The following is a 57,671-nucleotide window of genomic DNA, read 5'->3' on the forward strand; positions in this document are numbered from 1 at the left end:
ATACTCTGTTTAACTCTTGGGCCAAATGTTCCAGCACTAGCAAAACAAAAAACCAGCCCATCAGACCGAGCGGCAATATGCCTCTAAAGAACAAAAGGCTGAGCAGCGGCAGAAACACAACATAGAGAATCGCACAAAGCACTACTTGGCTTTTGAGGATATCCCCCCAATCGCCTCCTTTCCGCTTTATGATCTCTCGAGTGGTAAACGTGTAAAAATCTAGCCCCACGAGGTAAAGCGCGTAACTGATACTCGCCACGACTAGACCATAAAGCCCTAAATCCGCAGGTTCCAAAAATTTCGCAAGGAAAAGCACCAGCAGAAACTTGCTGGTTAGAGTCATACCTCGCAACCCGACGTTGGTCAGCCGATGCACGATAGGCCGACTGAAAAGCTGTGAGATAGCGTCCACTTTGCGTCCGCCTAGCATCACGATTGCGAGTATGCGAAGGATAACGCAGAAAATTTCACATCAATCATATTCATCCCAAAATCAAGCGTTCGATTCCTCTTGAAACCTCGTCAGCGACAATTGGAATCAAAAACTAAAAATAGTGTTCAAAATCAAATTCTAGATATCCCGAGACCAGCATACTGTCCTCATTAGCAACATCCGCAAGCAAAATCTTGAAAATCAGACCATGAACCATTAGTTGAAAAATACCTTTCTCATACGGTCAAAAACGCTACATTCCGAAACACATAGAAATCTCATGCCCGAAACAAACAGATTCACTCTCACTGAGCACTTTCAGCTCAGAAAACATCGGAGGTGGCCATGACTCACTCTGTCTCGCGCCCGCCGCGCCAATTCAAGGCTGAGCAAGGGTCTAAAATGCTTCGTCCAGCGCGAACATATCCCAAAGTTTTGGGCATTCGCACTGGACTCCACCAACAAGTAAGAGGTATTAGCCTTCTCGCTTCCTGCGCACATCAACCTGAGTCATGAGGTGACGCACAAATGCAAGCAGTAGGCCTAATACAACGCCTGCCATGATTCCTAAAGCAACAATTACAGATTTCTTCGGACTAATTGGCTTATCCGGCGACTCAAGCGCACCATCCTGTCGGTAGACCTGAATCACACCACTGTCAATTTGCAACGTGCGATAAAAGGCTAGCGCTTCTTGTCGCTGGCGCAGATTGGCTACAAACGGATCGTCCGACGAACGAGCACGCAAGTTTTCAATTTCTGCCTCAAGTGCTTTGCTGCCTCGCATATATGTTAGAGTCCCCTCCATCCCGGCTGCTACCTCTGCGGAAATGATCGGAGGTTTTTCAAGACCAATCGATTTCGCCACCCGCAAGGCTTCTGTCAAGCGAGCTATTCTGTCTTCACGCTGCTTACGCGTACTCTCACGGGCTGCATTGATCTGCTGCTCAAGGTTATTCGCCTTGACCGTAGCATCTGCCTTCACATCTTTGACAATATCGCCAACCCCACGGCGACCCGCCATTTCAACATATCGGGTAGCCCACTCAGCCGCCACTTCGGGATTAGGCAATTTCACCTTGATAAAGTAACGAGTCGGCGCATCTTTCGAAGCAACACCTAAAGACAATACTTCTTGGAACTCGCTATACAACGCGTCTTGCGACCCACTACGTTCATCCGCTGAGAGGCTAGGCAAGTAATAGCTGCGGAAAAATTCTCGGCGCAATGACTCTGACTGCAAATTGCGCAGATAAGCACCATACACATCGCTGACCGACATCATTGCTAGGCCGGTCTGCCCGCCGCGGCCAAAGTTCAGCTGCGAAATATCATTCTGTGTCGGCGGCTGGACAAAAAGTTTAGCCTCATAGATTGGTGTCTTCAGGAAAGCGTAGGCCACTGCCCCCGCCGTCACGATGGCCGCCGTGACCACCGCCAGCACCTTGTGCTTCCAAATCCCCGCAATCAGCTCAAACAGATCAATCTCGTCATCACCGCTCAGGCGCTCACGTTCACTGCGCATTTGTTCTATTTTTCCTTAGATCCGTCTGTCTGCAAGGTTTCTGGAAAATGGCACGCCATAACCCCCAATCCCTTCCGCCACCCGCCACACTCGACGCAGTGGTGGTCCGGCTGGGCGCTCGCTGCCTGCCATCTTAATCATTAATCAGTAATAGAGGAAACCGGAGCGCAGAAGTTCCTCATTTTCCGACAGGCAAGACCCCTTCCGCCAAACGGCTGCTAAGGCACAGCAACCTCCAACTCAACCCCCATCATCCGATAACGCTCCCGCAAAACCCCCGCTAAAACCCGCTTCGCCCCCTCCTCCCCATGCACCAAAACCACCCTGCCCGCCGGCCTCCCCCGTCCCATCGCAAACCCCACCAACCCCGCCTGATCCGCGTGCCCCGAGTACCCCGCCAAGCTCATCACCTTGGCCCTCACCTCATACCGCTCCCCATCCAGGTCCACCGCCACAAACCCCTGCACCCCTTCACACGCCTGTATCACCGCTCCAGGCGTCCCTTTAGCCTGATACCCCACGAACATCACTTCATGCCGCCCATCCCCCAACATGGCCTTCAGGTAGTTCACGATCCGTCCACCCGAGCACATGCCATTACCGGCAATGACGATCGCCGGCCGCCCGGTGCTCTTGAGGTAATTCACCACCTGCTGATGCCTGGCATGGGTATCGACAGTCACCAACTGATCGAACGCCAGCGGATTGCGGCCCTCGTCGAGTTTATCCCGGGCCTCGGTGCGCCAGTATTGATGCAAGTCCTTGTAGGCCCTGGTAATGCGCTGTGCGAGCGGGGAATCGAGAATCACCGGCAACTGGGACCAATCCAGCGGATCGTCGCCAGAAGCGGCGCCCTTGGCCCCTAGCAGCGCCTTGCGGTGCAGGATGTCTTCCAGCTCGTAGAGCAGCTCTTGGGTGCGCCCCAGGCTAAAGGCTGGAATGAGTATCGTGCCTCGATCCGCCAGCGCGCGGTCGATCGCCTGCTCCAGTTGCTGTTGACGCTGGCTGCGGTCGGGATGCAGGCGGTCACCATAGGTACTCTCCAGCACCAGCACATCGGCTCGCTCTGGCGGCTCTACTGGACGCAGCAAGGGGTTGCACGGCGCACCCAGGTCGCCCGAGAAGACATAGCGGGTATTTTCAGCACCCAGGTCCATATCGCACTCGACATAGGCCGAACCCAGCAGGTGCCCGGCGCGCTGCAGACGGATACGGCAACCCAGGCCCTCGCGCTGCACGACGTCGTGCCATTGGCCGAACGGCAGCGGGACGATGCGTTCTTGCAGGAATTCAAGATAACGCGCGACATGGGCCGGTTCGCGGCTGATGCCGAGCTTGTAGGCATCCTCCAGCACCAGCGGCAGGAGTTTGGCTGAGGGTTCGCTGCAGTAGATGGGGCCACGGAAGCCCGCTGCGAACAGCGCCGGAATGCGCCCAATGTGATCGAGGTGGACGTGGGTGACGATCAGCGCTTGCACGCCCTGGATATCGAAGCCGAGCTCGCCGGACTCATCGCCCTGCTCGAGGCCGCAGTCGATCAGTAGGCTGGTTGCTGCATCGAGGTGCAGTTGATGGCAGGAGCCGGTGACGTCACGAACACCACCGTGATGGCTAAGGGAGGGAAATTGCATGGCGCTGATCCTTGGCGATTGAGGAACGGGCAAGCATTACCCCACTCCTCGGCCTGTGAACCCAGCGCGCAAATCTCAACGGATTGTAGGAATCGACCTCAGCTGCTGGCCAGCGCTTCCTGCCGGGCGCTGCGGCGCAGTTTGCGCTTGCTGCGCATGAAGGCGTAGGTGCCCAGCAAGGGACCGATGGCGAGGCCAACGACAAGTGCCGCGAGGACCACAACGGCCACGGGGACTGCTGGCGCGGTCCAGCCGAACAGGACCAGGGCAACGCTCTGCTGGTTTTCCAGCACGAAGAACAGCACCACAGCCGCCAACAGCTGCACGAACAACGCCGCCAAGGCGCGCTTGAGGTTACGCATGTTTCTGCTCCTTTGCCCGGTCAGTGTGCGTGGTCGGCTTCGTCTTCGTTGACGCGATCACGCAGCTCCTTGCCTGGTTTGAAATGCGGGACGAATTTGCCCTCGAGGCTGACCGACTGGCCGGTCTTGGGATTGCGGCCTACCCGGGGGGCGCGATAGTGCAGGGAAAAGCTGCCGAAACCGCGGATTTCGATGCGGTCGCCGGTTGCCAGGCACTGTGACATCTGCTCAAGCATGGTCTTGATGGCCAACTCCACATCCTTCGAGGAGAGCAGGCCCTGCTGGGTGACAATACGTTCGATCAGCTCCGACTTCGTCATGTTTTTCCCTTCGTTATCAAGCAGCTAGATCATTGCTTAATCAGGTTGTAGCACGCTCGGCGGGATTTGAACAGGGTGGATCTTGACTTAATAAAAAAATTCAAGAACGAGACGTTCACGGCTGGGTATGCACAGGCTGCCGACGCGGTTTTTCCAGATCACCACCCGGGTTAACACAATTAAGGATCCGTGGAGAGGGATGCGGAATTGCCATGCAATCAATTTGACATCATTCACTAACTTAGGAAAAATGTATCTAGCTGTTACAACAATGAAATATTCCTATGTTAGAGCGCTCTGGCTCGATCAATGCCTCCGATCTTGCCAATTGCCGTGCGCTCCGAGTACGTGCCCATCCCATGCTGACTTCGATGTTCCTCGCTGAGGATCTTTCTGCCACTGAGCAGCAAGAGCTAAACCGCTTCATCGATCACCCCGAAACCCTCGCCCTCCTCAACCCACGCAGCGACGAAACCCAGGTCCGGGTAGGTGACCAGGACACGCTGGTGTTCAAGGTGTTCAACATCCGTCGCTTCAAACAGCGCTGGCGGGCTCGCTGGAAACACGAATGCCCCGTGCATGGCCAGCGTCATGGCTGGGCTGAGCGCAGCAATGCCGAACGCTTCCAGGCGCTTGGGCTGCCCGGCCTGCCAACCCGCGCATACCTGGAGAACCGCACCCTTCTCGGGTGCAAGCAGCAGGTAGTGGCCTATCCCTACCTGAGCGGCCACCAGACCTTGCACGAGCGGCTACAGCACGATCCCTTCCAGGCACTGGACGCCGTCGAGCCGGTGCTGCTACGCCTGGCCCAGGCGGGGGTTTTCCATCTGGATCTCAATACCCGCAACCTCATGCTCGCTGCAGACGACCAGGTGCGGGTCATCGACTTCGAGTACATGGCCTGGGACCAGTCACGTAAAGGCGAAATCTACAGCTACTCCTTGGGTTATCTGTTCCAGAAATGGGCCAGGCAGTCCATCGAAAGCGATGCCTTCGACCAATGGGCCCATCACTTGATGGAGCGTAATGCCGAGAGCTTCGGCTCGACGGCGCACAAACTGCTGGCCGCTTACACACTGGGCAAGAAAGTCGAGTTGTCCCGCGCCAAACGTTATCGGATATTCAAATGAAGCTTTTCACGCAACTGCTGGCGCGCCTGCGCCTGGCACGCTGGCGCAAGAAACTAAAGGCTGACAGAGGCTTCAGCCTGCGCCTGCGCAACCCCACGCGCTTTCTCGAAGGCCTGGCTCGGGAGAATGTTCCCTACGTCGTGCTGCGCTGGTACGACGAAGTTCCCGAGGTACTGTCCGGCCAGTTGGCGGACGATATCGATATCCTGGTGCAGCACGGCTCCCTGCCGCGCATCGCTGCAGCCATGCCGTTCTTCAACTTCGGCCGCAAAGCCAACAAGGTCAAGTTCGACATCTATAGCGACTCCGGTCGCAGCGGCCTGTCCTACCGCCACATGCCCTATTACCCTCCAGTGCGGGCCCGTCATCTGCTGGACACCCGCGTGCACGACCCTCGCGGTTGGTACCGCATTGCACCCGCCGACTACATCCCAGCGCTGACCTATCACCTGACTTACCACAAGCGGCAGAACAGTGGTTTGCGCGTGCAGCCCGGTGATAGCGAGGCCAGTCGGCTGCCTGCCAAGAAGGATTACCGTCAACGCCTGTTGCTTGAAGCCGCTCGCGAAGGCGTGGCGATTCCGCCGATCGACAGCTTGGTGCAGGCCCATCTCTGGTTGCATGAACAGGGCTGGGCGATGCCCTTCGACTTGATCCGGCGCTGGCCCGACCAGGATGCCTGGCTGGCCCAACTGTTCGAATTGGAGGCCCAGCGCCTGCAGGCCAGCAGCGAACAGACACCTGACAACCTGTTCATGCTGGTAACGCGGCAGGAAACCGCTGATCAAGGGCATGAACAAGAGATCATCGACACGCTCAGCCGCCACGGAACCGTCGTGGCTCGCGAACAACTGTCTGGCGATCAGCGCCAACGCTTGCTGTGGTGGGCACGGGGCGGCAATTGGCTGGCCGCGAAGCAGTACGCCTTGAGCGCTCCGGCCACCGTCATCACTTGCCTGCTGCCGACAGGCACAGTTGCCGACATCAAGGTCGAGCTACGCAAGTCGTTATCGCAACGCCACGGCAAGCAGAACTGGCTGCACGGTACCGACGATCTCGACGAAACGCTGTACTACCAGCAATTGATGAGTGGCCACCACTACCGCCTTCCAACTTCAAGTGCAGGACATTGACATGAAACTGCTTATCGTCACTCGGCAGGAGCGTGCCCGGTCCTTCGACACACTGTTCGCCGGTTTGAAGACTCACTTCACCCAGGTCGATGTACATAAACTAAGCAAGGCCCAGGTTCACGATATCCGACCCTACCTGAAGAGCACCGATTTCAGCGCCTGGGACCGGATCCTCTTCGATGTGCCGCTGCGACGCATGGGCAAAGCTGCCAACGCCCTGAGTCAGGTCGAGGGTCTGGTGTTCTATGAAGAGGACGCTTGCCAGGAACTGATCGCCAAGAGCAAGTTCCACAACCAGTTCGCCGCCGGCTTCAAACGCCTGCGCAACGCTCGCATCATCGTCACCAGCTACCACATGCGCGACCATTTCAAGGCCCGCGGAATCGATGCCTGGTGCATCCCCAAGGCCTACGACGATGCCGTGCTGGATGATCTGGGCATCGCCCGTGATATACCGCTGGGCTTCATCGGTCGCACCAAGAGCCAGGTCTACAACGAGCGCCGCCACCTACTCGAACGCATGACCGATCGCTGCGGGCTGCAAGCACTGCGCACCCAGACGCCCGACGAGTATCTGCAACTGCTCAATCGCATCGCCGTCTTCCTTAGCGCCGACATTGGCTTCAACGAATACATGGCCAAGAACTTCGAGGCCATGGGTTGCGGCTGCCTGCTGATGGCCAAGCGACAACCCTCCGAAGACGAACACCTCGGCCTGGTCGACATGCACAACGTGGTGCACTACGACACCCTCGACGAGGCGCTCGCCAAGTACCACCAGTTGCGAAACGACCCTGAGTTGCTCCGCCGTATCGCGGCCAATGGCCTGACGCTGGTACGCGAGCGCCATCGCCTGTCGCAGCGCACGCCCGACTTTGCCCAGGTATTGCGCATGCCGGCCCTTGGCATTACGGCCGGCAATACCCCTTGGTACCAGCGCATCACCGCCTGGTTGCCGGGCGTGTTCACTTGGTCTTGACCGCACCGCACTTCAATAACGGAACAGCATTTGTAATGGACGCAAAATCCACCCTTATCGCCCGCATCGACAACCGTGAAGCGGTCATTGGCATCGTCGGCCTTGGCTATGTAGGCCTGCCATTGATGCTGCGCTATACCGCCGCAGGCTTCAGAGTGTTGGGCCTGGACATCGACACCCATAAAGTCGAAATGCTCAACGATGGACTCAGTTACATCGAGCATATTCGTGGCGAAGACATCAGTCAGGCCTGCCAGGCCGGTTTCCGGGCAACCTGTGATTTCAGCCGAGTAGCAGAGTGCGATGCATTGATTCTGTGCGTACCAACGCCTCTCAATGAATACCGCGAACCGGATATCAGTTACGTCACCAACACGGCCGATGCCATTGCCCCTTACCTGCGGTCGGGCCAGGTCGTCTCGTTGGAAAGCACGACCTATCCCGGCACTACCGACGAAGAGATCATTCCGCGCATTTGCCAGCAAGGTCTGAACGTGGGTACTGATGTATTCGTGCTTTATTCTCCAGAGCGTGAAGACCCGGGCAACAAGCACTTCGATACCCAGACCATTCCCAAAGTGGTCGGCGGCGCCACAGAAGCCTGTTTGCAAGTCGGTGTCGCGCTTTACCAGGTCGCCATCGACCGCGTGGTGCCGGTGAGTTCGACCAAGGCAGCAGAGTTGACCAAGCTGCTGGAGAACATCCACCGGGCGGTCAATATCGGCCTGGTGAACGAGATGAAGATCGTTGCCGACAAGATGGGGATCGATATCTTCGAGGTAGTCGATGCCGCCGCCACCAAGCCTTTTGGTTTTACCCCCTACTATCCAGGCCCAGGACTAGGTGGTCATTGCATTCCGATCGACCCCTTCTATCTGACCTGGAAGGCTCGCGCCTATGGCCTGCACACCCGTTTCATCGAGCTGTCGGGTGAAATAAACCAAGGCATGCCCGAGTATGTCGTGAACAAGTTGGTGGATGGCCTCAACGAGCATGGTAAGCCCGTAAAAAACAGCAAGGTGCTAGTGCTCGGTATCGCCTACAAGAAAAACATCGACGACATGCGAGAGTCCCCAGCCCTGGAGATCATCAAACTGCTTCGCCAGCGCGGTGGGATCACAGCTTACAGCGATCCGCATGTACCGACGTTCCATGGCCATGGAATCTACGATTTCGTGATGGAGAGCGTAGCGCTGACCCCGCAAACCCTTGCCGAGTACGACGCGGTGGTGCTGGCGACGGATCATGATCGCTTTGACTATGACATGATTGCCGACAACGCTCGATTGATCGTCGACAGCCGTGGGCGTTATCGAAGGGAAATGGCGAGTTTGATCAAGGCGTAGAAGAGCAGTATCGGCTGCTTTTGAGGGGCTTCCGCGTGGCGGCACCGGGGGGTTCGCTTCAGAGGTGCGGTGGTGCGGATATCGAGCGCCACCACCCATCTCCAGACAGGCACCTCCATCAGACAAACACCCCATACAAAAAAAAGGGTGGCCCGAAGGCCACCCCTTTTTACCGATCAAACAGAACTCAGTTCTGCTTGGCCATAGCTTCGCGCAGCAGCGCAGCCATGGTGGTGTCGGCAGCCGCTTCCGGAGCGTTTTTCAGGCTCTGGATGGCTTCGCGCTCTTCAGCATCGTCCTTCGACTTGATGGACAGGCTGATAACGCGGGACTTGCGGTCGACGCTGATGATCTTGGCTTCGATCTCTTCGCCTTCCTTCAGAACGTTACGCGCGTCTTCAACGCGGTCACGGCTGATTTCGGAAGCTTTCAGAGTGGCTTCGATGTCGTCGGCCAGGGTGACGATGGCGCCCTTGGCGTCAACTTCTTTCACGATGCCCTTGACGATAGCGCCCTTGTCATTGACAGCAACGAAGTTGGAGAACGGATCGTCTTCCAGCTGCTTGATGCCCAGGGAGATGCGCTCGCGCTCTGGGTCGACCGACAGGATGACGGTTTCCAGCTCGTCGCCCTTCTTGAAACGACGTACGGCTTCTTCGCCGGTTTCGTTCCAGGAGATGTCGGACAGGTGAACCAGACCGTCGATGCCGCCTTCCAGGCCGATGAAGATACCGAAGTCGGTGATCGACTTGATGGTACCGGTGATCTTGTCACCCTTGTTGAACTGGCCGGAGAAGTCTTCCCATGGGTTGGATTTGCACTGCTTGATACCCAGGGAGATACGACGACGCTCTTCGTCGATGTCCAGAACCATGACTTCCACTTCGTCGCCAACCTGAACGACTTTCGACGGGTGGATGTTCTTGTTGGTCCAGTCCATTTCGGAAACGTGTACCAGACCTTCAACGCCTTCTTCCAGCTCAGCGAAGCAGCCGTAGTCGGTCAGGTTGGTAACGCGAGCCTGTACGCGAGTACCTTCTGGGTAACGCGAAGTGATAGCTACCCACGGATCTTCGCCCATCTGCTTCAGACCCAGGGAAACGCGGTTGCGCTCACGGTCGAACTTCAGAACGCGAACGTCGACTTCGTCACCAACGTTGACGATTTCCGACGGGTGCTTGATGCGCTTCCAAGCCATGTCGGTGATGTGCAGCAGGCCGTCGATACCGCCCAGGTCCACGAATGCGCCGTAGTCGGTGAGGTTCTTGACGATACCCTTGACCTGTTGGCCTTCCTGCAGGGTTTCCAGCAGGGCTTCGCGCTCGGCGCTGTTCTCGGCTTCCAGCACGCTGCGACGGGAAACGACAACGTTGTTGCGCTTCTGGTCCAGCTTGATGACCTTGAATTCCAGCTCTTTGCCTTCGAGGTGGGAGGTGTCGCGCACTGGGCGGACATCAACCAGGGAGCCCGGCAGGAACGCACGGATGCCGTTAACGTCGACAGTGAAGCCGCCCTTAACCTTACCGTTGATAACGCCCTTGACCACTTCTTCGGCGGCGAAAGCTGCTTCCAGAACAATCCAGCACTCGGCGCGCTTGGCTTTTTCACGGGACAGTTTGGTTTCGCCAAAGCCGTCTTCGACCGCGTCCAGCGCAACGTGAACTTCGTCACCGACCTTGATGGTCAGCTCGCCAGCTTCGTTGTAGAACTGCTCGAGCGGGATGACGCCCTCGGACTTCAGGCCAGCGTGTACGGTAACCCAGTCGCCGTCGATGTCGACAACGATACCGGAGATGATTGCACCCGGCTGAAGATTGAGGGTTTTCAGGCTTTCTTCAAAGAGTTCTGCAAAGCTTTCGCTCATTTTAATTCCTGTAGATTCGGGCGAAACAGACGCCCATCGCCACATTCCAGACAATGTGGGTTTGTTTTAAGTAAAGGAAAGCCGGCAGGACGTTGACTGGTGCCCCTGCCTGCTCTCCTGGCTATCAGAGCAGATCGCGCTGGGCGAGCTCGCTCCTGATACGTTGCAACACCTGCTCGATGGACAACTCGGTGGAGTCCAACTGGATGGCGTCGGCCGCTGGCTTCAGCGGGGCCACCGCACGCTGGGTGTCGCGCTCATCACGCGCACGAATCTCATCTAGCAGACTCGACAGACTAACATCTTCGCCTTTGCCCTTCAACTGGAGGTAGCGGCGGCGGGCACGCTCCTCGGCACTGGCGGTGAGAAACACCTTCAGCGGCGCGTCGGGGAACACCACGGTGCCCATGTCACGACCATCGGCGATCAACCCTGGCAGCTCGCGGAAGGCGCGCTGGCGCTGCAGCAGCGCCTCACGCACGGCCGGCAGCGAGGCGACCATCGAGGCGCCGGCACCGACCGTCTCGGTGCGGATGACGTTGCTGACGTCTTCGCCTTCGAGAATGATCTGTTGCAGCTTACCCGGCTCAGCGGCGATGAACTGCACATCCAGATGGGCGGCCAAGGCCTTGAGCAGTTCTTCGTTGGTCAGGTCGACACCATGGTTGGTGGCATTGAACGCCAGCAACCGGTACAGAGCGCCGGAGTCGAGCAATCTCCAGCCCAGTTCGCGGGCCAACAGGCCGGCAACGGTGCCCTTGCCGGAACCGCTTGGGCCGTCGATGGTGATGACAGGCGCTTGAGCGATCACGACTTGCCCTCTTCGGCCACGCGGATGCCGACTTCGGCGCACAGCGCCAGGAAGTTCGGGAACGAGGTGGCGACGTTGGCGCAGTCGTGGATGCGAATCGGGGCGCTGGCGCGCAGCGAGGCCACGCTGAAGGCCATGGCGATGCGGTGGTCGCCGTGACCGTGCACTTCGCCGCCGCCAATCTGGCCGCCGTCGATGATGATGCCGTCGGGGGTCGGCTCGCACTTCACGCCCAGGGCGGTCAGGCCGTCGGCCATCACCTGGATGCGGTCCGATTCCTTGACCCGCAGCTCTTCGGCGCCACGCAGCACGGTGCGGCCTTCAGCGCAGGCGGCGGCGACGAACAGCACCGGGAATTCGTCGATCGCCAGCGGCACCAGGGCCTCGGGGATCTCGATGCCCTTGAGCTGGGTGCCACGCACACGCAGATCGGCCACCGGCTCGCCGCCAACTTCACGCTGGTTTTCCAGGGTGATGTCGCCGCCCATCAGGCGCAGGATGTCGATCACACCGGTACGGGTCGGGTTGATGCCGACGTGCTCGAGCACCAGCTCCGAGCCCTGGGCGATCGACGCGGCGACCAGGAAGAAGGCCGCCGAGGAGATATCCGCTGGCACTTCGATGCGGGTAGCGGTGAGCTTGCCACCGGACTGCAGCGAGGCGACCGGGCCGTTGCTCTCTACCGCATAGCCGAAACCACGAAGCATGCGCTCGGTGTGATCGCGGGTCGGTGCCGGCTCGGTGACGGTGGTGGTGCCTTCGGCGTACAGGCCAGCGAGCAGCAGGCAGGATTTGACCTGGGCACTGGCCATCGGCAGCGTGTAGTTCAGCGCCTTGAGTTTGTGACCACCGCGAATGGTCAGCGGCGGACGACCGTCCGGGCCGGTCTCGACTACCGCGCCCATTTCCCGCAGCGGGTTGGCCACGCGGTTCATCGGACGCTTGGACAGCGAGGCATCGCCAGTCATGGTGACGTCGAACGGCTGGCCGGCCAGCAGGCCCGACAGCAGGCGCATCGAGGTGCCGGAGTTACCCACGTACAGTGGCCCGGGTGGTGGCTTGAGGCCATGCAGGCCGACGCCATGGATGGTCACGCGCCCGTGGTTCGGGCCCTCGATGACCACCCCCATGTCGCGGAAGGCCTGCAGGGTCGCCAGGGCATCCTCGCCTTCGAGGAAGCCTTCGACCTCGGTCGTGCCTTCGGCCAGCGAGCCGAGCATGATCGAACGGTGGGAAATCGACTTGTCGCCCGGTACGCGGATCCGTCCGGACACGCGGCCACCCGGTTGGGCCAGGAAAATCAGATCGTTGGCGTTCATAGCGTCCACATAGGCCCGGCGGGCCAGGATTTTACTGAAATGCTCGCGGGCAAACCGTGCGCGGGTGAATACACCCAGCAACTGGTGCCCGTCCCCTGCATCGACCGCGTCGCGCAATGCGTCGAGGTCGCTGCGAAATGTATCCAAGGTGCGCAGGACAGCCTCGCGATTGGCGAGGAAGATGTCATGCCACATGGTCGGATCGCTGCCGGCGATTCGGGTGAAATCGCGAAAGCCCCCCGCAGCGTACCGGAAGATCTCCAGGTTTTCATTGCGCTTGGCCAGCGAATCGACCAAGCCGAATGCCAGCAGGTGCGGCAGATGGCTGGTGGCGGCCAGGACTTCGTCGTGGCGTTCGACCGTCATGTGCTCGACATCGGCGCCCAGGGCGCGCCACAGGCGGTCGACCAGGGCCAGGGCGGCCGGGTCGGTTTCGGCCAGGGGCGTGAGGATGACCTTGTGGCGGCGGAACAACGCTGCGTTCGAGGCCTCTACCCCGCTCTGCTCAGAGCCGGCGATCGGGTGGCCAGGGACGAAACGTGGCAGGCGGGTGCCGAATACGTCGCGAGCGGCACGCACCACGTTGCCCTTGGCACTGCCAACGTCGGTGATGACGGCATGGCCAAGGTCGAGCTGCGCCAGGCGCCCCAGGAGCTTTTCCATGGCCAGGATCGGCACGGCGAGTTGGATCACGTCGGCGCCGACACAGGCCACGGCGAGGTCTTCTTCGCAGCGGTCGACGACGCCGAGGGCCACGGCCTGCTTGCGCGACGGGGCGTCGAGGTCGACGCCGACCACTTCGCGGCACAGGCCGCTTTCACGCAGGCCCTTGGCGAACGAACCGCCGATCAGGCCGAGGCCGACCACCACCAGGCGGTCGATGATTGGCGCGGATTTGGTTTTTGCTGCATTTACCACGGGCGCGGACCTTGTTCAGAAATCGAGACAGCCTGGGAGGGCCATTGGGTCGCTTCGCGCCCCTTCGCGGGCAAGCCCGCTCCCACAGTGAACGGGTGAAACCGCCCAGCGTGGAACCCTGAAGAAACGCCGAGCGGCGCCAATGCCCCAGATCAAAGCACCGCCTTGGGATACGACCCCAGCACCTTGAGCGCCACGGCTTCCTGACTGATCTTCTCCAGCACCGCCTTGATCAGCGGATCGCGGTGGTGGCCGACGAAGTCGATGAAGAACACGTAGGTCCACTTGCCGCTACGCGACGGACGGGTCTCGATACGGGTCAGGTCGATGCCGTTGTCGTGGAACGGCACCAGCAGCTCGTGCAGGGCGCCAGGCTTGTTGCTCATCGACACGATGATCGAGGTCTTGTCGTCACCGGTCGGCGGCACTTCCTGGTTGCCGATCATCAGGAAGCGCGTGGAGTTGTCCGGACGGTCCTCGATCTTCTCGGCAAGACGGGTCAAACCGTACAGGTTGGCCGCCATATCGCCGGCGATGGCCGCCGAATTCCACTCACCCTTCACCCGCTTGGCCGCCTCGGCATTGCTCGAGACCGCCACGCGCTCGACGTTCGGGTAGTGGGCGTCCAGCCACTTGCGGCACTGGGCCAGCGACTGGGCGTGGGAATAGATGCGGGTGATGCTGTCGGTCTTGGTGTTCTCGCCTACCAGCAGGTGATGGTGGATACGCAACTCCACCTCGCCGCAGATCACCATGTCGTGCTCGAGGAAGCTGTCCAGGGTGTGGCTGACCGCACCTTCGGTGGAGTTCTCCACCGGCACCACACCGAAGTTGACGGCACCGGCCGCTACTTCGCGGAACACTTCGTCGATGGCCGCCATTGGGCGGCTGATCACGGCGTGGCCGAAGTGCTTCATGGCTGCGGCCTGGGTGAAGGTGCCCTCGGGGCCGAGGTAGGCGACCTTGAGCGGCTCTTCCAGGGCCAGGCACGAGGACATGATCTCGCGGAACAACCGCGCCATCTCTTCGTTGCCCAGCGGGCCCTTGTTGCGCTCCATCACGCGCTTGAGCACGGCAGCTTCACGCTCGGGACGATAGAACACCGGCTTTTCGCCCTCGGCCAGCGAGGCGGTCTTGACCTTGGCCACTTCCTGGGCGCAACGGGCGCGATCGCTGATCAGCTCGAGGATCTTCTCGTCGAGGCTGTCGATGCGCACGCGCAGCGCCTTGAGTTCCTGCTCGGACATCAGCCGTGCTCCTTCTCGAATTCAGCCATGTAGGCCACCAGGGCCTCGACGGCCTCCAGGCCCAAGGCGTTGTAAATCGAAGCGCGCATGCCGCCCACCGAACGGTGACCCTTGAGGTTGAGCAGGCCACGGGCATCGGCACCGGCCAGGAAGGCCTTGTCCAGGCGCTCGTCGGCCAGGCGGAAGGGTACGTTCATCCACGAACGGGCATTGTGGCTGATCGGGTTGGTGTAGAACTCGCTAGCGTCGATGAAGCCGTAGAGACGGTCTTTCTTGGCGCGGTTGCGCTGCTCCATGGCCTCGACGCCACCCTGCTCCTTGAGCCACTCGAAGACCAGGCCGGAGAGGTACCACGAATAGGTGGCCGGGGTGTTGTACATCGAACCGTTGTCGGCAGCGACTTTGTAGTCGAGCATGGTCGGGCAGTGGCTGCGAGCGTGGCCGATCAGGTCTTCACGGACGATCACCACCACCAGGCCGCTGGGGCCGATGTTCTTCTGCGCGCCGGCGTAGATCATGCCGTACTGCGAGACATCGATCGGGCGCGAGAGGATATCGGACGACATGTCGACCACCAGTGGCACGTCACCGGTCTCGGGTACCCAGTCGAACTGCAGACCACCGATGGTCTCGTTGGACGCGTAGTGAACGTAGGCGGCGTTCGGGGTCAGGTTCCACTCGTTCTGGCCAGGAATGGCCAGGTAGTCGTATGGCTTGGCGCTGGCAGCGACATTGACGTGACCGAAGCGGCGCGCTTCTTCGATGGCCTTTTTCGACCAGATGCCGGTCTCGATGTAATCGGCAGTGCCGTTTTCCGGCAGCAGGTTCAGCGGAATCTCGGCGAACTGCTGGCTGGCGCCACCCTGCAGGAACAGGACCTTGTAATTGGAGGGGATGGACAACAGGTCACGCAGGTCCTGCTCGGCCTTCTCTGCAATGGCCACGTAGTCGTCGCTGCGATGGCTCATCTCCATCACCGACAAGCCCTTGCCACGCCAGTCCAGCATTTCGGCCTGGGCACGCTGCAGCACGGCGTCAGGAAGCGCGGCGGGGCCTGCGCAGAAGTTAAAGGCTCGTTTGCTCACATCCACTCTCGCTCTGCATAAATAGAACAAAATCGTAATTCGGTTGCCACATCCCATGCAGGAACCGTGGCGCCTGCATCGCGAGCTGCGCTCGCTCCTACACAGTCAAACGGGGCGACCTTGGTCGCCCCGCTCGGGTTTTACGCTTGCTTACTCCTGCGGAGCCTCTTCGGCACCCGCAGCTTCATCATCCGGCGCGTCGGCCTGGACGCCCTCCTCGTCCCCTTCGATGGCCTCATCGAATTCGTCTTCGGACGGCTCCTGGATTCGCTCCAGGCCTACCAATGTCTCGTCGCTGGCCAGCTTGATCAGCGTCACGCCCTGGGTGTTACGGCCCAGGCTGGACACTTCACCGACCCGTGTCCGTACCAGGGTGCCTTGGTCGGAGATCAGCATGATCTCCTCGCCTTCCTGCACCTGGATGGCGCCGATCAGCAATCCATTGCGCCCCTTGGTGCCCATGGCGATCACGCCTTGACCACCGCGACCGCGACGCGGGAACTTGGACAGCGGCGTGCGCTTGCCGAAGCCCCGCTCGGAGGCGGTGAGGATCTGCGCGCCGGACTCAGGGATCAGCATCGAGATGATGCGCTGGCCCTTGCCCAGTTTCATGCCTCGTACGCCACGGGCGGTACGGCCCATTTCGCGAACCACGCTCTCGGCGAAGCGGATCACCTTGCCGGCGTCGGAGAACATCATGACTTCCTTGGCGCCGTCGGTGATGGCCGCGGCGATCAGGGTGTCACCTTCCTTGAGCTTCAGGGCGATCAGGCCGTTGGAGCGCGGACGAGCGAACTGAACCAGCGGAGTCTTCTTGACGGTACCGGAAGCGGTGGCCATGAAGATATAGGCGCCGGTCGGCTCGGCCACCCACTCAGGGGTATCGCCGTCTTCTTCGTCGACTTCCTCGACCTCGACCACTTCGCCTTCGATCACGCCGTCATCGCCGTCTTCCAGCTCTTCGTCCGGATCGGCGTTTTGCTGCAGGGCTTCGAGGTCGATCTGCAGCATGGCGGTGATGCGCTCACCCTCCTCCAGCGGCAGCAGGTTGACCAGCGGGCGACCACGGGCGGCGCGGGAGGCCTCGGGAATGTCGTAGGTCTTGAGCCAGTACACCTTGCCCTTGCTGGAGAACAGCAGCAGGGTGGCGTGGCTGTTGGCGACCAGCAGGTGCTCGATGTAGTCCTCGTCCTTGACACCGGTGGCCGACTTGCCCTTGCCGCCACGGCGCTGAGCCTGGTAGGCAGACAGCGGCTGAGTCTTGGCATAGCCGCCGTGGGAGATGGTCACCACGCGCTCTTCTTCGGGGATCATGTCGCCGTAGTTGAGGTCGTGACGGGCATCGAGGATCTCGGTGCGACGGGCATCGCCGTATTCGGCACGGATAGCTTCGAGCTCTTCGCGGATCACTTCCATCAGGCGCTGGGCACTGCTGAGGATGCGGATCAGTTCGCCGATCTGCTCGAGGATTTCCTGGTACTCGGCCAGCAGCTTCTCGTGCTCCAGGCCGGTCAGGCGGTGCAGGCGCAGGTCGAGGATGGCCTGGGCCTGCTCAGGCGACAGGTAATACTTGCCATCACGCAGGCCGTATTGCTCTGGCAGGTCTTCCGGACGGCAGGAATCGGCGCCGGCGCGCTCGACCATGACCTGTACGGCACTGGACTCCCAGGCCGTGGAAATCAAGGCTTCCTTGGCTTCGGACGGCGTCGGCGAGGCCTTGATCAGGGCGATGACCGGGTCGATGTTGGACAGCGCGACAGCCTGGCCTTCGAGGATGTGGCCGCGCTCACGGGCCTTGCGCAGCTCGAACACGGTACGCCGGGTGACCACCTCACGGCGGTGACGAACGAAGGCTTCGAGCAGGTCCTTGAGGTTGAGCAGCCGCGGTCGGCCATCGACCAGGGCCACGACGTTGATGCCGAACACGCTCTGCAGCTGGGTCTGCGAGTACAGATTGTTGAGCACCACCTCCGGCACCTCGCCGCGACGCAGCTCGATGACGATGCGCATGCCATCCTTGTCGGACTCGTCGCGCAGCTCGGTGATGCCTTCGATCTTCTTCTCTTTGACCAGCTCGGCGATCTTCTCGATCAGGCGAGCCTTGTTCAGCTGATACGGCAGCTCGGTGACGACGATCTGCTGACGGCCACCGACCTTGTCGATGTCCTCGATCTCGGAGCGGGCGCGCATGTAGATGCGGCCACGGCCGGTGCGATAAGCCTCGATGATGCCCTGGCGACCGTTGATCAGGCCGGCGGTGGGGAAATCGGGGCCGGGGATGTACTGCATCAGCTCGTCGACGGTGACCTCGGGGTTGTCGATCAGCGCCAGGCAGCCGTCGATGACCTCGCCGAGGTTGTGCGGCGGGATGTTGGTCGCCATGCCCACGGCGATACCGCTGGAGCCGTTGACCAGCAGGTTGGGGATACGGGTCGGCATGACCGCCGGGATCTGCTCGGTGCCGTCGTAGTTGGGCACCCAGTCGACCGTTTCCTTGTGCAGGTCGGCCAGCAGCTCGTGAGCCAGCTTGGCCATGCGCACTTCGGTGTATCGCATGGCTGCGGCGTTGTCGCCGTCCACCGAACCGAAGTTGCCCTGGCCGTCGACCAGCAGGTAGCGCAGCGAGAACGGCTGGGCCATACGCACGATGGTGTCGTAGACCGCAGTGTCGCCGTGGGGGTGGTACTTACCGATGACGTCACCGACCACACGGGCGGACTTCTTGTACGGCTTGTTCCAGTCGTTGCCCAGTTCGCTCATCGCATAGAGAACGCGGCGATGCACGGGCTTCAAGCCGTCACGCGCATCGGGCAGCGCTCGCCCGACAATCACGCTCATCGCGTAGTCGAGGTAAGACTGTCTCAGTTCGTCTTCGATATTGACCGGGAGGATTTCTTTGGCCAGTTCGCCCATGAGAAGCCTGATTCCTTTTTCTGGTGAAACTTCGCAGCCTCCATCAAGGGCCGAACGAAGCTCGCCGCCGCAACGCAAAAGGGAGCGACGACTTACGACAAATCAATGAGTTGTGCCATGGATCTGCGCAATGAAGGCCGCCGTCGTGGGCGGTCTTGGAAACTGCCGGATGTTATCACAAAGGCGTTACGGGTGGGGAGATATGGCTGGGGTGGCAGCAGGGAGAGTTGCGGCGCGGCGGATATCGAGCGCCGCGCGGGCGGCGCTCGATATCCGCCACACCACAACCCACCCGCCAAGCCAATCCCGCCCCTCAATGCAACCGCTTGCGGCACATCAACTGGGCCAGCTTGGCCGTGTCCGGGCGCTCGACGATGCCTCGTTCGGTCACGATCACGTCGATCAGGTCGGCCGGAGTCACATCGAACACCGGATTGAACACCTCGACATCCGCTGCCACCCGGGTGCCGGCCAGGTCCAGCAATTCATCGGCGGCGCGCTCTTCCAGGGGAATGTCCTCGCCGCAGGCCAGGTTCAGGTCGATGCTGGTGCTCGGCGCCACCACCATGAAGCGCACACCATGGTGCATGGCACTCACCGCCAGCTGGTAGGTGCCGATCTTGCTCGCTACATCGCCGTTGGCGGCGATGCAGTCGGCCCCCACCACCACCCAGGTGATGCCCTTGGTCTTCATCAGGTGGGCCAGCGCAGAATCGGCGCACAGGGTCACGGGGATGCCTTCGTTGGCCAATTCCCACGCCGTCACCCGCGAGCCGTGCAGCCAGGGACGGGTCTCGCCGGCGTAGACCCGCTCGACCATGCCCTCCAGAAAGCCCGCGCGAATCACCCCTAACGCCGTGCCGATACCGCCACAGGCCAGCGCGCCGGCATTGCCGTAGGTCAGCAAGGCCTGCTGGTTGCCCTGGTGACGACGGATCAGTTCGATGCCGTGCTGGGCCATGGTCAGGTTGGCCTCGCGGTCGCTTTCGTGAATCGCGAGCGCCTCGGCCTCCAGCGCCGCCAGCACGTCGTCCTCGGGACGCACCCGTTGCAGGCGTTCGCGCATGCGGTTGAGCGCCCAGAACAGGTTGGCGGCGGTGGGGCGTGCCTCGGCCAGGCTGAGGAAGTCCTCTTCCAGGTCCTGCTCCCAATCGCCACCCTGGGCCAAGCGCTCTTCCAGGGCCAGCACCAAGCCATAGGCCGCGGCGATGCCGATCGCTGCCGCGCCGCGCACGGCCATGTCACGAATAGCCACCACCACCTGCGTTACATCGTCGCAGGTCAGCCAGCGCTCCTGCGCTGGCAGCAGACGCTGGTCGAGCAGGTGCAGGCAGCCGTCGTGCCAGCGAATGCCGGTCACCTTCTCCGCCGCCAAAAGTTGCTCGCGCATCGCCTCTCCCCGTCGTTCGCACATTAAAAGCCGGCGATTATAGCGACCCTGCGCCGCAGACGCTCGGGTATACTGCGCCCTTTGAAGTACACGTTCCCGAGGACTGTTCAATGAGCAACGTCGACCACGCCGAAATCGCCAAGTTCGAGGCCCTGGCCCACCGCTGGTGGGACCGCGAGAGCGAGTTCAAGCCGCTGCACGAGATCAACCCGCTGCGCGTCAACTGGATCGACGAGCGCGTCGGCCTGGCCGGCAAGAAGGTGCTCGACGTCGGCTGCGGCGGCGGCATCCTCAGCGAATCCATGGCCCTGCGTGGCGCCAGCGTCACCGGCATCGACATGGGCGAGGCGCCCCTGGCCGTGGCCCAGCTGCACCAGTTGGAATCCGGCGTCCAGGTCGAGTACCGGCAGATCACCGCCGAGGCCCTGGCCGAGGAAATGCCCGGGCAGTTCGATGTGGTCACCTGCCTGGAAATGCTCGAGCACGTACCCGACCCGTCTTCCGTTATCCGCGCTTGCTACCGCATGGTCAAGCCGGGCGGCCAGGTGTTCTTCTCGACCATCAACCGCAACCCCAAGGCCTACCTGCTGGCCATCATCGGCGCCGAGTACATCCTGAAGATGCTGCCGCGCGGCACCCACGACTTCAAGAAATTCATCCGTCCCTCCGAACTGGGCGCCTGGAGCCGCGCAGCCGGCCTCGAGGTCAAGGACATCATCGGCCTGACCTACAACCCGCTGACCAAGCACTACAAGCTCGGCAGCGATGTCGACGTCAACTACATGATCCAGACCCTGCGCGAGGAATGAGCATGCGTTTGCGAGCAGTACTCTTCGACATGGACGGCACCCTGCTCGACACGGCGCCGGACTTCATCGCCATCTGTCAGGCGATGCTCGCCGATCGCGGCCTGCCGCCAGTGGACGATGAGCTGATCCGTGGCGTGATTTCGGGCGGTGCCCGGGCGATGGTCGCCACGACCTTCGCGATGGATCCGCAAGCCGAAGGTTTCGAGGCTCTGCGCCTGGAGTTCCTGGAGCGCTACCAACGCGATTGCGCGGTGCACAGCAAACTGTTCGACGGCATGGCCGAGCTGCTGGAGGACATCGAGAAAGGCAACCTGATCTGGGGCGTGGTCACCAACAAGCCGGTGCGCTTCGCCGAACCGATCATGCAACGCCTGGGCTTGGCCGAGCGCTCTGCCCTGCTGATCTGCCCCGACCACGTGAAGAACAGCAAGCCCGACCCCGAGCCGCTGATCCTGGCCTGCACCACGCTGAAGCTGGACCCCGCCAGCGTGCTGTTCGTCGGCGACGACCTGCGCGACATCGAGTCCGGCCGCGCTGCCGGCACCCGCACGGCAGCGGTGCGCTACGGCTATATTCATCCTCAGGACAACCCGAACAACTGGGGCGCCGATGTGGTGGTGGACCGCCCACTGGACTTGCGCAAGGTGATCGACAGCGCACTGTGCGGTTGCTGAGCCGATACCTGGTCCAGGAATCCGCATACGCCCTACCCCTGTGGGAGCGGGCTTGTCCCGCGAACACGGACGAAGCCCGTGCCATCCACCACGGTGTCGGCTTGGCGGGCAAGCCCGCTCCCACGAGGCTCGGCACCTTCCCCATTGAACAAGGGATAATCTGATGTACGACTACACCGCCCGCCCCGACCTGCTCAAGGGCCGCGTCATCCTGGTCACCGGTGCCGGCCGCGGCATTGGCGCCGCAGCTGCCAAGGCCTATGCCGCCTTGGGTGCCACCGTGCTACTGCTGGGCAAGACCGAAGCCAACCTCAACGAGGTCTACGATCAGATCGAGGCCGCCGGTCACCCGCAGCCGGTGGTGATCCCGTTCAACCTGGAAACCGCTCTGGCGCACCAGTACGACGAATTGGCAGTGATGATCGAGGAGCAGTTCGGCCGCCTCGACGGCTTGCTCAACAACGCCTCGATCATCGGCCCGCGAACCCCGCTGGAGCAGCTCTCGGGCGATAACTTCATGCGTGTGATGCACATCAACGTCAACGCCACGTTCATGCTCACCAGCACCCTGCTGCCGCTGCTGAAGCTGTCGGAGGACGCCTCGGTGGTGTTCACCTCCAGTAGCGTCGGGCGCAAGGGCCGGGCTTACTGGGGCGCTTACGGGGTATCGAAATTCGCCACCGAGGGATTGATGCAGACCTTGGCCGACGAGCTCGAAGGCGTAGCTCCGGTGCGTTCCAACAGCATCAACCCCGGAGCCACACGCACGGCGATGCGGGCGCTGGCCTATCCCAGCGAGAACCCGCAGAACAACCCGCTGCCTGAAGACATCATGCCGGTGTACCTGTACCTGATGGGGCCGGACAGTACCGGGGTGAATGGCCAGGCGTTCGACGCCCAGTAAGAGATTGGGGGTCTGCACGGGCCTCTTCGCGGGGCAAGCCCGCTCCCACAGGATCCCCACAGGTCTTGAAAACTGTGGTGTTCCTGGGGCTCAGGTTACACACAATCTTTGAAAACTGTGGTGTTCCTGTGGGAGCGGGCTTGCCCCGCGAAGAGGCCGGCACCGCCCCCAAAGCCCTCAGCCTGCCGCCAACGCCGGCCGCGCCCGCCCTACCTGGCGCCCTTCCACCTGCATGCACCGCTCCAAGAACAAGTACATGCAGTCATAGCTCTTGCACACCGCCTTACGCAGTTCATTGCGCAGCCCCTGGCTGGGGTTCTCACCCGCCAAGGTGCAGATGATCTCCAACGCCTCCCACGGGTGCGCATCGTCGTACTGGGCATGCATGCGCAGCCACTTCATCGCGCGCTTGCGCACGTCCTCGGGGAAACCTTGGGCATAGGTATCGGACGCGCAGACCACCGCCGACCACTCTCCGGTCGCACCCTCGATGGCATAGTTGGTCGCGGCCATCGCGACCGCCAGCGACTCGGTGGTACAGACCCGCCAACACCAGTCGTTGAGGCCATTGAGCTCGGGTGGCACTTCCTGCGCCTGGAGGTCATGCAGGCTCACGCCATGGGCCTGACACCAATGCACCCAGTAGTCGGCATGGTTGAGCTCGACGCGGATGTTGCGCATCAGCCAGCGCCGCGCCATGTCCTCACCTGGATGGCGGGCATAGCGGGTCTTGGTCAGGTTGTGGGCCATGTACAGGGAAAACTGCTCGACCACCGGCCAACCCCCGATCAGGTACTGGCGCACAGTGGCCGGTTTGAGCTGGCCATCGCGCAGACGCTGGTAGAACTCATGCTCCACCACCCGGCGCTTGCTCTCGCGACAATCTTCGATCAGCTGTTGGGCCCACTGCGGATAACTGGCTGGATCCATTAACGGTCCAATACGAACGAATGCGTCAATCACTTTCAGCTCCTTGATCCTTGTGATCCAACGTTCAGCGTCAGCGGAATGTCCCCGGCGCCCGATGCAACAAAGGCCGTGTCGCAATCCGCTGGCGCTGCAGACTGTCGACGGTGAACACCTGGGGACGCTCTATGAGGTAGCCCTGGGCGTAGTCCACGCCAATCTCCTGCAAGGCCTGTTCGATCAGCGGTGTTTCGACGAACTCGGCAATGGTCCGTTTACCCATGACATGGCCAATATGGTTGATCACCTCGACCATGGCCCGGTTCACCGGATCATCGAGCATATCTTTGACAAAACTTCCGTCGATCTTCAAGAAGTCCACAGGTAAATGCTTCAAATAGGCGAATGACGACATTCCGGCGCAGAAGTCGTCCAGGGAGAACTTGCAGCCCAGGCCCTTCAATTCATTGATGAAGCGGATGGCACTGCCGAGGTTGGCGATGGCGGTGGTTTCGGTGATCTCGAAACAGATCATCTTCGCCGGGATGGCATACTCGCCGAACAGCCGTTTCAGGTAGTCGAGGAACATGTCATCGCCGATACTGGCGCCCGACAGGTTGATCGCACACATCGACAGCGGTCGCTCGCGGCCCTGATCCAGGCACTGGCGGATGACCTGGAAGACACTGCGTACCACCCAGCGGTCGATAGCCGTCATCAGGCCGAACCGCTCGGCGGCCGGGATGAAGCTGCCGGGCAGGATGATACGGCCGCTCTCGTCCTGCAGGCGCAGCAGGATCTCCAGATGGCCGGCGCCCTCGTGGGGCCTGAGCGCGGCGATTTCCTGGGCATACAGGCAGAAGCGGTTTTCCTCCAAAGCCACGTGCAGGCGTTGGATCCAGGCCATCTCGCCAAATCGTGTGGACAACTCGCTGTCGTCGTCGTGATACACCTGCACCCGGTTACGGCCCTTTTCCTTGGCCAGGTAGCAGGCCATGTCGGCAGCCCGCAGCGAACCTTCCAGGGTGCTGGGCACTTGCGCCAAGTGCACCAGACCAATGCTCACGGTGGTCACGAACGGCCGCCCCTTCCACACGAAATGCAGGCTCTGCACGGCCTGGCGCAATTGCTCGGCGATGCGCTCGGCCTGGTCCGGCGGGCAGTTTTCCAGGAGTATGCCGAACTCATCACCGCCCAGACGGGCCAGGGTGTCACTCTCGCGCAGCCCCGACTGAAGCACCGCGCAGATGTGCCGCAACAACTCGTCGCCAGCGGCATGGCCACAGGTGTCGTTGACCAGCTTGAACTGGTCGAGGTCGAGGAACATCAGCGAATGCCGTCCCGCTTGGCGCGCCAAGCCATTGAGGGCCTGCTCCAGGCGGTACTCGAACTCGCGCCGGTTGGCCAGCCCGGTCAGGGCGTCGTGGGTAGCCTGCCACGACAGATTGGCGATGTACTGCCGCTCCTGGGTCATGTCGTGCAACACCAGGACGATACCGGCCACCTGCCCCTGATTGACGATCGGCGAGCCGACCAGGTTGACCGACACCGTGCTGCCGTCCAGGCGCTGGATCAAGCGCGCGTGCTCGGGGCCGCCATCGAGCGTGCCGGAAAGCACCTGTTCGACCAGGCCGGCGCTGCTGTCATCGGCGTGCTCCTCGACCAGGCTGAACAAGGCCGCCAAGGGCAGCCCCACGGCCTGACCGGCATGCCAGTGGGTCAGTTGTTCGGCGGCCGGGTTCATGTAACCGATGTAGCCATGCATATCGGTGGTGATCACCGCATCACCGATGGCCTGGAGGGTGATCTGCGCCCGCTCTTTTTCCTCCTGCAGGGCGCTGGCGAAGGCCTGGCGCTGGGCCAGCAGCTTGCTCGAACGGCGCCAGGCGATGGCGATCAGGAACAGCGCGGTCAGCAGGTTGATGGCCAACAGCAGGCGCAAGAGCAGGCGCGACCCCTCGCCCAGGGCAGCGCTGAACGCTTTGGAGGCCGGGGTCACGCCATCGTCGATGGCGACGATTCGCGCCTTCCACGCGGCCACTTGCTCGGCATCGACCGGGCCGGCGGCGATTCGCTCGCGCATCACCTGAGCCAGTACGTCGAGCTGACGCAGGTAGCTGTCGCCCACCTCCCAATACTCGATCGCCGTCTGCACGTAGCTGACCCGGCGGAAGTTGCGATAGAACCAGATGATCCGCTCGACATCCTCGGGATGGTTGCCGCCTTGCAGCACCGCCCGGCGGGCAGCATCGAGGTCGGGGCTGGACTGTTCGAGCAGCACGCGCATCTCGCGATCGCCCTGAGGCACGCTGATGGCCTGGCGGTAACGCTGATAGACGCGCTCGTCACGGCTGTCGGCGTACAGGTTGAGATAGGAGATGGCATCTTTCTGCGCCTTGGACCATAAGCTTTCACCCGCGACGTAGGCGCGCACGGCCGATAACGCATAAAGGCTGACGCTGCCCAGTAGCATCTGGAACACCACTACCGCGACAAATGGCCAAATGATGCCCAACAGCCTTGGCGCTTCGAGAGTCCGATTTCCCTTCATGTAGTCCCTGTCGCAGAGTAGATAAGGCACGGATCGACCCAGACAAGCAAAGCGTAGGCGATTTGCTATCTATGCGGTGGGAATTTGTTTGTTGCGAATGTAAGCCGGGAGGGTTGGGGGCGGCGAGATCGAGCGCCCACCCTCAACTTTGCTGCAAATGCCCGTACAGCTTGGCATACAACCCGCCTTCGGCGATCAACTGCTGGTGCCCGCCCTCTTCGGCCACGCGACCGCCATCGAACACCATTACCCGGTCGGCCTGCTTCACTGCCGACAGTCGGTGGGCGATGATCAACGTGGTACGCCCACTGAGAAAACGCCCCAGGGCCTGATGCAAGTTGTACTCGGTGGCCGCATCGAGCGCCGAGGTGGCCTCGTCGAGGATCACCACCTTGGGCTCGGCCAACACCATGCGGGCGATGGCCAAGCGCTGGCGCTGGCCCCCGGACAGGCGCACGCCGGAGCGACCGACCACGCTGTCCAGACCTTGCGGCAAGGCAGCGATGGTGGCATCGAGCTGGGCGATGCGCAGCGCCTCCCAACAGGCCTCGTCACTGCTGTCACGGCCCATGGTCAGATTGGCACGCACGGTGTCGTTGAACAGCGACGGATGCTGCAACACCACCGCCACGTTCTCGCGCAGGGTTTCCAGGCCGATCTCCTGCAGGCTCGCGCCGCCGAAACGAATGGTTCCTGCCTGGGCGCTGTACAGGCCCAACAGCAATTGCACGAGGGTGCTCTTGCCACCACCGCTGGCACCGACAATCGCCACTTTCTCGCCAGCGGCAATCGTCAGGTCCAGGTGTTCGAGCACCGGCTCATCGGCATAGGCGAAGCTCAAATCGCGGACCTCGATGCCGACCGTCGAGCGACCGAGGAACGGGTCGCAAGCGGCCGGATACTGCGGCTCGTCGGCTCGCGCCAGCAGCTCGTTGAGCCGGCTCAAGGCACCGCCGGCGGCATAATAGGCGTATTGCAGGTTGAGCAACTGCTCGACCGGACCGATCATGAACCACAGGTAACTGAACACCGCCAGCATCTGGCCGATCGACAGGTCGGAAAACAGCACGGTCAGCATGGCCGCGGCGCGGAAGATGTCGATGCCGAACTGGAACAACAAGCCGCTGGCACGGCCACTGGCATCGCTCTTCCATTGCGAGTCGACGGCATAGTCACGCACTTCACGGGCGCGCAGACCGAGGCGACCGAGGAAATAACCCTGGCGGTTACCGGCGCGGATCTCCTGGATCGCATCGAGGGTCTCGGCCAGCGCCTGGGTGAAACGCGACGTGCTGTCGTTCTCGAGCTTCTTGAGATGCTTGACGCGCTTGCCCAGTTGAACCGTGAAGTAGATCACCAGTGGGTTGAACAGCAGGATCAGCAGGGCCAGCTTCCAGTGCATCCAGATCAGGATCGCCGCCGTGCCGGTCAGGGTGAGCATGGCCACGAGGAAGCGACTCAGGGTTTCGCCGACGAACTTGTCGAGGGTGTCCAGGTCGGTGACCAGGTGCGTGGTCACGGTGCCGCTACCCAGGCTTTCGTACTCCTTGAGCGAAATGCGCTTGAGGCGCTCGATCAGACGGATGCGCAGGCGGTACACGATGTCCTTGGCCAGGCCCGCGAACAGCTTGGCCTGCACCACGTTGAACGTCAGCGCAGCCAGGCGCAGACACAAGGTGAGCACCAGCATCAGGCCGATATAGCCGACCGGCGCCTGCCAGCCAGTGGGCAGCAGGTGGTTCATCCATTTCAGCGCAGCATCGCCATGGCCGAGCAGCACTTCATCGACCAGCAATGGCAGCAGCAATGGGATCGGCACGCTGCAGCAGGCGGCGAGCACGGCCACCAGGTTGGCGCTCCACAGGTGTTTCTTGTGATGCAATGCCAGGCGACGGATCTGTGCCCAGCTCAGTCGATCGGGCACAGCCGCCGGCTTACCCGGCACAGGGTCTGGCGACCCGGGAAGATCAAGCACAGGCAGCCTGCTGCAACCAGCGACCGAGCAACGGTTGCAGGCGCTCCAGGGGCTGGTAGCCGTTGGTCAGCAAGGCCAACTGGCCATTGCGCTCGGCCAGCAGGGTCGGGAAGCCGGCGATACCCAGGTCCTGGACCCAGCTGAAGTCGGCTGCGGTGGCGACCCGGGTGTCGGCGTGGGCGAAGACCTCGGCGAAAGCGCTGCGGTCGAAACCAGCCTGCTCGGCCAGGTCGACCAGTTGCGGCGCGGTGGTCACGTCCAGGCCCTGTTCGTAGAAGCCGCCCTGGATCAGTGCCAGCAACGGCCACACACGCTCGGCGTCGAGGGTGCGCGCCGCGACCAGGGCGCGGCAGGCGGGCTCGGTGTCGTAGACGAAGCCATCGGGCATGGCGCCGTCGAAACGGAACGGCTGGCCAGTGGCCTGCGCCACCGCTTGCCAATGTTCGAGGATGTATTTGCGGGTGGCGGCATCCAAGGCGCTGCCGCCGGTGCGCAGGCCACCCGGTACCACGTGGGTGGCCACGCCCGCGTCACGCGCCTGGTCGATCAGGGCCGCGGCCACTGGCGCGAAGCCCCAGCACCAGGAGCACATCGGGTCCATCACATAGATCAGGCGCATGGACATGCATCAGGCCTCGGCTTTGTAGTTGTAGCCAATCGGGTGCGGCAGGTTGCGGGCCTTGGCCAGCTCGATCTGCTTCTGCCGGTCGATGGCGCTGCGCCGGGTCTTCTCGCTCAGGCTGTCCCAGCAGTGCGGGCAACTCACGCCTGGCGAATAGTGCTCGGACGCGCGGTCGGCAGCGTCGATCGGGTGGCGGCAGGCATGGCACTGGTCGTATTCGCCTTCGCTGAGGTCGTGGCGCACCGTCACGCGGTTGTCGAAGACGAAGCAGTCGCCATCCCACAGGCTCTCTTCCTGAGGCACTTCCTCGAAGTATTTGAGGATGCCCCCTTTGAGATGATAGACCGCTTCGAAGCCCTCACCGAGCATGTAGCTCGAGGCTTTTTCGCAACGGATGCCGCCGGTGCAGAACATCGCCACCTTCTTGTGCTTGCTCGGGTCGAAGTTGGCCTTGATGTACTCGGGAAACTCGCGGAAGGTCTCGGTCTTGGGATCGACGGCGCCCTTGAAGGTGCCAATGGCCACCTCGTAGTCGTTGCGGGTGTCGATCAGCAGCACTTCCGGGTCGCTGATCAGCGCGTTCCAATCCTTGGGCTCGACGTAGGTGCCGACCTGCTGGTTGGGGTCCACGCCTGGCACGCCGAGGGTGACGATCTCTTTCTTGAGCTTGACCTTGGTGCGGTAGAACGGCTGTTCGTCGCAGTACGATTCCTTGTGGTCGACATCCACCAGGCGCGGGTCGCTGCGCAGCCAGGCAAGCAGCGCGTCGATGCCTTCACGGCTGGCCGAAACGGTGCCGTTGATGCCTTCGTTGGCCAGCAGCAGGGTGCCTTTGACGCCATTGTCGAGCATGGTCTTGAGCAGGGGTTCGCGCAGTTCGACGTAGTCTTCCAGGGTGACGAACTTGTACAGCGCCGCGACGACGATCGGTTGGGACATGAAGCGGTATCTCCAGGTGGTTGCCCTCGTAAGGGGCGGACCGGGTTTGACATGAAAAGCCAGGGGGCCGCGATGCGGCCCCCTGGGATGTTGCGAATTCTACCAGAACGGTAGAGAGGATTCAGTGCCCGCCGCCGGCACACACCGGCGAGGCAGGCGCCGCGCCGACCTTGGCCCACTCCTCGGCGGTATAGGTATGAATGGCCAGGGCATGGATCTCACCCATCAGCTCACCCATGGTGGCGTAGACCTTCTGGTGACGCTTGACGCTGTTGAGCCCGGCGAACTGCTCGCTGACGATCACCGCCTTGTAGTGGGTCTCCTGGCCACGGCTGTGCATGTGGCTTTCGTTGAGCACTTCAAGGTGTTGCGGGGCCAGCGCGGCCAATTGTTGCTCAATGCGTTGCTGCATGGTCATCGGCGGTCACTCACTTCTTGGTCGGGGCGGCTGCCTTGCCGGCGTTCGGGTCGAGTTCCTTGGTCATGTCCTCGAGCAGCTTGTTCACCACTGGTACTGCAGGTTCCAGGCTCTGCTGGGTCAACTGAGCCGACTGCTGGGTGACCTTGGGCATCTCGCGCAGGACTTTCTTGCCCAGGGGCGATTCATAGAATTTGACCAGATCCTTGAGCTCTTGCTCGGTGAAGGTCTTGGTGTACAGGTCGACCATTTTCGGCTTGAGCTTGTTCCAGCCGATGGCGTTGTCCAGCGCGGCGTTGGCTTTGGCCTGGTAGCTCTCGAGCACCGGTTGCTTGGAGGCAGGGGCCTTGGTCTGGGCGAACCGCTGGGCGAACATCTGCTGGACCTGCATGTACACCGGGGTACCCAGCTTGTCGGCATTGGCCAGGGTCAGGAATTTCTCGGCAGCAGCGTTGTGGCTGGAAGTGGCAGCGAGGACCTGGCCGCTGGCACAGGCCAGGGCGACGGCAGCACAGAGGACACGGAGACGGGTCATTGCAATTCCTTCGAAAGAGGGAGGGGGTACCTCAGAGAGGAGCATTCTGCGCCGTGGTGGCGAAGTGCTCAAGTGGCACGACATGCGATTGAACCGCACTGTCGAATCAGGGCCTAAACTGCGATTTCGAACACTTAAGGAGTGAGCGCAGCATGAGCCGTATCGAGACAGACAGCTTAGGCCAGGTCGAAGTTCCTGAGGACGCCTACTGGGGCGCCCAGACCCAGCGGTCGCTGATCAACTTCGCCATCGGCAAGGAACGCATGCCGCTTCCGGTGCTGCACGCCCTGGCGCTGGTGAAAAAGGCCGCGGCACGGGTCAACGACCGCAATGGCGACCTGCCTGCCGATATCGCCCGGCTGATCGAACAGGCCGCCGACGAAGTGCTCGCAGGCGAACACGACGACCAGTTCCCGCTGGTGGTGTGGCAAACCGGCAGCGGCACCCAGAGCAACATGAACGTCAACGAGGTGATCGCCGGACGCGCCAACGAGCTGGCCGGCCAGGGACGCGGCGGCAAGACGCCGGTGCACCCCAACGACCACGTCAACCGCTCGCAGAGCTCCAACGACTGTTTCCCCACCGCCATGCACATCGCCGCCGCCGAGGCCGTGCACAATCAGTTGCTGCCGGCGATCGCCGAATTGTCGTCGGGGCTCGCCGAACTGGCGGCGCGCCATCATCAACTGGTCAAGACCGGTCGCACGCACATGATGGATGCCACGCCGATCACCTTCGGTCAGGAGATCTCGGCCTTCGTCGCTCAGCTCGACTACGCCCAGCGAGCCATCCGCGCCACCCTGCCGGCGGTGTGCGAGCTGGCCCAGGGCGGTACTGCCGTGGGCACGGGCCTCAACGCCCCGCACGGCTTCGCCGAAGCCATCGCCGCCGAGCTGGCGGCGCTGTCCGGGCTGCCGTTCGTGACCGCACCCAACAAGTTCGCCGCCCTCGCCGGCCACGAGCCACTGACCAGCCTCGCTGGCGCCTTGAAAACACTGGCGGTGGCGTTGATGAAGATCGCCAACGACCTGCGCCTGCTCGGCTCGGGGCCGCGTGCCGGATTGGCCGAGGTACGCCTGCCGGCCAACGAGCCGGGCAGCTCGATCATGCCGGGCAAGGTCAACCCGACCCAGTGCGAAGCCCTGTCGATGCTGGCTTGCCAGGTGCTGGGCAACGACGCCGCGATCGGCTTCGCCGCCAGCCAGGGGCATTTGCAATTGAACGTGTTCAAGCCGGTGATCATTCATAATCTGCTGCAATCGATCACTCTGCTCGCCGATGGCTGTCGCAACTTCCAGCAGCATTGCGTGGCGGGGATCGAGCCCGATGCCGAGCAGATGGCGGCGCACTTGGAGCGTGGCTTGATGCTGGTGACGGCCCTCAATCCGCACATCGGCTACGACAAGGCCGCGGAAATCGCCAAGAAGGCCTATGCCGAAGGCAAGACCCTGCGTGAGGCGGCGCTGGAGTTGCAGTACCTGAGCAACGAACAGTTCGACCAGTGGGTGCGACCGGAGAACATGCTGGCGCCGGGGGGCAAGGGTTGAGCGCTAGGTAGCCAGTACCGGCCTCTTCGCGGGCAAGCCCGCGAAGAGGCCGGTACTGACCATCACAGAACTTGACCTAACCGCGCCTTCCGCGCCCGCCAACCGGCCACCAGCGATGGCCCCAAAGCCACCAACGCCGACCCCAGCACCACCGTCACCGCCCCCAGATACCCCAAGCCATTGAGGCCCTCGGCCTGCACGTACTCAGGCCAGACCCAGGCCGCCAGCGCCACGGCCACCAGGGTCACCAGCGGCGTCAGCGCCAATGTCGCACTCACCCGCGAGGCCTCCCAGTGCGCCAGAGCCTCGGCGAATGCGCCATAGGCCACCAGAGTATTCAGGCAACAGGCCAGCAACAGCCAGCCCTGCACCGGGGTCAGTTGCAAGACCTCCAGCGGGTGCACCCAGGGGGTGAGCAGCAGCGCGCAACTCAGGTAGATCACCATCATCACCTGCTGCGAATGCCAGACCGTCAGTAGCTGTTTCTGACTCAAGGCGTAGAACACCCAGATGCTGGTCGCCAGGACGATGGTCAACACACCCGTGGTATAGGCACCCAGCGAGGTCAGCAGCTCTTCCAGGCGCTGGTTGAAGAACAGCCCGAAGCCACCCAACAGCACCAGCAGGCCGATACCCTGCCCCAGGCTGAAACGCTCCTTGAAGACGAACACACTGGCCACCAGCAACAGCACCGGGCCAAGCTGCACCACCAGTTGCGCGGTACCAGGGCTGAGCAGATTCAGGCCAACCAGGTACAGCACGTAGTTACCCATCAGCCCGCACACGGCCACCAGCACCAAGCCCTTGCCCTTGCGTCCCAGTGCCTGCACCGACGGCAGCCGACGCTTGGCGCGCAACCAGATGAACAGCAGCCCTCCGGACACCAGCAGGCGATACCAGGTGACGGTGATCGGATCCATCACCTGAAGCACCTGCTTGAGCTTGATCGGCAGGATGCCCCAGAGCAATGCCGTCAGAAGTGCCAGCAGCAGGCCGTGGATCCAGCGTCCGGAAGTGATGTGCATGGTGCCCTCGTGTCGACCCGTGATGGGGGGTAGCGAGATTCTAAGGGCTGGAAGGGAAAATACCGGAGAAAAGAATTCATCAGGTCATTCCTTGGGGGCAGGATCAGACAAACATCTACTTCTTATCCTTGGCAAACGCTGCTTCCAGCGCCTCATTGATGGTGCGCAGCACCTTGACCCGCGCCCAGCGCTTGTCATTGGCCTCGACCAACGTCCACGGCGCGATCTCGGTGCTGGTGCGATCGACCATGTCGCCCACGGCCTGGGTGTACTCGTCCCACTTGTCGCGGTTGCGCCAGTCGTCCTCGGTGATCTTGTAGCGCTTGAACGGCGTTGCCTCGCGCTCCTCGAAACGCTCCAGCTGGGTCTGTTGGTCGATCGCCAGCCAGAACTTGACCAGCACGCCCCCGGCATTCACCAGTTGCTCTTCGAAATCGTTGATCTCGCCGTAGGCGCGCATCCAGTCGATCGGCGCGCAGAAGCCCTCGACCCGCTCGACCAGCACCCGCCCATACCAGGAGCGGTCGAAGATGGTGAACTTGCCTCGGGCTGGCATGTGCCGCCAGAAACGCCAGAGGTACGGCTGGGCGAGCTCCTCCTGAGTGGGCGCGGCGATCGGTACGATGCGGTACTGACGTGGGTCGAGCGCGGCAGCCACGCGGCGGATGGCACTGCCCTTGCCGGCAGCGTCATTGCCTTCGAACACCGCAATCAGGGCGTGCTTGCGCATGTGCTTGTGGCGCAGCAACCCGGCCAGGCGCGCCTGCTCGGTCACCAGTTGTTCCTGGTAGTCGGCCTTGTCCAGGCGCAGGGTCATGTCCAGGGCACCGAGCAGGCTGCGCTGATCGATGCTGCGGCCCAGCGGTGCAATATTGCCCTGGTGCTTGCCCTTGGGGTTGCTGGCCAACGCGGCTTGCAGGCTTTCGAGCAGGATACGCCCGACCGCCAGGCTGCGGTAATTCGGGTCGACGCCCTCGACCACGTGCCAGGGCGCATAGTCGCGGCTGGTCCGGCGCAGTACCCGCTCGCCGAAGCGCACGAAGCGGTCGTAGGTTCGCGACTGCTGCCAGTCCAGCGGGCTGATCCGCCAGCTGTGCAGCGGGTCGTCCTTGAGCGCCTTGAGCCGCGCCTTCATCTGTTTCTTCGACAGATGGAACCAGAACTTGATGATCAGCGCGCCTTCGTCGCAGAGCATCTGCTCCAGGCGCTCGGCCCCGGTGATCGCCTGGTCGAGCACGGCATCCTTGAACTGACCGTGCACCCGGCCCTGGATCATCTGGCTGTACCAGTTGCCGAAGAACACCCCCATCCGGCCCTTCGGTGGCAGGGCCCGCCAGTAGCGCCAGGCGGGTGGGCGAGCCAGTTCCTCGTCGGTCTGCTGGTCGAAGGTGAGCACGTCGATCATGCGCGGATCCATCCACTCGTTGAGCAGCTTGACCGTCTCGCCCTTGCCGGCACCCTCGACGCCGTTGATCAGTACGATCACCGGAAACCGCGCCTGCTGCTTGAGCTCGTATTGCGCCTCGAGCAGGGCCTCGCGCAGGGCGGGCACCTCGGCGTCGTAGGTGTCCTTGTCAATGCTGTGACCGATTTCCGCAGATTCGAACATGCTGGGCTCCCTCGATGGATAAGCAAGACTAGCGGAATCCTGGCGGCTGGCGTCAAGCTGGCAGATGCAAGAAACAGCCGGCCGTGCCACCATTTGCGCCTTTAATCACCGCGTGCAGCTTCGCGCTTGCCACTTTCAGCGAAACCCGCCATGTCCGCACCCACCCTTCTCCAGCATGCCCAGATCGACTGGGACGACCAGGGCCGCCCCCACTCGCGGCAATACGACGACGTCTATTTCTCGAAGAACGAAGGGACCGAGGAAACCCGGCATGTGTTCCTCGACCAGACCGGCCTGGCCGAACGCTTCGCCAACCTGGCGCCGCATACCAGCCTGGTGATCGGCGAAACCGGCTTCGGCACCGGCATGAACTTCTTCTGTGCCTGGCAGCTGTTCGCCGAGCGGGCACCCAACGAGGCCCGGCTGCATTTCGTCAGTGTCGAGAAATTCCCTCTCGCCCCCGACGACTTGGCCCGCGCGGTGCGCCTGTGGCCGGAGCTATCAGCGTTCAGCGAGCCGCTGCTGGCGCAATATGTGGCGGTGCACCCAGGCTTCCAACAGTTCACCTTCGACCAGGGCCGGGTCACCCTGACCCTGCTGGTGGGCGATGTACTGGAGCAACTGCCCCAGCTCGATGCGCGCATCGATGTGTGGTTTCTCGACGGTTTCGCCCCGGCCAAGAACCCCGACATGTGGACCCCCGAACTGTTCGCGCAACTGGCGCGGCTGTCGCGCCCTGGCACTGCGCTGGGCACCTTCACCACCACCGGCTGGGTCCGACGAGGGCTGATCGACGCAGGCTTCCGAATGAAAAAGGTGCCCGGCATCGGCAAGAAGTGGGAGGTGATGAGCGGCGAGTACATCGGCCAGCCCCACCCTGCCGCTACCGCGCCGTGGTATGCCCGCCCCGGGATACCCGCAGGCCCGCGGCAGGCGCTGGTGATTGGCGCCGGCCTGGCGGGCAGCGCCACGGCCGCCAGCCTTGCCGCACGCGGTTGGCAGGTGAGCGTGCTGGAACGCCACGATGCCCCCGCCCGCGAAGCCTCCGGCAACCCCCAGGGGGTGCTGTACCTCAAGCTGTCGGCGCATGGCACAGCGTTGTCGCAGATGATCCTGTCCGGTTTCGGCTACACCCGGCGTCAGCTCGAACGACTGCAACAGGGCCGCGACTGGGAAGCCTGCGGCGTGCTGCAGCTGGCCTTCGACAGCAAGGAAGCCGAGCGCCAGAACAAGCTGGCCGAAGCCTTCGACCCCAGTCTGCTGCAGGTACTGACCCACAGCGAAGCCGAGACGATCGCCGGGGTGGCGCTGCCGGCTGGCGGCTTGTTCTATCCCGAGGGGGGCTGGGTGCACCCGCCGGCCCTGTGCCAGGCACAACTGCAGCACCCTAATATCCGCCTGCTGCCGCACCAGCAGGTGCTGGCGCTGCGCAAGGTCGATGGCCTGTGGCAGGCCTGGGACGGCGAACGGTTGTTGGCCAGCGCGCCCGTGGTGGTGCTGGCTACCGCTGCCGAGGTACGGCATTTCGAGGCCTGCGCGCAGTTGCCGCTCAAGCGCATCCGTGGGCAAATCACCCGGCTGCCGGCAACGCCCGCCAGCCGAGCGTTGCGCACCGTCGTGTGCGCCGAGGGCTATGTGGCGCCGCCACGGGGTGACGAGCATACCCTGGGGGCCAGTTTCGACTTTCATAGTGAAGACCTGGAACCAACCGTGGCCGAGCATCAGGGCAACCTGGCCCTGCTGAACGAGATTTCCACCGACCTCGCCCAACGTCTGGGCGGCCACGCGCTGGACGCCGGACACCTGCAGGGACGTGCGGCGTTCCGCTGCACCAGTCCCGATTACCTGCCGATCGTCGGACCGCTGGCCGATTCGACCGCGTTCGCCGAGGCTTACGCGGTGCTTGGCAAAGATGCACGCCAAGTGCCGGAGGTGCCCTGCCCCTGGCTGGACGGCTTGTATGTGAACAGCGGGCATGGCTCGCGCGGACTGATCACCGCGCCGCTGAGCGGCGAGCTGATCGCGGCATGGGTCAATGACGAGCCGTTGCCACTGCCGCGTGCGGTGGCCGAAGCGTGTCACCCGAACCGCTTTGCATTGCGCAGGTTGATTCGCGGGAAATGAAGGGGTGGGTTTGGGGTGGTCGCTTGAGAGGTGCAGCGGCGCTCGATCTCCGCGCCGCTGCACCTCTCAAGCCAACACCCCGCGATCCACTACGCAATCTCAACAACCACCAACCCCATAGCCCTCTCCTGCTTATAACAGATCGATCTAAAACTCCCCGGTTGCATATAGGTCAGTTTCTTAAGGTACCCTGTAAGGGACACCACCTCCCCAACGGAAAAACCGGTAAGGACTTATGTGCGGATTAGCAGGAGAGTTACGTTTCACCCCCATCGATCAAGCCCCACGCCCGGCCGACCTGGCCGCGGTGGAGCGAATAACCCATCATCTGGCACCCCGCGGCCCCGACGCCTGGGGCTTCCATAGCCAGGGCCCGATTGCCCTCGGCCATCGCCGGCTGAAGATCATGGACCTGTCCGACGGCTCGGCCCAGCCGATGGTCGACAACACCCTGGGCCTGTCGCTGGCGTTCAACGGCGCCATCTACAACTTCCCCGAGCTGCGCCAGGAACTGCAGGACCTGGGCTACACCTTCTGGTCCGACGGCGACACCGAAGTGCTGCTCAAGGGCTACCACGCCTGGGGCGACGCGTTGCTGCCCAAGCTCAACGGCATGTTCGCCCTGGCCATCTGGGAACGCGATACCCAACGCCTGTTCCTGGCTCGCGACCGCCTCGGCGTCAAACCGCTGTACCTGTCGCGCAACGGCGAACGCCTGCGTTTCGCCTCGACCCTGCCGGCACTGCTCAAGGGTGGCGACATCGACCCGGTGCTCGACCCGGTAGCACTCAATCACTACCTCAACTTCCACGCCGTGGTGCCGGCGCCGCGCACCCTGCTGGCCAATGTGCAGAAGCTCGAACCCGGCACCTGGATGCGCATCGACCGCCACGGTGAGGTCGAGCGCCAGACCTGGTGGGAACTGCAATACGGCCCCAACCCGGACGAGCGTGAACTTGACCTGGAAGGCTGGACCACCCGCGTGCTCGATGCCACCCGCGATGCCGTGGCTATCCGCCAGCGCGCAGCGGTCGACGTCGGCGTGCTGCTCTCCGGTGGCGTCGATTCGAGCCTGCTGGTCGGCTTGCTGCGTGACGTGGGGGTCGACGACCTGTCCACCTTCTCGATCGGCTTCGAAGATGCCGGCGGCGAGCGCGGCGACGAGTTCCAGTACTCCGACCTGATCGCCAAGCACTATGGCACCCGCCACCATCAACTGCGTATCGCCGAACACGAGATCATCGAGCAATTGCCCGCGGCCTTCCGCGCCATGAGCGAACCGATGGTCAGCCACGACTGCATCGCCTTCTACCTGCTGTCGCGAGAAGTGGCCAAGCATTGCAAGGGCGTGCAGAGCGGCCAGGGTGCCGACGAACTGTTCGCCGGCTACCACTGGTATCCGCAAGTCGATGGCGCCGCCGACCCTTACGCTGCTTATCGCGACGCGTTCTTCGACCGCAGCCATGCCGAATACCGCGACACCGTGCAAGCCCCGTGGCTGCTGGAAACCGACGCTGCCGGTGATTTCGTCCGCGAGCATTTCGCCCGCCCCGGCGCGCCGGAAGCAGTGGACAAGGCACTGCGCCTGGACAGCACGGTGATGCTGGTCGACGACCCGGTCAAACGTGTCGACAACATGACCATGGCCTGGGGCCTTGAAGCGCGCACGCCATTCCTCGACTACCGCCTGGCCGAACTGTCGGCACGTATTCCAGGGCGCTTCAAGCTGCCCGACGGCGGCAAGCATGTGCTCAAGCAAGCCGCACGGCGGGTCATCCCCCATGAGGTCATCGACCGCAAGAAGGGCTACTTCCCGGTGCCTGGCCTCAAGCACCTGGAGGGTGCGACCCTGGGTTGGGTCCGCGAACTGCTGACCGACCCGAGCCAGGACCGGGGCATTTTCAATCCGGCGATGATCGACCGACTGCTGAGCAACCCACACGGCCAGCTCACCCCTCTGCGCGGCTCCAAGCTGTGGCAATTGGCGGCCCTGAACCTGTGGCTCAGCGAACAAGGAATCTGACCGATGAAAGCCCATGAGATCGCTTACGGTCAGCGCCTGTTGCGCGGCCAGGCGCCGTCCTACGAGCGTCTGCAAGCGCGGCTGGCCGGCGATGGCAGCGAGCCGCACGACCAGCCGCGTGCCTTGCACTGCGGCTGGGGTCGGCTACTGATCGGCCACACCTACCCCGACCCGGCCACCCTGGCCGGGGAGCTGCTGGCCGAGCAGCCCGGCGAGCGTGACATCGCGCTGTACGTGGCCGCTCCCCAGCAATTGCTGGCCCAGGCGCCGCAACAGCTGTTTCTCGATCCTTCCGATACCCTGCGCCTGTGGTTCACCGACTACCGCCCGGCGCAACGGGTGTTCCGTGGTTTTCGTGTGCGCCGGGCGCACACCGAAGCAGACTGGCAGGCGATCAACACCCTGTACCAAGCCCGGGGCATGCTGCCGGTCGACCCCAAACTGCTCACCCCGCGCCACCTCGGTGGCCCGGTGTATTGGCTGGCCGAGGACGAGGACAGCGGCGCCGTCATCGGCAGCGTGATGGGCCTGAACCACAGCAAGGCCTTCGACGATCCCGAGCACGGCAGCAGCTTGTGGTGCCTGGCGGTGGATCCGCAGTGCACCCGTCCCGGCGTCGGCGAAGTGCTGGTGCGCCACTTGATCGAGCATTTCATGAGCCGCGGCCTGGCCTACCTCGACCTGTCGGTGCTGCATGACAACCGCCAGGCCAAGCGTCTGTATGAAAAGCTGGGTTTTCGCAACCTGCCGACCTTCGCGGTCAAGCGCAAGAACGGCATCAACCAGCAGCTGTTCCTCGGCCCAGGCCCTGAAGCGGAGCTCAACCCCTATGCACGGATCATCGTCGACGAGGCGTTGCGCCGCGGCATCGAGGTGCAGGTGGACGACGCCGTGGGCGGTTTGTTCACCCTCAGCCTGGGCGGCCGGCGCATCCGCTGTCGCGAGTCGCTGAGCGACCTGACCAGTGCCGTGACCATGACCCTGTGCCAGGACAAACGCCTGACCCGCCAAGCGCTGCACAATGCCGGTCTGCAAGTGCCGGCCCAGCAGTTGGCCGGCAATGCCGACGACAACCTGGCGTTTCTCGACGAGCACGGCTCGATCGTGGTCAAGCCGGTGGATGGCGAGCAAGGCCAGGGCGTAGCGGTGGGTCTGGAGTCCATCGAGGACGTCATTCAGGCAGTGGAGCATGCGCGCCAGTTCGACAGCCGGGTGCTGCTCGAAAGCTTCCATGCCGGCAGCGACCTGCGCATCGTGGTGATCGGCTTCGAAGTGGTGGCGGCGGCCATTCGTCACCCGGCTCAGGTGGTCGGGGATGGCAAGCACAGCATCGGTGAGCTGATCGAGGCGCAGAGTCGGCGCCGCCAGGCCGCCACCGGGGGCGAAAGCCGCATTCCGTTGGACGACGAAACCGAGCGCACCCTGCGCGCGGCCGGGCTGAGTTACGACGATGTGCTGGAGCCCGGTCGGCGCCTGGCCGTGCGGCGTACCGCCAACCTGCACACCGGCGGCACCCTGGAGGATGTCACCGAGCGCCTGCACCCGGTGCTGGCCGATGCCGCCGTGCGGGCGGCGCGTGCCCTGGAGATCCCGGTGGTCGGCCTGGACTTCATGGTGCGCGATGCCGAGCAGCCTGAGTACGTGATCATCGAGGCAAACGAACGGGCCGGGTTGGCCAACCATGAGCCACAGCCGACCGCCGAGCGATTTGTCGACCTGCTGTTTCCCCATAGCCGGGCCTTGGCGTGAGTCAATGAGGGCCTCTTCGCGGGACAAGCCCGCTCCCACAGGAACGCCACCGACCTTAAGGTCGTGAATTACCTGTGGGAGCGGGCTTGCCCGCGAAGAAGCCACCGCAATAATCGAGGAGTCCCCATGTCCGAACGACACCCCGAACCCGATCTCGAATACATGAAACAGGTGCTCCTGGAGATGCTCGCCATCCCCAGCCCCACCGGCTTCACCGACACCATCGTGCGCTACGTCGCCGAGCGCCTGGACGAGCTGGGCATTCCCTACGAGCTGACCCGCCGCGGCACCATTCGCGCCACCCTCAAGGGCCGGCAGAGTTCGCCAGACCGCGCCGTTTCGGCGCACCTGGACACCATCGGCGCCAGCGTACGCCAACTGCAGGACAATGGCCGCCTGGGCCTGTCGCCGGTAGGTTGCTGGTCGAGCCGCTTCGCCGAGGGCAGCCGGGTCAGCGTGTTCACCGATACCGGTGTTTATCGCGGCAGCGTGCTGCCCCTGATGGCCAGCGGGCATGCCTTCAACACCGCCATCGACCAGATGCCGATCAGCTGGGAACACGTCGAACTGCGCCTGGACGCCTACTGCGCCACCCGCGCCGACTGTGAAGCGCTGGGGATCAACGTGGGCGATTTCGTCGCCTTCGACCCCTTGCCCGAGTTCACCGAAAGCGGCCACATCAGCGCCCGCCACCTCGATGACAAGGCCGGTGTGGCCGCCCTGCTGGCAGCACTCAAGGCCGTGGTGGAAAGTGGCCGCCAGCCACTGATCGACTGCCATCCGTTGTTCACCATCACCGAGGAAACCGGCTCTGGCGCCGCCGCGGCCCTGCCCTGGGACGTCAGCGAATTCGTCGGCATCGACATCGCCCCGGTCGCACCTGGCCAGGCCTCCAGCGAACACGCCGTGAGCGTGGCCATGCAGGATTCCTCCGGCCCCTACGACTATCATCTGTCGCGCCACCTGCTGAAGCTGGCCGAAGAGCGCGAGCTGCCGGTACGCCGGGATGTGTTCCGCTACTACTTCAGCGATGCCCATTCGGCCGTGACCGCCGGACACGACATTCGCACCGCCCTGGTAGCGTTCGGCTGCGACGCCACCCATGGCTACGAGCGTACCCATATCGACAGCCTGGCCACCCTCAGCCGTCTGCTGGCAGGCTACCTGCTCAGCCCGCCGGTGTTCGCCAGCGATTCGAATCCGACCAGTGCGTCGCTCGAACGCTTCAGCCATCAACTGGAGCACGACGCGCAGATGGAGAGCGACACGCGAGTGCCGCCGGTGGACAGTCTGGTGGGGAACAAGACCTAGACAGTCGTATTCGCGTAGGATGGCGCCATTCAACGAGACCTTGCCCACGCCCATGCTGATTCCCTACGACCAACTGCAAGCCGAGACCCTGACCCGCCTGATCGAAGACTTCGTCACCCGAGATGGCACCGACAACGGCGACGACACGCCCCTGGAAACCCGCGTACTGCGGGTTCGCCAGGCGTTGGCCAAGGGTCAGGCGTTCATCCTGTTCGATCCCGAGAGCCAGCAGTGCCAACTGCTGGCCAAGCACGACGTGCCCCGCGAACTGCTCGACTAAGGCTTGACCTTGGCTTTGAACACCTCTCCCGCCTTGATCCGCTGGTAGACCTCGCTACGGTGCACCGGCACCTCCCGCGGGGCGGTGATGCCCAGGCGTACCATGCCGTCACGCGACTCGACCACCATGATCACGATGTCGCCATCGATGACGATGCGCTCGCCCACTTCTCGCCCGATTACCAGCATGCTCCACTCCTCCAACCTGGGGATAAAAGTGGAGCCTGCAGGGAGCAGGTGGGCTGACTCAACACCTCCAGAGCGAAAGAGACCGATCCCACGAAAGTAGGTAAAACAACCTACAGACGCGCCCTACAATCAGCGTGATTGGGCCTTGCCACGCATCTTCATGGCCATCTCCGCCATCTCGTCGTACAGCCGCTCAGGCGCCTGACGCTTGAGCATCCAGGCATCACGCCCGGCTTCATGGGGCAGGATCAGAAATTCGCCCGCAGCCACCTGTTGGTGAATGTAATCGGCGATCTGCGCGGCGCTGATCGGCGAACCTTGCAGCAGCTTGCCGACCTGGGCCTTCATCGCCGGGTCAGGGCCGCGGAAGGAGTCGAGCAGGTTGGTCTGGAAGAACGACGGGCACACCACGTGCACCGCCACTTCCAATTGCCGCAGCTCTACCAGCAGGCTCTCTGACAGCGCCAGCACCCCGGCCTTGGCGACGTTGTAGTTGCTCATGCCCGGCCCCTGCATCAGCGCGGCCATGGAGGCGATGTTGACGATACGCCCCTTGCTGCGTTCGAGCAGTGGCAGAAAAGCCTTGCAGCCCTTGACCACGCCCATCAGGTTGACCGCGATCTGCCAGTCCCAGTCCTCCAGCGACAGCTCGGCGAAAAAGCCGCCCGAGGCCACTCCGGCGTTGTTGACGATCACGTCGATGCCCCCGAAGTTCGCCTCGCAGGCCTGCGCCAGGGCGGTCAGCTGGCTGTAGTCGCGCACGTCGCAACGCTGGGTGAAGCCATCGCCACCGGCGGCGCGTACCTGTTCGAGGGTTTCGCGCAGGGCCGGCTCGTTGAGGTCGGCCAGCGCCAGGCGCCAACCCTCGCGCGCCCAGCGCAGGGCGATCTCGCGACCGAGGCCGGAACCGGCGCCGGTGATCATGATGCGGTTTTGCATGGTGGCAGGGCCTTGTCTTGTGGGGGTGTGGCTTGAGTCTAAACAAGGCCTGGGAGCGAAGCAGGATTCATCAGGGTAGTGAATGGGCAGCCATGACTCGCCGCAGCCAGCGAACAGGCCCGCACGACGCCACACAAAATGGAATCTTTCCCAAGCGGCGCCAGTCCGATTTATCAAGAGGCCAGCGATACCAGGCCCTTGACCCTCAACCACGCAAGGATTTCGCCATGACCACGATTCTCATCATCATCCTGATCCTGCTGTTGATTGGTGGCTTACCGGTCTTCCCGCATTCGCGCAGCTGGGGTTACGGCCCATCCGGCATCGTCGGCGCGGTGCTGGTGGTCCTGCTGGTACTGTTGTTGCTCGGGATGATATGACTCTGCCAGGTCCTGCCCGGCGTGGCGATCGAGCTGCTGTTCGAGACGGCGCATGGCGTCTCCCATGGCACTGACCGCCAGGCCGAGCGCGGCCTGGTCGAACGGTTCGGCTTGGCAACAGCGCTCCACCTGTTCGCACAACGCCACCAGCGCCTCGAGCCGTGCAATGCGAGCGCATCCCTTGATGCGATGGGCCAGCGGCGCCAGGGCCTCAGGCTCATCGCCGAGGTTTTGCAGGCGCAACAAGTCTTCGTGGTTGCTGGCGCGCAAGTCGCCGAGCAACGCCCTGAGCGCGGCTTCGTCGTTGCCGACCAGACGCCGCAGGTGCGCAAGGTTGAGCAGGATCTCCTGACCACTGGCATGCCCCGTTGGTCGCACCCTGGCCAGGGCCTGGCTCAGGCTGTCGAGGTCCAGTGGTTTGAACAGGCACTCATCCATCCCGGCCTCGCAGCCGCGTCGGCGATCCACCTCTTGGGCGCTGGCGGTCAGGCCGATCAGCCGACAGCGGGGCCGCCTATGGCGTCGCTCATGCAGACGGATGGCCCGGGACAGGCCATGGCCATCCAGAATCGGCATGTTGCAATCGCTGATGACCACATCGAACGGCTGCTTGAGCCATAGACGCAGGGCCTGCGCGCCATCTTCCGCGACCTGGGAGCGATGCCCCAGATAGGCCAGTTGCTGCTCCAACAACTGCCGATTGGCCGGATAGTCGTCGACCACCAGCACCCGCAACCGCACGCCAGGTTCGACCTGCGCCACGGTTGGCCCAGGGGGTGGGCCGGTGCCTGGCAGCAACGGCAGCTTGAGTTGCACCTGCACCTCGGTACCCTCGCCCAATGTGCTGCGCACGAGCAGTTGGCCGCCCATCAGCTGGCAGAGCTTGCGACTGATATTCAGACCCAGACCGGTACTGGTGCGAGGCGACTGGCAATGGTTACTGGCCTGGCGGAACGGCTGGCCCAGGGCTGCCAACTCACTGGCGGCGATGCCGACACCACTGTCCTTGACCCGCAGTACGACATCGAGCTGCCCGTCTGCCGGCTGCGCCTGCAAGCTGACCAGGATCCGCCCACGTTGGGTGAACTTGATCGCATTGCTCAGCAGGTTGGCCAGCACTTGCTTGAAACGTAAAGGATCGAGCATGACTTCAGCCCCCACCGCCCCCTGGGACTGCATCTGCAGCTCCAGGCCCTTGCCGCGGGCCAACTGCTCGAACAACTGCACCACCCGTCCGACCAACTCGCTCACCCGCACCTGTTGCGGCGCAAGCTGCAAGTGCCCGGTCTCGATGCGGGTGATGTCGAGAATGTCGCCGATCAGCTCTTTGAGCCCGCGTGCCGCCTCGGTGGCGACCTCCAGGGCCTGATGATCGGGCACGCCCTGGGCCGCCTTGCGCTGGGCCAGTTCGAGCATACCCAGCACTGCATGCAGCGGCGTCCGTATCTCGTGGCTGATGGTGGCGAGGAACTCGGTCTTGGCCTGGTTGGCCGCGTCCGCCGCCCGCCTGGCCCGCCGCAACCGCACCTGCAGGCGGCGCAGATAGCGAATCCACAGCAAAGCCACCAGCAACAAACAGGACGCAATGCCGAAACCCAGCAGCACCTTGCTCCGGTGGCGTGACCAACCGTTGTCGGGAACCACCATCGGGTTGCGCCAACGCCGGACCAGCGCGGCGGTCTCATGGGGCGTCAGGCTCAACAGCGCGCTGTCGATGATGCCCAGCAATTCGCTGGCACCTCGGGCGCCGGCCAGGGCGAAGTGCGCTGGCGGCACCGCCAGACTGGCACTGATCTGCAACTGCCCTGGATACCAGCGCGCAACCAGAGGGCGTGCGTCATCGAGGGTCAGCAGAGCAGCGTCGACCTGGCCATCGGCGACGGCGTGCAAGGCTTGCAGCGGGCTGTGCAGCAAACGCTGGCGCACCTGCGGGTAACGCTCGTGCATCAGTTGCACCATGGCACTGCCCCAGACCAGCGCCACTTGCCTACCGGCCAGTTGCTCGAGGCTGGCCGGCGCTCGTGCGCCCGTGCGACTGACCAGCACCCGTGAAGCAGCGAGGTAGGCGCGACTGAAACCCAGGCGCTGTGCCAGGCTGTCGCTGTAGGGTAATCCAGCGATCAGTTGCGCCTGGCCCTGGGCCACCTGGCCGATCATCTGCTCGACCCCTGTCCCGGTCTGGACATCGAACTCCAGGCCCGTGCGCCGGGTGATCAGTTGCAGCACGTCCAGTGTGAGTCCCCGCAACTGACCCTTGCTGTCGCGGTAGCTCAGCGGCAGCAACTGATCATCCACCAGAACCCGCACCTTGGGATTGGCAGCCAGCCAGCGCCGCTGATCCGCAGTCAAGCGCACCGTCCGGGCCGAACGCACCAGGCTCGCCTCCGGGCTCCAGCGTTTCTGGATGCGCGCTCGTTGGTCCGCGCCGATATCGTTCAGCACCGCCTCCACCAACCGCGCCAGTGGCGTGCCGTTGTCGAGCATGGCAAAGCCAAGCCCCTGACCCGGCAGACCGGCCTCGCCGACTTCCTCCACCCCGCTGAACGGGCTGCGTCCCTGCAAGTAGCGGGCGATGAGGGCATTGCCCAGGTACAGGTCGGCTTGACCGAGGGCCAGTGCGGCCAAGGCACTGAAGGCGGTGGGATGCACCTGCAGGTCGGCGCGGGGGAAGTGCTGGTTGACCTGCTCGGCGCTGCGATAGCCGTCGACCATCACCAGGCGCAGCGGTGCCGGTCCCTCGCTGACCGCCGACCGCTCCTGGGCCAGCAGCACCGGCAGGTCTTCTGCATACGGTGATGAGGGACGCAGGCCAGCCTGCAACGCCTGCTCGGTGGTGACCGAGCCAAGCAGGTCGACCGTGCCCTCGCGCAACGCCGCGACCGCCGCGTCGAACGAGCCGAACACCTGCACCTGCAGGTCCAGACGCAGGTGTTCGGCCAGCAGTTTTGCATAATCGGCGGTGATGCCTTCGTAGGCGCGTCCAGTGCCGAGGATATCCAGCGGCGGTTGATCGTTGCCCAACACGCCAAGGCGCAACACCCGCTGGCGCCACAGCCAGCGCAGATCACCGCTGCTCGGCTCGGCGGGCGCCCCCTCGAAGACCGCACGACCGTGGACCTGCGGCGCCGCCAGGACGGGCATGGCATACACACAACACAGCACCAGCAGCCAGATTGCACGCACGGTCAGATCAGTTGGTTGCGACGAGCGAAATCCGCCAGGTCGATCAGGGAGTTGAGGCACAGCTTTTCCAGCAGACGCCCCTTGTAGGTACTGACCGTCTTGTTGCTGAGCAGCATGGCGTCTCCGACGGCCTTGTTGCTCAGCCCGCGGGCCAGGTGCTGCAGGATCATCAGCTCACGGTCGCTGAGCCGGGCGATGCGCTGTGCATCGGTGGCGCGCCGCTCCTGGCTGTTCACCGAACTGCGCGGCACGTCCGGGAAATAGGTGAAGCCCGACAGCACCGCGCGCACCGCCTTGCTCAGCTCATCCAGGTCGTTGGTCTTGGACACGAACCCGGCAGCCCCGGCCTGGATGCAGCGCAGGCAATAGGCTTCGGCCTGGTGCGAGGTCAACACGAGGATCTTCACCGGACGCTCCAGGCGCTGGATCCGCGCGATGACTTCCATGCCGTCCAGCCCAGGCAGACTGATGTCGAGGATGACGATGTCCGGCGCCAGTTCTCGGGCCATGTGCACCGCCTCCATGCCATTGGCGGCCTGGCCGATGACTTCCAGGCGCTCGCGGCGCAACAGCGTGCACACCGTGGCACGGATGAAAGGATGGTCGTCGACCACCAATGCTCTGTTCATGCATGTCCTCGCTTGGCTGACACCTGGAGGCACCGGAGGTCAGCCCTCCAGCACCATGGCTTTGCGGTTGGCACCTTCGTGCAGCTCGAACTGATGCACCTTGGCGGCCTCGCCTTCGAACCTGCGGCTACGACCGGGCAGCAGGTGGTGCTTGGTGGCCGGTTCACATTGCTGGTCGAGGCTCTGGCACTGGCGGAAATGGTCGAGCACCACGGTCGTGTTGCCTTGGTTGCTCACGGTCAATGCTCCGGCCTTGCGGCTGACCGAGGTCTGATAGCGGGTGTCGGCCGGGCGCACGAACAGTAGCGTGCCGTAACCGGCCAACAGGTTGACGCCCGCCTTGAGGCTGTCGCGGTACTCCTGCGCTTGCTGGTCATCCACGGCAAAACCATCGCCCGTTTCCGGCAGCACCGGAATGAACCGCAGCCGGTAGTAACGCTCCCGGTCGCGTTCTCCCCGGTACAGCAGGCGCACCGCCTGCATGCCGTGGGCCGGCACGATCAGCCGGGCCGGGCTGACCACCAGCCCCCGCTGCGCCATGGCCTGCCCGTCCACCGCGACTTCGCGGGGCGGGCCCTCGCCTTCATAGACCAGCTCGACCACGCTGACCTTGACGAAGGCGGTGGCATCACCGCCGTTGCGTATGCGTTTGAGCAAGGTGCTCCTGCCGTCTTCAAGGTAGTCATACAGCCCGCCGACGTTAAGCTCCGGCCCTGCCTGTGCCAGGCAAGGCGTCAGCGCAAGGCAAAGCACTCGCAACAGCTTCATCCGTTCATTCTCCAAGGCGGCCATCATTGATAGCCAATCAACATCATCGCGCGCATTGTGATCACAATCTGCGCACGTAAACTGCAGGAAGATTCCCTATCTCTTGTCGAAATTTCCTAACGACAACCCTCGGCCCTACATCTGCGCCTCGATCACCACCGTGACCAGGCCCTCGTAGCGACTACCCGGGTGTGCCAGCATGGCGGGCACATTGCTACCGGCCACTTCGAAATGCAGTTGTCCAGGCTGCTTCCACACGGCGCTGAGGGGTTCGATGAGCAATGCGGCTGGCTCGCGGGTAGGTATTGCCAGCCGTTCGATTGGGCGACCGTTATGTTGCAGGCCGGCTGGCAGGGTGACCGAGACATCCACTCCCACCAGGTGCCCTGCGCTTTCCCGAATGCCGCATTGGTCACCGAGTTCGTATTCGCAGCGCTTGTAGACACGTATGGGCCCGGTGGTCCAGATCCGCAATGGCATGTCACGATAGAGCTTGCTCGGCGTACCGCGCCCGCCGAGCCAGGCCCTCCAACCCCCAGGGGGTTCGAGCACGGCACGTTCGGAGCCGGCCGGAAACTCCAGATAAAGGTCGTGCTGCACATCCAGTTCGAAATTGATCGTCAGGCGCGTGTCGCTGAGGTTGCTGACCCCGTTTCCGAAGTCGAAATCTCCCCCTGGGCCGATGCTGTAGTCCACGGAGCCGCGGTAGATACCTTGCGGCATGCCGATAGGGCGTGGCATCACCAGCCTGAATTCAGCGCCAAAGTTAACGGCAGACACCGTGGCCGAGCCAAGGCCTTCAAGATCAATGTCGTAGCAGGCATCCGGAGACGCAGGCTGGTTGATTTGCCACAGGTACCGAACTCTATTGCTCCAGCGACCGGAATTGAGGTGCAGACACCCACCCCGTCCAGCCGCGCTGACCCGACCAGAAAGAAAATTCAACTGCTGGCTGATGGTGGCAAAGGAGAAGTCGAGACTGTAACTGCGCCCAAAGTCATTGAGCACCTGCACATTTCGCGCTGCCGGCATCTTGACGTAGTGGCGATCACGCACATCAGGGGCGTTGCCGATGTGGTCCTTTTGATAGGTGATGGGCAAATCGACTACAAACGGGGGTATGCCGCTTTGGCAGCGATGCGGCCAGACCGCGCAATAGTCACCAGGTGGCGTGACGTTTTCGAATCGCCCCGAAGGGTCGCCGCGATAGCGCATCTTCACATCGATTTCGACCGCGTTGCCCTGCAGCGGCCATCCACCGCAGAGCAGCACGAGCCAGAAGATCAATCCGCGCACGTTGAATGTCCTCACGTGTTGCTCCCCTTTACAGGTGCTTGCGCCTTGGCCATGCCCTCAGGCCTGCAGGCCATATCACCTGCCAGCAAGACATCGCCCTCACGCTTGAGCTTGTTGAAATCCAGCTCCAGCAGGCACAAGGCGCTGCCGCCCTTGCGCACCTCGAGCGTGGGCTGCGACTCGCTCATTTCCACGGCAAAGTGCCCACCTGCCTCGCTCACGCTGCGGCTGGCGTGGTTGATCACCTGCGCCCCGTGCAGCGGCTGGCCACGGCTGTCGAGCAAGCGCCCGAGCACCGTTACCGTGCGCATCACGCGCAAGGTGCGATAGCCCACCGCGCCGCGGTTGAGGTGGTAGTCGACACTGGTGGGCTGGATCACCGCAGCGGCCTGTTGATCCTGCTCGAGATCGAACTGCACATAGCCTGACTTGTAGACGCTCACCGGCACCAGGTTGCGCCCCGGATGCAGGGTGGCGCTCAGGCCATGCTCGTCATCGGCGCGCAGTTGCAGGCCTTCGATGTCGCTTTCGACATCCACTATGAGCCCTGCGTCGTGGGCCATGTACTGCCCGGTGACGGCGACCTTGCCTTCGCCGACGGCGACGATGCTCTGCAGGTTGAGGCCGCCACTGATCCGACCGTTCCAGGACGAGCGTTGCGCATAGGCGTCTCCTTGCAAGGCCTGGCTCTCGAACTGGGCGTTACCGCCAAACCCTGCGCCGTAGCGGTCTACCGTGGTCGTAGCGCCAACGCTGCGGAGTGCGCCCATGTCGACATCACGCTGGTAGGACAACGAAGCGTTATGGTCGCGCCCGCCGTCGTAGCCGGTGCGACTGCCGATACTGGCGGCGATGCGCTCGCCGGGGTCGCCCAGGCTCATGCTCAGCGCCAGGTTGACGCCACGGCTGCGCGCATCGCCACTGCTGCGCGTGCCCGGGCGGTCGAACAGGCTCAGCCGCCAGTTGGCGTCGGACCCCAGCAGCTTGCCGTAATAGGACCATCCGAGGTCGATCCCCAAGCCGTCGGCGGCTCCGGAGCTGTGGGCAAGGCGCACGGTCGCGGTGCTGCGGTTGTCCAGGCGGCGCGTCAACAGCAAGGACGTCTGGCTCTGTTCGCTGTAGCGCACCACTTGGCTGTGCGTGGGACGGTTGACCGATTCCAGCCACGACCGGCTGTGGCTGAGCACCAGCGAGCCAAGATCGTGGCTGTGAATGACCTGGAAGTCATAGCCGTTTCCCTGGTTCTCGGTGCGGTAGACGTTGCCGTAGAGCTTCAGGCGGTCGAGCACGTCCCAGTCCAGCGAAGTGCCATATTGCAGGGATTCATCCACCTGTTGCAGGGAAAGGCCCAGGACCGCACGCGGGTGCAGCAGGTAATTGCTCAACACCCCGGCACTGAGGCTGTCGTCATGCTGATCGTCCCAATTGCTCAACAGGCTGGTCTGCTGACCGAGGTAGAGGTTGTAGCGCCAGCGGCTGTCGGGGTTGCGCCAACTGCTGGGCTTGTAGACGAATTCTTCGGTGCGGGCGGTTTCCTGGCCATCTTCCAACAGGCGAACTTCGACCTGGTAGATACCACCGGGCAGTACCCGGGTGTCCAGCGCCTGCAAGCCGGGCTGTACCGACTGGCTGTTGATCAACACGCCATTGCGGTAGATCTCCACCACGCCCGTGCGGTTGGGGGTGACGTAGATCGGCGTCGAGCTGGGGCTGGCCATTGTCGATCAGCAGGCTGTCGCTGCTGCCGAACATCAGCCCAAGGGTGGTATCGGGACTCTGTCCCAGCAACCGTGGTTGACGGGTGAGTCCTTGGGCGCCGGGGGTGAAATAACCCAGGCGAAAAAAATGCTCATCGTGCAGGCGCTCGGCGTACAACTGGCTTACCCGATGACGGGTCTGCTCGCCACCGACGCTACCTTTGTCGGCCTGAGCATCGGCCAAGGTGGTCCATTGACCCAGGCTGGCCTGACCTTGCAACGCGTACATGCCACTGGTCTCGCTGCCATCGCTGACCATGTTGAGCTGGTTGCGCAGCAACATGCCACTGCCCTGCTCGGGCAAGGCATGGTAACGGGGAGCCTCACCGCCCAGTTCAGCGGCGTGGGTCAGCAGTGACAACTGCGAGTTGACCAAACTGTAGTGAATGGCCCGCAGCCCGTCAGGGCAATCCTGCTGGCAGCTACCCAACGGGCGCCCGGTTGCCAGGCGCTCCTGCCAACGGCGGCGCAGGGTCTCTGGCTCGCGACTGTCATAGTGGTCGGTGAACTCCAGCAACTGCACGCGCTCGTCGCGGCTGAGCACCACCATGGCATCGCCCAGGTAGCGACCATCCAGGTCGACCCGCACCGCCAGGGGCACATCGAAAAAATGTTCTTCGAACTCGCGCGGCAGGCCCTGGGCCTGGCTGACCACGCCCATGGCGGTGGTAGCAGGCTCGGCTGCGGCCGGCAGCACGGCAAGGCTGGCTGCAAGCAGCAACGTTCTTGTAGAGGCAGAAAGGGGCATTACCGTACCTGCAGACGATATCCGCCCTCACCCCCAGGCATTGCCCGAGGGTGAAGGTGGATAACGAAGGATGAAAAGGAAGGTATGCAGCCAGATCAGGGCGCAGCGGTTTCGAACATCATGCTGACCAGGCCTTGATAGAGACCTGGCTTGTAGCCACCGGCCGGCACTTGCGGCGCGACCTCGAAGTCGACGATCGCACCTGGGGCGGCCTGGACATCGGTCAGAATCTCGGCAGCGCTGGTGGTCAGTACGGTGTCACCGATCTTGACGTCCAGGTCGATGGCGTCCAGGCCACTGCTGACCACGGCCGGCGACAGCAGGTGGGCGGTGATCGGGCCGATGGTGCTCTTGGCCTGCAGCTGCTTGCGCACTGGGGTCAGGCGACCTTGAAACGAGTTCCAGGCCATGTCCTGCGGGTCGTTCATCCAGTTGCCACCGACCGGTTCGACATAGAAAGCAGCGGTGGGAACGGTGGCGGTGATCAACACCTGTTTCTCGATCGGGTCTTCGGCCATGGCCGGGCCGGCGGCGAGTACGGCGAAGGGAAGTGCCAGCATGAGTGCTTTCACGAGTGAATCTCCTGGAAACCTGTAGACATAAGCTTTGATTGACGGTCAATCAGGCGCATTGCCGTTGACAGGGCGGATTATTCGTAATTACCCACACTGGAAATACGGGAACCCTCTGAGCGGCTTGTTGAAATTTCCTGGCGACAAAGGGCAAGACTTGCCAGACAGCAAAACGCCCCGACCAGCGGGGCGTATTGCTCAAGCGTCGACCAAGGTCAGTGGGATACCGCCCCGCTGGCCCCCAGGCCGGTCTGCGAACGCACGAACTGCGGGAAGAACAGCGCCCGCTCCTCGTCGGCCGCCTTGGACTTGTCGGTGATCGAGAAGAACCAGATTCCGACGAAGGCGATGAGCATCGAGAACAGCGCCGGGTACTCGTACGGGTAGATCGGTTTCTCGTGGCCGAGGATCTGCACCCAGATGGTCGGGCCGAGGATCATCAGCGTCACCGCACTCACCAGGCCCAGCCAGCCGCCGATCATGGCGCCACGGGTGGTCAGTTTCTTCCAGTACATCGAGAGCAGCAGTACCGGGAAGTTGCAGCTGGCGGCGATGGAGAAGGCCAGGCCGACCATGAACGCGATGTTCTGCTTCTCGAACAGGATGCCCAGGCCGATCGCCAGCACGCCGAGGGCGATGGTGGTGATCTTCGAGACGCGGATTTCATCCTTGTCGTTGGCCTTGCCCTTGCGCCAGACGCTGGCGTACAGGTCGTGGGAAACCGCCGAAGCGCCGGCCAGGGTCAGACCGGCGACCACCGCCAGAATGGTGGCGAAGGCCACTGCCGAGATGAAGCCGAGGAAGATGCTGCCACCCACGGCATCGGCCAGATGCACCGCTGCCATGTTGTTGCCACCCAGCAGGGCGCCGGCGGCGTCCTTGAAGTCCGGGTTGGTGCTGACCAGCAGGATCGCGCCGAAGCCGATGATGAAGGTCAGGATGTAGAAGTAGCCGATGAAGCCGGTGGCGTACAGCACGCTCTTGCGCGCTTCCTTGGCGTCACTGACGGTGAAGAAGCGCATCAGGATGTGCGGCAGACCCGCAGTACCGAACATCAGTGCCAGACCCAGGGAGAACGCCGAGATCGGGTCCTTGACCAGACCGCCCGGGCTCATGATCGCTTCGCCCTTGCTGTGTACCTTGATCGCCTCGGAGAACAGCGTGTTGAAGTCGAAGCCGACGTGCTTCATCACCATCAGCGCCATGAAGCTGGCACCGGAGAGCAGCAGCACGGCCTTGATGATCTGTACCCAGGTGGTCGCCAGCATGCCGCCGAACAGCACGTACAGGCACATCAGGATACCTACCAGGATGACCGCGACATGGTAGTCGAGGCCGAACAGCAGCTCGATCAGCTTGCCGGCACCGACCATCTGGGCGATCAGATAGAACGCCACCACCACCAGCGAACCGGAAGCCGAGAGGGTGCGAATTTCCTTCTGACCGAGGCGGTACGAGGCGACGTCGGCAAAGGTGTACTTGCCCAGGTTGCGCAGGCGCTCGGCGATCAGGAAGAGGATGATCGGCCAACCGACCAGGAAGCCGATGGAGTAGATCAGACCGTCATAGCCAGAGGTGAACACCAGGGCGGAAATACCCAGGAAGGAAGCTGCCGACATGTAGTCGCCGGCAATGGCCAGCCCGTTCTGGAACCCGGTGATCTTGCCCCCGGCGGCGTAGTAGTCCGCCGCCGACTTGTTGCGCTTGGAGGCCCAGTAGGTGATACCGAGGGTGAAGGCCACGAAGGCCACGAACATGGCGATTGCCGAGAGGTTCAGCGGTTGTTTCTGCACCTCGCCGGTGAGCGCATCGGCGGCCCACAGGGCGGGTGCGAAAACGCTGCAGGCCAGGGCGGCCAGAGTTTTGGAATGGCGAATCATTGTTGCGCCTCCTGGAGAATGGCCTTGTTCAGCTCATCGAACTCGCCGTTGGCGCGGCGCACGTAGATGGCGGTCAGGACGAATGCCGAGACGATCAGGCCGACGCCCAGGGGAATGCCCCAGGTGATCGACGATCCAGGGCTGAGCTTGGCGCCCAGAATCTGGGGACCGTAGGCGATCAGGAGGATGAAGCCGCAGTACAGGCCGAGCATGATCGCCGAGAGAATCCAGGCGAAGCGTTCACGTTTGCTGACCAGCTCCTTGAAGCGCGGGCTGTTTTGTATCGAGAGGTAAATGCTGTCGTTCATTGTTTTTGTCCTAGCAGCACAGATCAGGGAGAACCCACTGTCACTTTATGCTGCCTTCGGACGCCAACCAGACGACCTTAGTCTTATATGTAAGAGTGTTTTGCAGGATTGGTAACAACAAAAAGGCTCTTCACGGAATGTTGAGAAAGAGAGGGGGATGGGTTTAGCGGCATTTCGGGGGGCGCCAGGTGCTTGTCTTGGGGGGTAAGGCGGCGCTCGATCTCACAGGCGCCAAATACCTTACGGCAGGCATTAAAAGGCCAATGTGGCCCCTTCGCGGGGGTCGGCCGCGAGGCGTCCACATTGGCCTTCGTTACGGAATTACTTGCCGGTCCACTCCTTGACCCTCTCCGGATGCTTGGCCACCCAATCCTTGGCCGCCGCTTCCGGCTTGGCACCGTCCTGGATCGCCAGCATCACTTCGCCGATCTCATCCTTGGACTGCCACTGGAACTTCTTCAGGAACTCGGCCACTTCCGGCGCCTTCTTGTCCAGCTCCTTGCTGCCGATGTTGTTGACCGTTTCCGCAGCGCCATACACGCCCTTCGGATCTTCGAGGAACTTGAGCTTCCACTTGGCGAACATCCAGTGCGGCACCCAACCGGTGACAGCGATCGACTGCTGCTTGGGATAGGCACGTCCCAACTCGGCGGTCATGCCCGCGCCCGAGCTTGCCTGGAGTTTGTAACCGGTCAGGTCGTAATCCTTGATCGCCTGCTCGGTCTTGATCATCACACCCGAGCCTGCGTCGATGCCGACGATACGCTGCTTGAAGCTGTCGTCGGTCTTGAGGTCGGCGATACTGTTTGCCTTGACGTACTCAGGCACGATCAAGCCGATCTTGGCGTCCTTGAAGTTCGCCCCGTAGTCGACGACCTTGTCCTTGTTCTTGGCCCAGTACTCGCCGTGGGTAACCGGCAACCAGGCAGACAGCATGGCATCGAGCTTGCCGGTGGCCACGCCCTGCCACATGATGCCTGCCGCTACCGCCTGCAGCTTGACGTCATAGCCGAGCTTTTGCTTGATCACTTCAGCTGCCACGTTGGTGGTCGCCACACTGTCGGCCCAACCATCCACGTAGCCGATGCTGACTTCCTTGGCCATGGCCTGCGCAGCGCCCATGGTCAATACCACGGCGGCACCCACGCCCAGGAAACGACGCATTCTTGTAAAAGTAGCCATCAAAGCATTCCCTCGTCAGGTCTTGGAGACCCCATCATCTGCCTGCCACCTCAAGCGACCTGCTCCAGCAGCGACCCTTAACCTCACCCTTTGCGACAGCACTATGCCATTAGCGGCGTTCTCCTACCCCAACCTGCGCGATCCTTGCATGCCAAAGGTTTGGCGCCGGGCTACTATCTAACGTTTTGCCGCCAACGATGGATCGCCCATGCCTGCCCCCTCTCGCCAGATGTCGCTATCGTACCTGCTGACCTGCCTGCTCGCCCTACTCGGGCTCGCAGGGCTCTGGTACGGGCTGGGCAGGCCGGTGCAGTTGGCCGATGCCGCCAGCCCCACGCACAAGCTGCAGTGCGCTTCCTACACACCGTTCGACAAGGACCAGTCGCCGTTCGACCAGCCGTTTCGCCTGCGTCCGGCGCGCATGGACGCCGACCTGGCGCTGCTGGCCGAACGATTTCAGTGCATCCGCACTTATTCGATGACCGGTCTCGAGGCGATTCCGGCGCTGGCGCGCAAACATGGGCTGAAGGTGATGCTGGGCGCCTGGGTCAACGCCAACCCGGTGGACACCGACAAGGAAGTGGATCTGCTGATCGCTGCGGCGAACGCCAACCCCGACGTGGTCAGCGCGGTGATCGTCGGCAACGAGGCACTGTTGCGCAAGGAAGTCACCGGCGACCGCCTGGCTACCCTGATCGGAAAAGTCAAAAGCCAGGTCAAGGTGCCGGTGACCTACGCCGATGTCTGGGAGTTCTGGTTGCAGCACCCGCAGGTGGCACCAGCGGTGGACTTCCTGACCATTCACCTGCTGCCCTATTGGGAAGACGATCCGCGAGGGATCGACGATGCCCTGGCCCATGTCGGCGAGGTACGCCGGACTTTCGCCGCACGCTTCGCGCCCAAGGGCATCTTCATCGGCGAGACCGGCTGGCCCAGTGAAGGCCGCCAGCGCGAGACCGCCGTGCCCAGCCGGGTCAACGAGGCACGCTTCATCCGCGGTTTCGTGGCCATGGCCGAAGCCAACGGTTGGGACTACAACCTGATCGAAGCATTCGACCAGCCCTGGAAACGCGCCAATGAAGGCGCGGTGGGCGGTTACTGGGGTCTGTACGATGCCGACCGCCAGGACAAGGGCGTGCTCGAAGGCCCGGTCAGCAACCTGCATCATTGGCCCCACTGGCTGCTCGCCTGTACCGCGCTGATGCTGGCGATGCTGTGGCTGGCTGGGCGCCCTGCCAGCCTTGGCGCGGCCCTGCTGCTGCCGTTGCTGGCGGCCTTCGGCGCCGCTTGCCTGGGTCTGTGGGGCGAGCTGATGCGCACCCATGCACGCTTCGCCGGCGAATGGCTGTGGGCGCTGGCGTTGGCGGGACTGAACCTGCTGGTGCTGGCCCATGGGGTACTTGGCCTGGCGCACGTTGCAGGCTGGCGCCAACG

45 protein-coding genes and 2 pseudogenes (2 of these 47 cut by a window edge) are annotated in these 57,671 nt (G+C 62.9%); 15 read left to right on the plus strand and 32 right to left on the minus strand.

Annotation, left to right across the window (positions count from 1 at the left end):
• The 5 genes from E2H86_RS19985 to ihfB all read right to left on the minus strand — a co-directional run.
• Positions 1-343: the 5' end (the start) of a lipopolysaccharide biosynthesis protein gene (locus E2H86_RS19985; RefSeq protein ID WP_133330953.1), read on the minus strand. Its footprint begins 881 nt before the window's first position; the window shows 343 of its 1,224 coding nt (coding positions 1-343); it begins with the start codon at positions 341-343; the stop codon falls past the left edge of the window.
• 565 nt (positions 344-908) lie between these two features.
• Positions 909-1,958, minus strand: coding sequence for an LPS O-antigen chain length determinant protein WzzB (locus E2H86_RS19990; protein WP_133330955.1), 1,050 nt, complete (start codon positions 1,956-1,958; stop codon positions 909-911).
• A gap of 218 nt (positions 1,959-2,176) precedes the next feature.
• Complete coding sequence (locus E2H86_RS19995; RefSeq protein WP_133330957.1) at positions 2,177-3,589, minus strand: MBL fold metallo-hydrolase; 1,413 nt, start codon at positions 3,587-3,589, stop codon at positions 2,177-2,179.
• 98 nt (positions 3,590-3,687) lie between these two features.
• Positions 3,688-3,951, minus strand: a complete 264-nt coding sequence (locus E2H86_RS20000) for a lipopolysaccharide assembly protein LapA domain-containing protein (RefSeq protein ID WP_133330959.1) — start codon at positions 3,949-3,951, stop codon at positions 3,688-3,690.
• Between the two features lie 20 nt (positions 3,952-3,971).
• Entirely contained in the window at positions 3,972-4,271 is a 300-nt protein-coding gene (gene ihfB / locus E2H86_RS20005) for an integration host factor subunit beta (protein ID WP_133330961.1), read from the minus strand.
• 359 nt (positions 4,272-4,630) lie between these two features.
• Between ihfB and E2H86_RS20010 the strand changes: the two genes are divergently transcribed.
• The 4 genes from E2H86_RS20010 to E2H86_RS20025 are packed head-to-tail and all read left to right on the plus strand — an operon-like array spanning position 4,631 to position 8,859.
• Positions 4,631-5,401 (plus strand): phosphotransferase, encoded by a 771-nt coding sequence (locus tag E2H86_RS20010; protein WP_133330963.1) that lies wholly within the window; start codon positions 4,631-4,633, stop codon positions 5,399-5,401.
• Entirely contained in the window at positions 5,398-6,534 is a 1,137-nt protein-coding gene (locus E2H86_RS20015; RefSeq protein ID WP_133330965.1) for a hypothetical protein, read from the plus strand. Before E2H86_RS20010 ends, E2H86_RS20015 begins: the two co-directional genes overlap by 4 nt.
• 1 nt (position 6,535) lies before the next feature.
• Positions 6,536-7,513 carry a glycosyltransferase gene (locus E2H86_RS20020; protein WP_133330967.1) on the plus strand — a complete coding sequence of 326 codons (978 nt, stop codon included), beginning with the start codon at positions 6,536-6,538 and terminating at the stop codon, positions 7,511-7,513.
• Positions 7,514-7,548: 35 nt separating this feature from the next.
• Positions 7,549-8,859, plus strand: a complete 1,311-nt coding sequence (locus E2H86_RS20025) for a nucleotide sugar dehydrogenase (protein ID WP_133330969.1) — start codon at positions 7,549-7,551, stop codon at positions 8,857-8,859.
• 187 nt (positions 8,860-9,046) lie between these two features.
• Here the strand turns inward: E2H86_RS20025 and rpsA are convergent, their stop codons facing one another.
• From rpsA to mtnA, 7 genes are all read right to left on the minus strand, one after another.
• Entirely contained in the window at positions 9,047-10,723 is a 1,677-nt protein-coding gene (rpsA, locus tag E2H86_RS20030) for a 30S ribosomal protein S1 (protein ID WP_133330971.1), read from the minus strand.
• Positions 10,724-10,847: 124 nt separating this feature from the next.
• Positions 10,848-11,534, minus strand: a complete 687-nt coding sequence (cmk, locus tag E2H86_RS20035) for a (d)CMP kinase (RefSeq protein WP_133330973.1) — start codon at positions 11,532-11,534, stop codon at positions 10,848-10,850.
• Positions 11,531-13,738 carry a bifunctional prephenate dehydrogenase/3-phosphoshikimate 1-carboxyvinyltransferase gene (locus E2H86_RS20040; RefSeq protein WP_243744085.1) on the minus strand — a complete coding sequence of 736 codons (2,208 nt, stop codon included), beginning with the start codon at positions 13,736-13,738 and terminating at the stop codon, positions 11,531-11,533. The genes cmk and E2H86_RS20040 overlap by 4 nt, the downstream gene beginning before the upstream one ends.
• Positions 13,739-13,923: 185 nt before the next feature.
• The gene (pheA, locus tag E2H86_RS20045) at positions 13,924-15,018 is read right to left on the minus strand and encodes a prephenate dehydratase (RefSeq protein WP_133330977.1); all 1,095 of its coding nucleotides are present in this window, start codon (positions 15,016-15,018) and stop codon (positions 13,924-13,926) included.
• The gene (gene serC, locus E2H86_RS20050; RefSeq protein ID WP_133330979.1) at positions 15,018-16,103 is read right to left on the minus strand and encodes a 3-phosphoserine/phosphohydroxythreonine transaminase; all 1,086 of its coding nucleotides are present in this window, start codon (positions 16,101-16,103) and stop codon (positions 15,018-15,020) included. Before serC ends, pheA begins: the two co-directional genes overlap by 1 nt.
• Before the next feature lie 150 nt (positions 16,104-16,253).
• Positions 16,254-19,016: a DNA gyrase subunit A gene (gene gyrA / locus E2H86_RS20055; protein ID WP_133330981.1), complete on the minus strand. Its 2,763-nt coding sequence runs from the start codon at positions 19,014-19,016 to the stop codon at positions 16,254-16,256.
• 313 nt (positions 19,017-19,329) lie between these two features.
• Entirely contained in the window at positions 19,330-20,406 is a 1,077-nt protein-coding gene (gene mtnA / locus E2H86_RS20060; protein WP_133330983.1) for an S-methyl-5-thioribose-1-phosphate isomerase, read from the minus strand.
• 110 nt (positions 20,407-20,516) lie between these two features.
• Here mtnA and ubiG point away from each other — a divergent pair, with 110 nt between their 5' ends.
• The 3 genes from ubiG to E2H86_RS20075 all read left to right on the plus strand — a co-directional run bounded on the left by ubiG (position 20,517) and on the right by E2H86_RS20075 (position 22,793).
• On the plus strand, positions 20,517-21,215 hold the full coding sequence (ubiG, locus tag E2H86_RS20065; RefSeq protein ID WP_133330985.1) for a bifunctional 2-polyprenyl-6-hydroxyphenol methylase/3-demethylubiquinol 3-O-methyltransferase UbiG: 699 nt from the start codon (positions 20,517-20,519) through the stop codon (positions 21,213-21,215).
• 2 nt (positions 21,216-21,217) lie between these two features.
• Positions 21,218-21,889 carry an N-acetylmuramic acid 6-phosphate phosphatase MupP gene (gene mupP / locus E2H86_RS20070; protein WP_133330987.1) on the plus strand — a complete coding sequence of 224 codons (672 nt, stop codon included), beginning with the start codon at positions 21,218-21,220 and terminating at the stop codon, positions 21,887-21,889.
• A 163-nt stretch (positions 21,890-22,052) separates the two neighbouring features.
• The gene (locus tag E2H86_RS20075) at positions 22,053-22,793 is read left to right on the plus strand and encodes a YciK family oxidoreductase (protein ID WP_133330989.1); all 741 of its coding nucleotides are present in this window, start codon (positions 22,053-22,055) and stop codon (positions 22,791-22,793) included.
• 177 nt (positions 22,794-22,970) lie between these two features.
• On the opposite strand, the gene E2H86_RS20080 is transcribed toward E2H86_RS20075, so the two are convergent.
• From E2H86_RS20080 to E2H86_RS20110, 7 genes are all read right to left on the minus strand, one after another.
• Positions 22,971-23,756, minus strand: coding sequence for a TenA family transcriptional regulator (locus tag E2H86_RS20080; RefSeq protein WP_133330991.1), 786 nt, complete (start codon positions 23,754-23,756; stop codon positions 22,971-22,973).
• 37 nt (positions 23,757-23,793) lie between these two features.
• Positions 23,794-26,250, minus strand: coding sequence for an EAL domain-containing protein (locus tag E2H86_RS20085; protein ID WP_133330993.1), 2,457 nt, complete (start codon positions 26,248-26,250; stop codon positions 23,794-23,796).
• Positions 26,251-26,392: 142 nt separating this feature from the next.
• A complete protein-coding gene (locus tag E2H86_RS20090; protein WP_133330995.1) occupies positions 26,393-28,225 on the minus strand; it encodes an ABC transporter ATP-binding protein in 1,833 nt (610 codons plus the stop codon).
• Entirely contained in the window at positions 28,218-28,850 is a 633-nt protein-coding gene (locus E2H86_RS20095; protein ID WP_133330997.1) for a DsbA family protein, read from the minus strand. Before E2H86_RS20095 ends, E2H86_RS20090 begins: the two co-directional genes overlap by 8 nt.
• Before the next feature lie 3 nt (positions 28,851-28,853).
• Positions 28,854-29,786 carry an oxygen-dependent tRNA uridine(34) hydroxylase TrhO gene (gene trhO / locus E2H86_RS20100; protein WP_133330999.1) on the minus strand — a complete coding sequence of 311 codons (933 nt, stop codon included), beginning with the start codon at positions 29,784-29,786 and terminating at the stop codon, positions 28,854-28,856.
• Positions 29,787-29,907: 121 nt separating this feature from the next.
• The gene (locus E2H86_RS20105) at positions 29,908-30,204 is read right to left on the minus strand and encodes a BolA family protein (RefSeq protein ID WP_133331001.1); all 297 of its coding nucleotides are present in this window, start codon (positions 30,202-30,204) and stop codon (positions 29,908-29,910) included.
• Positions 30,205-30,214: 10 nt separating this feature from the next.
• Entirely contained in the window at positions 30,215-30,739 is a 525-nt protein-coding gene (locus tag E2H86_RS20110; protein WP_133331003.1) for a DUF2059 domain-containing protein, read from the minus strand.
• A gap of 152 nt (positions 30,740-30,891) precedes the next feature.
• Here E2H86_RS20110 and E2H86_RS20115 point away from each other — a divergent pair, with 152 nt between their 5' ends.
• Positions 30,892-32,286, plus strand: coding sequence for a class II fumarate hydratase (locus E2H86_RS20115; RefSeq protein ID WP_133331005.1), 1,395 nt, complete (start codon positions 30,892-30,894; stop codon positions 32,284-32,286).
• Between the two features lie 62 nt (positions 32,287-32,348).
• Here E2H86_RS20115 and E2H86_RS20120 read toward each other — a convergent pair whose 3' ends face one another.
• Together E2H86_RS20120 and pap are read right to left on the minus strand one after the other, a co-directional pair.
• On the minus strand, positions 32,349-33,311 hold the full coding sequence (locus E2H86_RS20120; protein ID WP_133331007.1) for a DMT family transporter: 963 nt from the start codon (positions 33,309-33,311) through the stop codon (positions 32,349-32,351).
• Between the two features lie 115 nt (positions 33,312-33,426).
• Entirely contained in the window at positions 33,427-34,920 is a 1,494-nt protein-coding gene (gene pap / locus E2H86_RS20125) for a polyphosphate:AMP phosphotransferase (RefSeq protein WP_133331009.1), read from the minus strand.
• Between the two features lie 150 nt (positions 34,921-35,070).
• Here pap and mnmC point away from each other — a divergent pair, with 150 nt between their 5' ends.
• The 5 genes from mnmC (at position 35,071) to E2H86_RS20150 (ending at position 42,407) form a co-directional block, all read left to right on the plus strand.
• Positions 35,071-37,044, plus strand: coding sequence for a bifunctional tRNA (5-methylaminomethyl-2-thiouridine)(34)-methyltransferase MnmD/FAD-dependent 5-carboxymethylaminomethyl-2-thiouridine(34) oxidoreductase MnmC (gene mnmC / locus E2H86_RS20130; protein WP_133331011.1), 1,974 nt, complete (start codon positions 35,071-35,073; stop codon positions 37,042-37,044).
• A 235-nt stretch (positions 37,045-37,279) separates the two neighbouring features.
• Positions 37,280-39,067: an N-acetylglutaminylglutamine amidotransferase gene (locus E2H86_RS20135; RefSeq protein WP_133331013.1), complete on the plus strand. Its 1,788-nt coding sequence runs from the start codon at positions 37,280-37,282 to the stop codon at positions 39,065-39,067.
• Positions 39,068-39,070: 3 nt separating this feature from the next.
• Positions 39,071-40,816 carry an N-acetylglutaminylglutamine synthetase gene (ngg, locus tag E2H86_RS20140; RefSeq protein ID WP_133331015.1) on the plus strand — a complete coding sequence of 582 codons (1,746 nt, stop codon included), beginning with the start codon at positions 39,071-39,073 and terminating at the stop codon, positions 40,814-40,816.
• A gap of 126 nt (positions 40,817-40,942) precedes the next feature.
• Positions 40,943-42,127 (plus strand): osmoprotectant NAGGN system M42 family peptidase, encoded by a 1,185-nt coding sequence (locus tag E2H86_RS20145; RefSeq protein ID WP_133331017.1) that lies wholly within the window; start codon positions 40,943-40,945, stop codon positions 42,125-42,127.
• 52 nt (positions 42,128-42,179) lie between these two features.
• The gene (locus E2H86_RS20150; RefSeq protein WP_013971435.1) at positions 42,180-42,407 is read left to right on the plus strand and encodes a YheU family protein; all 228 of its coding nucleotides are present in this window, start codon (positions 42,180-42,182) and stop codon (positions 42,405-42,407) included.
• Here the strand turns inward: E2H86_RS20150 and E2H86_RS20155 are convergent.
• Together E2H86_RS20155 and E2H86_RS20160 are read right to left on the minus strand one after the other, a co-directional pair.
• A complete protein-coding gene (locus E2H86_RS20155; protein ID WP_133331019.1) occupies positions 42,404-42,595 on the minus strand; it encodes a carbon storage regulator in 192 nt (63 codons plus the stop codon). The genes E2H86_RS20150 and E2H86_RS20155 overlap by 4 nt on opposite strands.
• Before the next feature lie 129 nt (positions 42,596-42,724).
• On the minus strand, positions 42,725-43,534 hold the full coding sequence (locus E2H86_RS20160; protein WP_133331021.1) for an SDR family oxidoreductase: 810 nt from the start codon (positions 43,532-43,534) through the stop codon (positions 42,725-42,727).
• Between the two features lie 227 nt (positions 43,535-43,761).
• On the opposite strand from E2H86_RS20160, the gene E2H86_RS20165 reads away from it, so the two are divergent.
• A complete protein-coding gene (locus E2H86_RS20165) occupies positions 43,762-43,914 on the plus strand; it encodes a DUF3309 family protein (protein ID WP_065862157.1) in 153 nt (50 codons plus the stop codon).
• A 93-nt stretch (positions 43,915-44,007) separates the two neighbouring features.
• Here the strand turns inward: E2H86_RS20165 and E2H86_RS26340 are convergent.
• The 9 genes and pseudogenes from E2H86_RS26340 to E2H86_RS20210 form a co-directional block, all read right to left on the minus strand.
• A pseudogene (locus E2H86_RS26340) lies at positions 44,008-47,055 on the minus strand (transporter substrate-binding domain-containing protein); the annotation flags it as partial.
• Between the two features lie 44 nt (positions 47,056-47,099).
• Positions 47,100-47,726, minus strand: coding sequence for a response regulator transcription factor (locus tag E2H86_RS20175; RefSeq protein ID WP_133331026.1), 627 nt, complete (start codon positions 47,724-47,726; stop codon positions 47,100-47,102).
• 39 nt (positions 47,727-47,765) lie between these two features.
• The gene (locus E2H86_RS20180) at positions 47,766-48,494 is read right to left on the minus strand and encodes a fimbrial biogenesis chaperone (protein WP_133331028.1); all 729 of its coding nucleotides are present in this window, start codon (positions 48,492-48,494) and stop codon (positions 47,766-47,768) included.
• A gap of 135 nt (positions 48,495-48,629) precedes the next feature.
• Entirely contained in the window at positions 48,630-49,805 is a 1,176-nt protein-coding gene (locus E2H86_RS20185; RefSeq protein ID WP_133331030.1) for a hypothetical protein, read from the minus strand.
• Positions 49,802-52,295: pseudogene (locus tag E2H86_RS20190) on the minus strand (TcfC E-set like domain-containing protein). Before E2H86_RS20190 ends, E2H86_RS20185 begins: the two are co-directional and overlap by 4 nt.
• Positions 52,296-52,390: 95 nt before the next feature.
• On the minus strand, positions 52,391-52,867 hold the full coding sequence (locus tag E2H86_RS20195; protein WP_133331032.1) for a CS1 type fimbrial major subunit: 477 nt from the start codon (positions 52,865-52,867) through the stop codon (positions 52,391-52,393).
• Between the two features lie 215 nt (positions 52,868-53,082).
• On the minus strand, positions 53,083-54,747 hold the full coding sequence (locus E2H86_RS20200; RefSeq protein ID WP_133331034.1) for a cation acetate symporter: 1,665 nt from the start codon (positions 54,745-54,747) through the stop codon (positions 53,083-53,085).
• The gene (locus tag E2H86_RS20205) at positions 54,744-55,055 is read right to left on the minus strand and encodes a DUF485 domain-containing protein (protein ID WP_133331036.1); all 312 of its coding nucleotides are present in this window, start codon (positions 55,053-55,055) and stop codon (positions 54,744-54,746) included. The genes E2H86_RS20200 and E2H86_RS20205 overlap by 4 nt, the downstream gene beginning before the upstream one ends.
• 321 nt (positions 55,056-55,376) lie before the next feature.
• Complete coding sequence (locus tag E2H86_RS20210) at positions 55,377-56,237, minus strand: glycine betaine ABC transporter substrate-binding protein (RefSeq protein WP_133331038.1); 861 nt, start codon at positions 56,235-56,237, stop codon at positions 55,377-55,379.
• Between the two features lie 208 nt (positions 56,238-56,445).
• Between E2H86_RS20210 and E2H86_RS20215 the strand changes: the two genes are divergently transcribed.
• On the plus strand, positions 56,446-57,671 hold the 5' portion of the coding sequence (locus E2H86_RS20215; protein WP_133331040.1) for a glycoside hydrolase family 17 protein. Its footprint extends 328 nt past the window's final position; the window shows 1,226 of its 1,554 coding nt (coding positions 1-1,226); its start codon is at positions 56,446-56,448; the stop codon falls past the right edge of the window.

This window comes from Pseudomonas putida (assembly GCF_004357765.1).
GTDB lineage: Bacteria > Pseudomonadota > Gammaproteobacteria > Pseudomonadales > Pseudomonadaceae > Aquipseudomonas > Aquipseudomonas putida_U.

Excerpts from the sequence above, each read along its gene's own strand:
- E2H86_RS19990 (WP_133330955.1), bottom strand. The coding sequence starts at position 1,958 with ATGCGCAGTGAACGTGAGCGCCTGAGCGGTGATGACGAGATTGATCTG.
- E2H86_RS19995 (WP_133330957.1), bottom strand. The coding sequence starts at position 3,589 with ATGCAATTTCCCTCCCTTAGCCATCACGGTGGTGTTCGTGACGTCACC.
- E2H86_RS20000 (WP_133330959.1), bottom strand. The coding sequence starts at position 3,951 with ATGCGTAACCTCAAGCGCGCCTTGGCGGCGTTGTTCGTGCAGCTGTTG.
- ihfB (WP_133330961.1), bottom strand. The coding sequence starts at position 4,271 with ATGACGAAGTCGGAGCTGATCGAACGTATTGTCACCCAGCAGGGCCTG.
- E2H86_RS20010 (WP_133330963.1), top strand. The coding sequence starts at position 4,631 with ATGCTGACTTCGATGTTCCTCGCTGAGGATCTTTCTGCCACTGAGCAG.
- E2H86_RS20015 (WP_133330965.1), top strand. The coding sequence starts at position 5,398 with ATGAAGCTTTTCACGCAACTGCTGGCGCGCCTGCGCCTGGCACGCTGG.
- E2H86_RS20020 (WP_133330967.1), top strand. The coding sequence starts at position 6,536 with ATGAAACTGCTTATCGTCACTCGGCAGGAGCGTGCCCGGTCCTTCGAC.
- E2H86_RS20025 (WP_133330969.1), top strand. The coding sequence starts at position 7,549 with ATGGACGCAAAATCCACCCTTATCGCCCGCATCGACAACCGTGAAGCG.
- rpsA (WP_133330971.1), bottom strand. The coding sequence starts at position 10,723 with ATGAGCGAAAGCTTTGCAGAACTCTTTGAAGAAAGCCTGAAAACCCTC.
- pheA (WP_133330977.1), bottom strand. The coding sequence starts at position 15,018 with ATGTCCGAGCAGGAACTCAAGGCGCTGCGCGTGCGCATCGACAGCCTC.
- gyrA (WP_133330981.1), bottom strand. The coding sequence starts at position 19,016 with ATGGGCGAACTGGCCAAAGAAATCCTCCCGGTCAATATCGAAGACGAA.
- mtnA (WP_133330983.1), bottom strand. The coding sequence starts at position 20,406 with ATGCGCGAGCAACTTTTGGCGGCGGAGAAGGTGACCGGCATTCGCTGG.
- ubiG (WP_133330985.1), top strand. The coding sequence starts at position 20,517 with ATGAGCAACGTCGACCACGCCGAAATCGCCAAGTTCGAGGCCCTGGCC.
- mupP (WP_133330987.1), top strand. The coding sequence starts at position 21,218 with ATGCGTTTGCGAGCAGTACTCTTCGACATGGACGGCACCCTGCTCGAC.
- E2H86_RS20075 (WP_133330989.1), top strand. The coding sequence starts at position 22,053 with ATGTACGACTACACCGCCCGCCCCGACCTGCTCAAGGGCCGCGTCATC.
- E2H86_RS20085 (WP_133330993.1), bottom strand. The coding sequence starts at position 26,250 with ATGAAGGGAAATCGGACTCTCGAAGCGCCAAGGCTGTTGGGCATCATT.
- E2H86_RS20095 (WP_133330997.1), bottom strand. The coding sequence starts at position 28,850 with ATGTCCATGCGCCTGATCTATGTGATGGACCCGATGTGCTCCTGGTGC.
- trhO (WP_133330999.1), bottom strand. The coding sequence starts at position 29,786 with ATGTCCCAACCGATCGTCGTCGCGGCGCTGTACAAGTTCGTCACCCTG.
- E2H86_RS20105 (WP_133331001.1), bottom strand. The coding sequence starts at position 30,204 with ATGACCATGCAGCAACGCATTGAGCAACAATTGGCCGCGCTGGCCCCG.
- E2H86_RS20110 (WP_133331003.1), bottom strand. The coding sequence starts at position 30,739 with ATGACCCGTCTCCGTGTCCTCTGTGCTGCCGTCGCCCTGGCCTGTGCC.
- E2H86_RS20115 (WP_133331005.1), top strand. The coding sequence starts at position 30,892 with ATGAGCCGTATCGAGACAGACAGCTTAGGCCAGGTCGAAGTTCCTGAG.
- E2H86_RS20120 (WP_133331007.1), bottom strand. The coding sequence starts at position 33,311 with ATGCACATCACTTCCGGACGCTGGATCCACGGCCTGCTGCTGGCACTT.
- pap (WP_133331009.1), bottom strand. The coding sequence starts at position 34,920 with ATGTTCGAATCTGCGGAAATCGGTCACAGCATTGACAAGGACACCTAC.
- mnmC (WP_133331011.1), top strand. The coding sequence starts at position 35,071 with ATGTCCGCACCCACCCTTCTCCAGCATGCCCAGATCGACTGGGACGAC.
- E2H86_RS20135 (WP_133331013.1), top strand. The coding sequence starts at position 37,280 with ATGTGCGGATTAGCAGGAGAGTTACGTTTCACCCCCATCGATCAAGCC.
- ngg (WP_133331015.1), top strand. The coding sequence starts at position 39,071 with ATGAAAGCCCATGAGATCGCTTACGGTCAGCGCCTGTTGCGCGGCCAG.
- E2H86_RS20145 (WP_133331017.1), top strand. The coding sequence starts at position 40,943 with ATGTCCGAACGACACCCCGAACCCGATCTCGAATACATGAAACAGGTG.
- E2H86_RS20150 (WP_013971435.1), top strand. The coding sequence starts at position 42,180 with ATGCTGATTCCCTACGACCAACTGCAAGCCGAGACCCTGACCCGCCTG.
- E2H86_RS20155 (WP_133331019.1), bottom strand. The coding sequence starts at position 42,595 with ATGCTGGTAATCGGGCGAGAAGTGGGCGAGCGCATCGTCATCGATGGC.
- E2H86_RS20160 (WP_133331021.1), bottom strand. The coding sequence starts at position 43,534 with ATGCAAAACCGCATCATGATCACCGGCGCCGGTTCCGGCCTCGGTCGC.
- E2H86_RS20165 (WP_065862157.1), top strand. The coding sequence starts at position 43,762 with ATGACCACGATTCTCATCATCATCCTGATCCTGCTGTTGATTGGTGGC.
- E2H86_RS20175 (WP_133331026.1), bottom strand. The coding sequence starts at position 47,726 with ATGAACAGAGCATTGGTGGTCGACGACCATCCTTTCATCCGTGCCACG.
- E2H86_RS20180 (WP_133331028.1), bottom strand. The coding sequence starts at position 48,494 with ATGAAGCTGTTGCGAGTGCTTTGCCTTGCGCTGACGCCTTGCCTGGCA.
- E2H86_RS20200 (WP_133331034.1), bottom strand. The coding sequence starts at position 54,747 with ATGATTCGCCATTCCAAAACTCTGGCCGCCCTGGCCTGCAGCGTTTTC.
- E2H86_RS20205 (WP_133331036.1), bottom strand. The coding sequence starts at position 55,055 with ATGAACGACAGCATTTACCTCTCGATACAAAACAGCCCGCGCTTCAAG.
- E2H86_RS20210 (WP_133331038.1), bottom strand. The coding sequence starts at position 56,237 with ATGGCTACTTTTACAAGAATGCGTCGTTTCCTGGGCGTGGGTGCCGCC.